The 54,256-nt window shown below is 71.0% G+C and carries 55 protein-coding genes; 38 read left to right on the top strand and 17 right to left on the bottom strand.

Going from position 1 to position 54,256, the window contains the following annotated elements; translation table 11 throughout:
• The first annotated feature begins 117 nt into the window (after nt 1-117).
• The 5 genes from ACWEVN_RS10785 to ACWEVN_RS10765 all read left to right on the top strand — a co-directional run bounded on the left by ACWEVN_RS10785 (nt 118) and on the right by ACWEVN_RS10765 (nt 4,061).
• A complete protein-coding gene (locus ACWEVN_RS10785) occupies nt 118-1,158 on the top strand; it encodes a trans-sulfuration enzyme family protein (RefSeq protein WP_452051073.1) in 1,041 nt (346 codons plus the stop codon).
• A gap of 61 nt (nt 1,159-1,219) precedes the next feature.
• Complete coding sequence (locus ACWEVN_RS10780) at nt 1,220-2,002, top strand: hypothetical protein (protein WP_452051072.1); 783 nt, start codon at nt 1,220-1,222, stop codon at nt 2,000-2,002.
• A complete protein-coding gene (locus tag ACWEVN_RS10775) occupies nt 1,999-2,580 on the top strand; it encodes a class F sortase (RefSeq protein WP_452051071.1) in 582 nt (193 codons plus the stop codon). The genes ACWEVN_RS10780 and ACWEVN_RS10775 overlap by 4 nt, the downstream gene beginning before the upstream one ends.
• Before the next feature lie 205 nt (nt 2,581-2,785).
• Nucleotides 2,786-3,454: a hypothetical protein gene (locus tag ACWEVN_RS10770; protein ID WP_452051070.1), complete on the top strand. Its 669-nt coding sequence runs from the start codon at nt 2,786-2,788 to the stop codon at nt 3,452-3,454.
• Between the two features lie 4 nt (nt 3,455-3,458).
• Nucleotides 3,459-4,061 (top strand): class F sortase, encoded by a 603-nt coding sequence (locus ACWEVN_RS10765; RefSeq protein ID WP_452051069.1) that lies wholly within the window; start codon nt 3,459-3,461, stop codon nt 4,059-4,061.
• On the opposite strand, the gene ACWEVN_RS10760 is transcribed toward ACWEVN_RS10765, so the two are convergent.
• Both ACWEVN_RS10760 and ACWEVN_RS10755 read right to left on the bottom strand, forming a co-directional pair.
• Nucleotides 4,047-5,087, bottom strand: coding sequence for a patatin-like phospholipase family protein (locus ACWEVN_RS10760; protein ID WP_449687629.1), 1,041 nt, complete (start codon nt 5,085-5,087; stop codon nt 4,047-4,049). The two genes, ACWEVN_RS10765 and ACWEVN_RS10760, sit on opposite strands and share 15 nt — an antisense overlap.
• Nucleotides 5,088-5,097: 10 nt before the next feature.
• Entirely contained in the window at nt 5,098-5,844 is a 747-nt protein-coding gene (locus tag ACWEVN_RS10755) for a FadR/GntR family transcriptional regulator (protein WP_449687628.1), read from the bottom strand.
• Between the two features lie 66 nt (nt 5,845-5,910).
• Between ACWEVN_RS10755 and ACWEVN_RS10750 the strand changes: the two genes are divergently transcribed.
• The 10 genes from ACWEVN_RS10750 (at nt 5,911) to ACWEVN_RS10705 (ending at nt 15,673) form a co-directional block, all read left to right on the top strand.
• On the top strand, nt 5,911-7,401 hold the full coding sequence (locus ACWEVN_RS10750) for an ABC transporter substrate-binding protein (RefSeq protein ID WP_452051068.1): 1,491 nt from the start codon (nt 5,911-5,913) through the stop codon (nt 7,399-7,401).
• Nucleotides 7,398-8,342 (top strand): ABC transporter permease, encoded by a 945-nt coding sequence (locus ACWEVN_RS10745; RefSeq protein WP_452051067.1) that lies wholly within the window; start codon nt 7,398-7,400, stop codon nt 8,340-8,342. The genes ACWEVN_RS10750 and ACWEVN_RS10745 overlap by 4 nt, the downstream gene beginning before the upstream one ends.
• Nucleotides 8,342-9,148, top strand: coding sequence for an ABC transporter permease (locus ACWEVN_RS10740; RefSeq protein ID WP_310968285.1), 807 nt, complete (start codon nt 8,342-8,344; stop codon nt 9,146-9,148). Before ACWEVN_RS10745 ends, ACWEVN_RS10740 begins: the two co-directional genes overlap by 1 nt.
• Nucleotides 9,145-9,876 (top strand): ATP-binding cassette domain-containing protein, encoded by a 732-nt coding sequence (locus ACWEVN_RS10735; RefSeq protein ID WP_452051066.1) that lies wholly within the window; start codon nt 9,145-9,147, stop codon nt 9,874-9,876. The genes ACWEVN_RS10740 and ACWEVN_RS10735 overlap by 4 nt, the downstream gene beginning before the upstream one ends.
• Nucleotides 9,873-10,646: an ABC transporter ATP-binding protein gene (locus tag ACWEVN_RS10730; RefSeq protein ID WP_449687624.1), complete on the top strand. Its 774-nt coding sequence runs from the start codon at nt 9,873-9,875 to the stop codon at nt 10,644-10,646. Before ACWEVN_RS10735 ends, ACWEVN_RS10730 begins: the two co-directional genes overlap by 4 nt.
• A complete protein-coding gene (locus tag ACWEVN_RS10725; RefSeq protein WP_452051065.1) occupies nt 10,639-12,051 on the top strand; it encodes an aldehyde dehydrogenase family protein in 1,413 nt (470 codons plus the stop codon). Before ACWEVN_RS10730 ends, ACWEVN_RS10725 begins: the two co-directional genes overlap by 8 nt.
• Nucleotides 12,048-12,803, top strand: coding sequence for an SDR family NAD(P)-dependent oxidoreductase (locus ACWEVN_RS10720; protein ID WP_310968281.1), 756 nt, complete (start codon nt 12,048-12,050; stop codon nt 12,801-12,803). The genes ACWEVN_RS10725 and ACWEVN_RS10720 overlap by 4 nt, the downstream gene beginning before the upstream one ends.
• A gap of 9 nt (nt 12,804-12,812) precedes the next feature.
• Nucleotides 12,813-14,198: an amidase gene (locus ACWEVN_RS10715; RefSeq protein WP_452051064.1), complete on the top strand. Its 1,386-nt coding sequence runs from the start codon at nt 12,813-12,815 to the stop codon at nt 14,196-14,198.
• A 79-nt stretch (nt 14,199-14,277) separates the two neighbouring features.
• The gene (locus ACWEVN_RS10710; protein ID WP_452051063.1) at nt 14,278-14,799 is read left to right on the top strand and encodes an RNA polymerase sigma factor; all 522 of its coding nucleotides are present in this window, start codon (nt 14,278-14,280) and stop codon (nt 14,797-14,799) included.
• The gene (locus ACWEVN_RS10705) at nt 14,792-15,673 is read left to right on the top strand and encodes a CU044_5270 family protein (RefSeq protein WP_452051062.1); all 882 of its coding nucleotides are present in this window, start codon (nt 14,792-14,794) and stop codon (nt 15,671-15,673) included. The genes ACWEVN_RS10710 and ACWEVN_RS10705 overlap by 8 nt, the downstream gene beginning before the upstream one ends.
• A 15-nt stretch (nt 15,674-15,688) precedes the next feature.
• Here ACWEVN_RS10705 and ACWEVN_RS10700 read toward each other — a convergent pair whose 3' ends face one another.
• Together ACWEVN_RS10700 and ACWEVN_RS10695 are read right to left on the bottom strand one after the other, a co-directional pair.
• Nucleotides 15,689-16,540, bottom strand: a complete 852-nt coding sequence (locus ACWEVN_RS10700; RefSeq protein WP_452051061.1) for an HpcH/HpaI aldolase/citrate lyase family protein — start codon at nt 16,538-16,540, stop codon at nt 15,689-15,691.
• Entirely contained in the window at nt 16,537-17,607 is a 1,071-nt protein-coding gene (locus ACWEVN_RS10695; RefSeq protein ID WP_310968276.1) for an HpcH/HpaI aldolase/citrate lyase family protein, read from the bottom strand. Before ACWEVN_RS10695 ends, ACWEVN_RS10700 begins: the two co-directional genes overlap by 4 nt.
• A 423-nt stretch (nt 17,608-18,030) precedes the next feature.
• Here ACWEVN_RS10695 and ACWEVN_RS10690 point away from each other — a divergent pair, with 423 nt between their 5' ends.
• Genes ACWEVN_RS10690 through ACWEVN_RS10680 form a run of 3 tightly spaced genes read left to right on the top strand, consistent with a single transcriptional unit; the run spans nt 18,031 to nt 20,289 of the window.
• Nucleotides 18,031-18,681 carry a hypothetical protein gene (locus ACWEVN_RS10690; protein WP_452051060.1) on the top strand — a complete coding sequence of 217 codons (651 nt, stop codon included), beginning with the start codon at nt 18,031-18,033 and terminating at the stop codon, nt 18,679-18,681.
• Between the two features lie 10 nt (nt 18,682-18,691).
• Complete coding sequence (locus tag ACWEVN_RS10685) at nt 18,692-19,342, top strand: SDR family oxidoreductase (RefSeq protein WP_449687617.1); 651 nt, start codon at nt 18,692-18,694, stop codon at nt 19,340-19,342.
• On the top strand, nt 19,339-20,289 hold the full coding sequence (locus tag ACWEVN_RS10680; RefSeq protein ID WP_449687616.1) for a ribose-phosphate diphosphokinase: 951 nt from the start codon (nt 19,339-19,341) through the stop codon (nt 20,287-20,289). Before ACWEVN_RS10685 ends, ACWEVN_RS10680 begins: the two co-directional genes overlap by 4 nt.
• A 6-nt stretch (nt 20,290-20,295) precedes the next feature.
• Here ACWEVN_RS10680 and ACWEVN_RS10675 read toward each other — a convergent pair whose 3' ends face one another.
• Entirely contained in the window at nt 20,296-21,480 is a 1,185-nt protein-coding gene (locus ACWEVN_RS10675; RefSeq protein ID WP_310968272.1) for an amino acid deaminase/aldolase, read from the bottom strand.
• Between the two features lie 86 nt (nt 21,481-21,566).
• On the opposite strand from ACWEVN_RS10675, the gene ACWEVN_RS10670 reads away from it, so the two are divergent.
• Nucleotides 21,567-22,865 (top strand): D-arabinono-1,4-lactone oxidase, encoded by a 1,299-nt coding sequence (locus tag ACWEVN_RS10670; protein WP_452051059.1) that lies wholly within the window; start codon nt 21,567-21,569, stop codon nt 22,863-22,865.
• A gap of 548 nt (nt 22,866-23,413) precedes the next feature.
• On the opposite strand, the gene ACWEVN_RS10665 is transcribed toward ACWEVN_RS10670, so the two are convergent.
• On the bottom strand, nt 23,414-24,061 hold the full coding sequence (locus tag ACWEVN_RS10665) for a TetR/AcrR family transcriptional regulator (RefSeq protein ID WP_176173773.1): 648 nt from the start codon (nt 24,059-24,061) through the stop codon (nt 23,414-23,416).
• A gap of 130 nt (nt 24,062-24,191) precedes the next feature.
• On the opposite strand from ACWEVN_RS10665, the gene ACWEVN_RS10660 reads away from it, so the two are divergent.
• Both ACWEVN_RS10660 and ACWEVN_RS10655 read left to right on the top strand, forming a co-directional pair.
• Nucleotides 24,192-25,508, top strand: a complete 1,317-nt coding sequence (locus tag ACWEVN_RS10660) for a GH1 family beta-glucosidase (RefSeq protein WP_452051058.1) — start codon at nt 24,192-24,194, stop codon at nt 25,506-25,508.
• Nucleotides 25,501-26,760, top strand: a complete 1,260-nt coding sequence (locus tag ACWEVN_RS10655; RefSeq protein WP_452051057.1) for an MFS transporter — start codon at nt 25,501-25,503, stop codon at nt 26,758-26,760. The genes ACWEVN_RS10660 and ACWEVN_RS10655 overlap by 8 nt, the downstream gene beginning before the upstream one ends.
• A gap of 318 nt (nt 26,761-27,078) precedes the next feature.
• Here the strand turns inward: ACWEVN_RS10655 and ACWEVN_RS10650 are convergent, their stop codons facing one another.
• Together ACWEVN_RS10650 and ACWEVN_RS10645 are read right to left on the bottom strand one after the other, a co-directional pair.
• Nucleotides 27,079-27,495, bottom strand: coding sequence for a hypothetical protein (locus tag ACWEVN_RS10650; protein ID WP_310968268.1), 417 nt, complete (start codon nt 27,493-27,495; stop codon nt 27,079-27,081).
• A 12-nt stretch (nt 27,496-27,507) separates the two neighbouring features.
• Nucleotides 27,508-27,846 carry a hypothetical protein gene (locus ACWEVN_RS10645; RefSeq protein ID WP_091305133.1) on the bottom strand — a complete coding sequence of 113 codons (339 nt, stop codon included), beginning with the start codon at nt 27,844-27,846 and terminating at the stop codon, nt 27,508-27,510.
• A gap of 318 nt (nt 27,847-28,164) precedes the next feature.
• On the opposite strand from ACWEVN_RS10645, the gene ACWEVN_RS10640 reads away from it, so the two are divergent.
• A complete protein-coding gene (locus ACWEVN_RS10640; RefSeq protein WP_310968267.1) occupies nt 28,165-29,550 on the top strand; it encodes a helix-turn-helix transcriptional regulator in 1,386 nt (461 codons plus the stop codon).
• Nucleotides 29,551-29,572: 22 nt separating this feature from the next.
• On the top strand, nt 29,573-30,460 hold the full coding sequence (locus ACWEVN_RS10635) for a phosphotransferase family protein (RefSeq protein ID WP_449687201.1): 888 nt from the start codon (nt 29,573-29,575) through the stop codon (nt 30,458-30,460).
• Nucleotides 30,461-30,669: 209 nt separating this feature from the next.
• Here the strand turns inward: ACWEVN_RS10635 and ACWEVN_RS10630 are convergent, their stop codons facing one another.
• The 4 genes from ACWEVN_RS10630 to ACWEVN_RS10615 form a co-directional block, all read right to left on the bottom strand.
• The gene (locus tag ACWEVN_RS10630; protein WP_449687194.1) at nt 30,670-31,698 is read right to left on the bottom strand and encodes a copper resistance D family protein; all 1,029 of its coding nucleotides are present in this window, start codon (nt 31,696-31,698) and stop codon (nt 30,670-30,672) included.
• Nucleotides 31,698-32,249: a copper resistance CopC family protein gene (locus ACWEVN_RS10625; protein WP_449687193.1), complete on the bottom strand. Its 552-nt coding sequence runs from the start codon at nt 32,247-32,249 to the stop codon at nt 31,698-31,700. Before ACWEVN_RS10625 ends, ACWEVN_RS10630 begins: the two co-directional genes overlap by 1 nt.
• Nucleotides 32,250-33,005, bottom strand: a complete 756-nt coding sequence (locus ACWEVN_RS10620; RefSeq protein WP_452051056.1) for a YcnI family copper-binding membrane protein — start codon at nt 33,003-33,005, stop codon at nt 32,250-32,252.
• A 77-nt stretch (nt 33,006-33,082) separates the two neighbouring features.
• Entirely contained in the window at nt 33,083-33,577 is a 495-nt protein-coding gene (locus ACWEVN_RS10615) for a hypothetical protein (protein ID WP_449687200.1), read from the bottom strand.
• A 291-nt stretch (nt 33,578-33,868) separates the two neighbouring features.
• On the opposite strand from ACWEVN_RS10615, the gene ACWEVN_RS10610 reads away from it, so the two are divergent.
• The 4 genes from ACWEVN_RS10610 to ACWEVN_RS10595 are packed head-to-tail and all read left to right on the top strand — an operon-like array spanning nt 33,869 to nt 37,410.
• Nucleotides 33,869-34,516 carry an ABC transporter permease gene (locus ACWEVN_RS10610; protein ID WP_003068987.1) on the top strand — a complete coding sequence of 216 codons (648 nt, stop codon included), beginning with the start codon at nt 33,869-33,871 and terminating at the stop codon, nt 34,514-34,516.
• Nucleotides 34,509-35,675, top strand: a complete 1,167-nt coding sequence (locus ACWEVN_RS10605) for an ABC transporter ATP-binding protein (protein WP_449687191.1) — start codon at nt 34,509-34,511, stop codon at nt 35,673-35,675. Before ACWEVN_RS10610 ends, ACWEVN_RS10605 begins: the two co-directional genes overlap by 8 nt.
• Nucleotides 35,672-36,454, top strand: a complete 783-nt coding sequence (locus ACWEVN_RS10600; RefSeq protein ID WP_452051055.1) for an ABC transporter permease — start codon at nt 35,672-35,674, stop codon at nt 36,452-36,454. The genes ACWEVN_RS10605 and ACWEVN_RS10600 overlap by 4 nt, the downstream gene beginning before the upstream one ends.
• Nucleotides 36,451-37,410: a glycine betaine ABC transporter substrate-binding protein gene (locus ACWEVN_RS10595; RefSeq protein ID WP_310968261.1), complete on the top strand. Its 960-nt coding sequence runs from the start codon at nt 36,451-36,453 to the stop codon at nt 37,408-37,410. Before ACWEVN_RS10600 ends, ACWEVN_RS10595 begins: the two co-directional genes overlap by 4 nt.
• 72 nt (nt 37,411-37,482) lie before the next feature.
• Here the strand turns inward: ACWEVN_RS10595 and ACWEVN_RS10590 are convergent, their stop codons facing one another.
• Nucleotides 37,483-37,944, bottom strand: coding sequence for a DUF6474 family protein (locus ACWEVN_RS10590; protein ID WP_452051054.1), 462 nt, complete (start codon nt 37,942-37,944; stop codon nt 37,483-37,485).
• A gap of 90 nt (nt 37,945-38,034) precedes the next feature.
• On the opposite strand from ACWEVN_RS10590, the gene ACWEVN_RS10585 reads away from it, so the two are divergent.
• The 3 genes from ACWEVN_RS10585 (at nt 38,035) to ACWEVN_RS10575 (ending at nt 41,047) form a co-directional block, all read left to right on the top strand.
• Nucleotides 38,035-39,675: a TM0106 family RecB-like putative nuclease gene (locus tag ACWEVN_RS10585; RefSeq protein WP_452051053.1), complete on the top strand. Its 1,641-nt coding sequence runs from the start codon at nt 38,035-38,037 to the stop codon at nt 39,673-39,675.
• 82 nt (nt 39,676-39,757) lie between these two features.
• Nucleotides 39,758-40,387: a helix-turn-helix transcriptional regulator gene (locus ACWEVN_RS10580; RefSeq protein WP_449687187.1), complete on the top strand. Its 630-nt coding sequence runs from the start codon at nt 39,758-39,760 to the stop codon at nt 40,385-40,387.
• 6 nt (nt 40,388-40,393) lie between these two features.
• On the top strand, nt 40,394-41,047 hold the full coding sequence (locus ACWEVN_RS10575; RefSeq protein ID WP_452051052.1) for a class I SAM-dependent methyltransferase: 654 nt from the start codon (nt 40,394-40,396) through the stop codon (nt 41,045-41,047).
• A gap of 42 nt (nt 41,048-41,089) precedes the next feature.
• Here the strand turns inward: ACWEVN_RS10575 and ACWEVN_RS10570 are convergent, their stop codons facing one another.
• Entirely contained in the window at nt 41,090-41,848 is a 759-nt protein-coding gene (locus ACWEVN_RS10570) for an SDR family NAD(P)-dependent oxidoreductase (protein WP_449687199.1), read from the bottom strand.
• 142 nt (nt 41,849-41,990) lie between these two features.
• Between ACWEVN_RS10570 and ACWEVN_RS10565 the strand changes: the two genes are divergently transcribed.
• The 4 genes from ACWEVN_RS10565 to ACWEVN_RS10550 all read left to right on the top strand — a co-directional run bounded on the left by ACWEVN_RS10565 (nt 41,991) and on the right by ACWEVN_RS10550 (nt 47,416).
• Nucleotides 41,991-43,295: a UDP-glucose dehydrogenase family protein gene (locus tag ACWEVN_RS10565; RefSeq protein WP_452051051.1), complete on the top strand. Its 1,305-nt coding sequence runs from the start codon at nt 41,991-41,993 to the stop codon at nt 43,293-43,295.
• A 124-nt stretch (nt 43,296-43,419) separates the two neighbouring features.
• Nucleotides 43,420-43,812 carry a VOC family protein gene (locus ACWEVN_RS10560; RefSeq protein ID WP_449687184.1) on the top strand — a complete coding sequence of 131 codons (393 nt, stop codon included), beginning with the start codon at nt 43,420-43,422 and terminating at the stop codon, nt 43,810-43,812.
• A 27-nt stretch (nt 43,813-43,839) separates the two neighbouring features.
• Entirely contained in the window at nt 43,840-45,606 is a 1,767-nt protein-coding gene (locus ACWEVN_RS10555; protein WP_452051050.1) for a gamma-glutamyltransferase family protein, read from the top strand.
• A 55-nt stretch (nt 45,607-45,661) separates the two neighbouring features.
• Complete coding sequence (locus ACWEVN_RS10550) at nt 45,662-47,416, top strand: hypothetical protein (protein ID WP_452051049.1); 1,755 nt, start codon at nt 45,662-45,664, stop codon at nt 47,414-47,416.
• Here the strand turns inward: ACWEVN_RS10550 and ACWEVN_RS10545 are convergent, their stop codons facing one another.
• The 3 genes from ACWEVN_RS10545 to ACWEVN_RS10535 are packed head-to-tail and all read right to left on the bottom strand — an operon-like array spanning nt 47,417 to nt 50,292.
• Nucleotides 47,417-48,298, bottom strand: coding sequence for a VOC family protein (locus ACWEVN_RS10545; RefSeq protein WP_452051048.1), 882 nt, complete (start codon nt 48,296-48,298; stop codon nt 47,417-47,419).
• The gene (locus tag ACWEVN_RS10540) at nt 48,291-48,815 is read right to left on the bottom strand and encodes an RNA polymerase sigma factor (RefSeq protein ID WP_449687180.1); all 525 of its coding nucleotides are present in this window, start codon (nt 48,813-48,815) and stop codon (nt 48,291-48,293) included. Before ACWEVN_RS10540 ends, ACWEVN_RS10545 begins: the two co-directional genes overlap by 8 nt.
• Nucleotides 48,816-48,867: 52 nt before the next feature.
• A complete protein-coding gene (locus tag ACWEVN_RS10535) occupies nt 48,868-50,292 on the bottom strand; it encodes an MFS transporter (protein WP_449687179.1) in 1,425 nt (474 codons plus the stop codon).
• Between the two features lie 102 nt (nt 50,293-50,394).
• Between ACWEVN_RS10535 and ACWEVN_RS10530 the strand changes: the two genes are divergently transcribed.
• The 4 genes from ACWEVN_RS10530 (at nt 50,395) to ACWEVN_RS10515 (ending at nt 54,193) form a co-directional block, all read left to right on the top strand.
• A complete protein-coding gene (locus ACWEVN_RS10530) occupies nt 50,395-51,228 on the top strand; it encodes a helix-turn-helix transcriptional regulator (protein ID WP_452051047.1) in 834 nt (277 codons plus the stop codon).
• A 66-nt stretch (nt 51,229-51,294) separates the two neighbouring features.
• Nucleotides 51,295-52,401, top strand: a complete 1,107-nt coding sequence (locus ACWEVN_RS10525) for a sensor histidine kinase (protein WP_449687177.1) — start codon at nt 51,295-51,297, stop codon at nt 52,399-52,401.
• Complete coding sequence (locus tag ACWEVN_RS10520; protein ID WP_452051046.1) at nt 52,398-53,066, top strand: response regulator; 669 nt, start codon at nt 52,398-52,400, stop codon at nt 53,064-53,066. Before ACWEVN_RS10525 ends, ACWEVN_RS10520 begins: the two co-directional genes overlap by 4 nt.
• 197 nt (nt 53,067-53,263) lie before the next feature.
• A complete protein-coding gene (locus ACWEVN_RS10515; RefSeq protein WP_452051045.1) occupies nt 53,264-54,193 on the top strand; it encodes an FkbM family methyltransferase in 930 nt (309 codons plus the stop codon).
• Nucleotides 54,194-54,256: the final 63 nt, after the last annotated feature.

The raw sequence follows: 54,256 nt of genomic DNA, 5'->3' as shown, positions 1-54,256 counted from the left end.
CTCGGTGTCTGTGTTCGTGGTGTCCGCCCACTCCCCGCTCCCCCCGGGGGGTGGGTTTGTGGTTTGGGGGGTTACCCCCCCAATAACCAAACACGACAGGTGCGTACCGTGAGGCGCATGGACGACTGGACGCCTCGCACCAAGGCCATCGCCGCCGGCCGGCCGCACGGTCCCGGTGAGCCGCTGAACACCCCGCTCGTCGCCACCAGCACGTACCAGGCCGGTGGCGACTTCGCGTACGCCCGCGGGGACGGGACGCCGACCTGGCACGCGCTCGAGGAAGCCGTCGGAGCGCTGGAAGGCGGCCACGCGACGGCCTTCGCGTCCGGCGTCGCCACCCTGTCCGCGGTGCTGGACCTGCTGCCGGTCGGGTCCAGGGTGGTGGTCCCGACGTTCAGCTACGCCGTCACGCGCGGCGTGCTGGCCCACGCGCAGAAGCTCGGCAAGCTCGCCGTCACCGAGCTGGAGCCGGCCGACACCGCGGCCTGGGTGGCCGAGGCCGCGACGTCGGACCTGGTCTGGCTGGAGTCGCCGACCAACCCGACCCTCGACGTGATGGCCATCGAGCCGATCGCCGCCGCCGCACGCGGCCGGGTCGTCGTCGACAACACCTTCGCCACGCCGTTGCAGCAGCGGCCCCTGGAGCTGGGCGCGGACGTCGTCGTGCACAGCGCGACCAAGCTCATCGGCGGGCACAGCGACCTGCTGCTCGGCATCACCGTCGCCAAGGACCCGGCCGTGGCCGAGGAGCTGAAGGGCGCGCGGACGCGGGTCGGGTCGACGCCGGGCGCCCTCGAAGCCTGGCTCGCGCTGCGGGGGCTGCGGACCATGCCCGTCCGGCTCGCGGAGCAGTCCCGCACCGCCGCCCTGCTGGCCGAGCGGCTCGGCGGGCACCCCGCGGTCCGGCGGGTGCGCTACCCGGGCTTCGGCATGATGGTCGCCTTCGAGCTCGCCGACGCCGAAACGGCGGACCGCTTCTGCGCGTCGGTCCGGCTGATCCGGTCGGCGACCAGCCTCGGCGGCGTCGAGAGCCTGGTCGAGCGGCGGGCCTGCCTGGCGGGCGAGGAGCGCGTCCCGCCCGGGCTGATCCGGTTCAGCGTCGGCCTGGAAGATCCCGACGACCTTTGGGACGACTTGGTGATCGCCCTACCGGAGTAACGCGCGCCGCCGAATCGTCGATAGTCGCGACATCGCAGGTCAACGCGTTGGGAGTGGCATCGTGGGCAGAACGCTGAGCAGGGTTGCCGGGGTTGTTTTCGCGGGCGCGCTCGCCACCTTCGCCGCCACGCCCGCCGCGCTGGCGGACACGGAAACCAGCACGTCACCCACGGAAACCACGACGTCCACTTCGGAGTCGCCGACGTCGAGCAGCCCGACGAGCACGACGGCGCCGTCGACCACTCCGGCCACCTCGACACCGGCAGACCCGTCGTCGGCGCCGAGCACGCACGGTGACGTGAAGACCACCGAAAAGCGGATTGCGCCCAAGGCGGAGCCCGAGGTCAAGGGCGACACCCAGGAGCTCCCGCCGAAGGACGACTACCAGGACAACGTCGGGCACGGCTTCGTCGGTCTCGGCGGCGAGGGCGTCCTGGTCATCGCCTGCGCGGCCGGGAAGCCGGGCGAAATCGCCACCCAGTACCTGAGCGTCACCGGCGGCCCCGACCAGGACGAGGCCGACGGCCGCCTGTGGAACTACTCGGTGCGCGTCGTCGACGCCCCGGCCGGCACGACCACCGCCAAGTTCAGCTGGACCTGCGGCGGGGTCGAGGGCAACGGCGTCGTGGAGTTCGAGCAGGAACAGCCGCCGACCTCGACCGTGACCGCGACGGCCACGAGCACCGTCACGAGCACGGTCACGTCCACCGCCCCGGCCTCGAGCACCGCGCCGGTCACCACCGCGACCAGCTCCGCGCCCGCCGGCAACGCCGCTCCGAAGGCCCAGGTCAAGGTCGCGCCCAAGGGCGGGGTCGAGACCGGCTTCGGCGGCACGGCCCGGTGACGGTCCGCCGGGCGGGCGTCGCGCTCGCCCTGGTGCTGGCCCTGGCCGGGTGCGGCACCGCCGAGCCGCCGAAAGCCGCGCCACCCGCTCCGGTTCCGTCGTCGGTGCCGGTGACCGTGCCGTTCAAGGGACTGCGCCCGACCTCGGTGAAGATCCCGAAGATCGGCGCGGAGTCCAGCCTGCTGGCGGTCGCCGTGAAGCCGGACGGTTCGATTTCCGTGCCGTCGGTGCACACGCCGATGCAGGCCGCCTGGTACAAACTCTCGCCGGTGCCCGGCGACGTCGGCCCGGCGATCGTGCTCGGGCACGTCGACGGCGACAAGAAACCGGGTATCTTCTTCAAGCTCAAGGAGCTCGCGCCCGGTGACGAGGTGGACGTCGACCGCAGCGACGGGAAGAAGCTGAAGTTCGTCGTCGACCGCGTCACCCAGGTCCCGAAGGAAACGTTCCCGCGCGAAGCCGTCTACGGGAACAGCAGCGCACCGGAACTGAGGCTCATCACCTGCGGTGGGGCGTTCGACCACGCCGAACACAGCTACAAGGACAACATCGTCGTCTACGCGAAGCTCGCGGACTGAAAGCGCTGCCGGCGTCACTGTCCGATGTGGATTTCGCTGGGCCCGAACGTTACCGGTTGCCGCAGTGGTCTTCTTCACGCGGAAATGGTTTCCGGTACATACCAGTAATGGGGCAGGATGTCCGAGTCGCCTGATCTTGTGCTTCGGAGCACCGGGCGGCTCGCGTAGTGGGGGTCATTGCGCGTTTCCTTCCCTGGGAGTCACCTTGAAGAAGACCCTGGGCCGTCTCGCGGGCGCTGTGCTCGCGGGGGCCCTGCTCACGCTCACCGTTTCACCGGCCGCGCTCGCGGAGGAAGCTCCGGTCGTTTCGACGACCGAAGCCGCGCCGACGGCCACCAGCGAGGTGCCGACGACGACGGACGCGCCGACCAGCACCGCGTCCTCGGAGCCCACCTCGCAGCAGCCGACGTCGGGCCAGCCGACGTCCGAGCCGACGTCCACCGGCACCGGCACGCCCACCTCGGGCAAGCCGACCCGGCCGACCACGCCGACCACCGAGCCGACCGACCCGTTCCCGCACGGTGACGACTACATCGACGACGTCGCGTACGCGTGGGAGTTCGACGGCGGTGCCGGCATCCTGGTCATCGCCTGCAAGGCGGGCGAGCCGCGGGACGTCCGGGCCAACGACTTCACCGTGGCCGCCGGCCCGTTCCAGGACGGCGCGGACGGCCGCTACTGGGGCTTCGACATCCAGCTGAACGAGGGCAAGCACCTGTCCGACGACACGCAGGTCTCCTGGGTGTGCGAGGGCAAGCCGGTCACCCGCCCGGTCGGGCACGGCGGCGGCTCGGCCACCGTCGGCGGCCAGGTCAAGGTGACCCCGAAGGCCGGCGGCGTCGAGACCGGCGGCGGCGCGACGGCCCGGTCCTGACCGCATGACCACGCAGTTCCGCCGCGGCGGCCGCGTTTTCGCGGCCGCCCTGGCGCTGTCCTTCGCCCTGACCGCCTGCGGGACCCCGGACCCGCAGGCGGCAGCCCCGTCCTCGTCCGCGCCGGCCCCGCCGCCGGTGACCAAGCCGTTCGCCGGCCTGCGCCCGACGCAGCTGAACATCCCGAAGATCGGCGCGCAGTCGTCACTGGTCTCGGTGCTGCCGAAGGCCGACGGCGGGATCTCCGTCCCGTCGGTGCACACGCCGATGCAGGCGGCCTGGTACAAGATGTCGCCGGTGCCCGGCGAGACCGGTCCGGCGGTCCTGCTCGGCCACGTGGACGGCGACAAGAAGCCCGGCATCTTCTTCAAGCTGAAGGAGCTCGCGCCGGGTGACGAGGTGGACGTCGACCGCAGCGACGGCAAGAAGGTGAAGTTCGTCGTCGAGCGCGTGGAGCAGGTGCCGAAGGAGACGTTCCCGCGGGACGCGGTCTACGGCAACAGCGACAAGCCGCAGCTGCGGCTGATCACCTGTGGTGGCGCCTTCGACCACGCCGAGCACAGTTACAAGGACAACGTCATCGTGTACGCGAAGCTAGCCGACGCCTGAGCCCGGGTACGGGAACTCCGGCTTCCATTCGGTGCCCGGGCAGACCCAGCGGCGCATACCCGCGTCGCAGACGGCGTATCCCCAGTTGATCAGGTTGTCCTGCAGCTTCTCGGGCAACCTGGTCAGCCGGGTCTTCGTCTCGGCGAGCCGCCGGGTCTGCTCGACCGGGGCCGGCAGCGCGTCCGGCAGTTCGAAGTTTTCGATGTCGCTGTAGGTCGCCCAGTACGTCCCGGCGTACGTCTTGTCCTCGTAGGACTTCAGCAGCGAGCCGGTGCGCAGCTCGCGGACCTGGTTGTCCATCACGGTCAGCACGCGCAGCAGCTGCATCGGCCAGTTGTGCGCGGGCTCGGCCTCGTGCTTCATCTTCTTCCCGGCGTCGCTGACCAGGACGGTCGCCCGCTGGTTCTCGATCGGGTCGAGACCGAGGTTGTCGTACACGCCCGCGTCGCTCAGCACGATCTTGCGGTCCGGCTTGGCCGGATCCGGGATCACCACCGGCGAGAGCAGCGGCGGGAACGCCGACGACGCGGCGACCGCGGTGGCGAGCGGGACCTGCCCGTGCGGGCCCGGCTGCCGGAAGAACCACCACAGCGAGCCGTCCTGCAGGCTGGTCGCGGTGAACACGAAGTTCGGGCCGGCCGGGTCGAGATCCGCGAGGCGGCAGTCGCCGAAGAGGTGCTTCGCGTAGCGGCGCGCGAGTTCTTCGCCCGCGCTGCGCCACGGCATGACCATCGCCTTGAGCGTGACCGGGACGTCGAGGTGGGTGCGGGCCAGCTTCCGGATCGGCGCCACGACCTCCTTGCCGAAGTTCTCCGCGACGCCGTCCGCGCCGAACCACAGCCGGTTCCACGCGTGCGCCAGCACCCCCGCCGCGATCGAACCGCCGGAGACGCTGGAGACGGTGGTCAGCTTCGGCAGCCAGCCGAGCTCGTTGAGCCGCCAGAGCGCGCCGGCGTGGAAGAGCATTGCGCGGTAGCCGCCGCCCGAGAGCGCGAGGCCGACGCCGTCCCGTTTCGCCGAGTCCACGCGGCCGAGTCTATGACCGCAGCAACGGGGTGAGCAGAGGCCGTTGCCCGGCGGGGACGTATTCGGCGTAGTTGTCGTACAACGCCTGCTTCGCGAGGTGGGCCGCGCCGCCGCCGTCGGCCGCGCGGATCGCGTCGAGCACCTCGGCGTGGTGGGCGAGCCACGCGCGCATCAGCGACGTCCGGTTGCTGGCGTGCTCGAGCTTGTCCTCGATCAGTTCCAGCACCACCCCGCGCACGACTTCTTCGCTGACCACCAGCAGGGGATTGCGGGAGATGCGCGCGATCACCTCGTGGAATGCGACGTCGGCGCGGCTGAACTCGGCATAGCCGCGGGAGACGCCTTCGCGCATCGATTCCAGGGCCGCGTCGAGGCCGGTCAGGTCGTCCTCGGTGCGGAGCTCGGCGGCGAGCAGGTGCGCCGAGCCGTCGAGGATCATCCGGAACTGGAGCAGCTCGGCGAGCCCGACGTGGTCGGCGCGCGCGAGCCGGTGCATCGAGCGGTGGAGCGCGGCGGGCGAGGCGGCCAGCACCTCCGGGCCGCGCGGGTCTCCGGGCCGCGACCGGATCATCTCGGCCGCCTGCAGCACGCGCAGGGCTTCGCGAATCGTCGAGCGGCCGACGCCGAACTGCGTCATCAGCTCGCGCTCGCTCGGCAGGCGTTCCCCCGGCTTGAGCGCGCCGCTGACCACGGCCTGCTCGATCTGCTCGACGACCCGCTCGTACGCGCGGACCGGAGCCACCGGTTCGAACCGCATCCCTTGACCTCGCCGTCCGCTCGGTGCAGGCTACTGGTCAGACCAGTGTACTTATCTGGAGGCCGAATGAAAGCCCGGATTCCCGTGGTGGCAGCGGCGCTGCTGCTCGTGGTGTCCGGCTGCTCAGCCGGCTCGTCAGCGAGCGTTTCCGCAGGTTCGGACACCCTTTCCGTCGGCTTCACGGCGGAGCCGGCGAACTTCGACTTCACCCGCACCGACGGTGCCGCCATCCCGCAGGCCTTGCTCTACAACGTCTACGAGGGCCTGGTGAAGCTCGACGCGCAGGGCAAGGTCGTCCCGCTGCTCGCGAAGTCGTGGACGATCAGCCAGGACCGCAAGACCTACGACTTCCAGCTGCAGCAAGGCGTCAAGTTCAGCAACGGCGCCCCCTTCACGGCCGAGGACGTCAAGTTCTCCCTGCTGCGCGTGAAAACCGACTGGACGATCTCGATCAAGGCGACCATGGACGTCGTCGACCACGTCGACGTCGTGGCGCCGGACCACGCGCGGGTGGTGCTGTCGAAGCCGTCCAACGGCTGGCTGTTCGGCCTCACCAGCCGGCTCGGCGCGATGTTCAGCCCGACCGGCGTCGCCGACCTGGCGAGCAAGCCGGTCGGCACCGGGCCGTACGTCGTGTCGGCTCGCAAGCGCGGCGACTCGGTGGTGCTGAAGGCGAACCCGGCCTACTGGGGCCGGAAACCGGCGTACTCGACGGTGGTCCTCAAGTACATCAAGGACCCGACCGCGCTGAACAACGCGTTGTTCAGCAACGGCATCGACGTCATCTCCGCGATCACCGCGCCGGACTCGATCCCGCAGTTCCAGGCCGACGACCGGTTCCAGGTCGTCCAGGGCACGACGAACTCCGAGGTCACCCTCGCCATGAACAACGCGCGGCCGCCGCTGAACGACGTCCGCGTGCGCCAGGCCCTGACCTACGCGATCGACCGGAAGGCGTTGCTGGACACGGCGTGGGCCGGCCGTGGCACGCTGATCGGCAGCATGGTCCCGCCGACCGACCCGTGGTACGAGGACCTGTCGAACGCCTACCGCTTCGATCCCGCGCGGGCCAAGGCGTTGCTGTCCGAAGCCGGCGTGACGAACTTGAGCCTGCGGCTGCGGATCCCGAACCTGCCGTACGCGGTGTCGGCCGCGCAGGTCGTCCAGTCGCAGCTCGCCGACGTCGGGGTCCGGACCACGATCGAGCCGCTCGACTTCCCGGCGGTGTGGCTCAAGCAGGTGTTCACCGACCACGACTACGACCTGTCGATCATCCAGCACGTCGAAGCCAGGGACATCACGACGTTCGGGAAGCCGAAGTACTACTGGGGCTACGACAGCAAGCGCGTCCAGCAGCTGCTCGCCGAAGCCGACAGCGGGACGCCGGAGCAGCAGGTCGCGGACATGAAGCAGGTGGCGCGGCACCTGAACACCGACGCGGCCGCGGACTGGCTGTTCCTGTTCCCCAACGTGATCGTCGCGAAGGCCAAGGTCGGCGGGTTCGTCCGGAACCAGGTCAGCGAGTCGTTCGACCTCACCGGGCTGGCGCCGCGATGACGGCCAGGGTGCTGCGCCGGGTGGCGATCTTCGTGGTCAGCGTGCTGGCCGCGTCCATCGTCGTGTTCCTCTTCATGGCCGTGCTGCCGGGTGACCCGGCCCAGGTCGCGCTCGGCGTCAACGCGACGCCGGAGCTGCTGGCCAAGACGCGCACGGAGTTCGGCATCGACCGCCCGCTGGTCACGCAGTACGTCGACTGGATCGGCGGCGTCCTCCACGGCGACTTCGGCCGCTCGTACGTCACGCGCGACGCGATCGGCCCGCAGCTGCTCGACCGCCTCGGCGTCACGCTCTGGCTGGTCGGCGCGGGCATGCTGGTGGCGCTGGTGATCGCCGTGCCGGCCGGGACGTTCGCCGCGGTGAAGCACCGGAAGGCGTCGGGGGCGAGCGTCTCGGGGCTGTCGCAGATCGGCGTCGCGATCCCCGCGTTCCTGGCCGGGATCATCCTCGTGCAGATCTTCGCCGTGCAGCTGCGCTGGCTGCCTTCCGGTGGGTGGACACCGCCGAACCAGGACTTCGGCGAGTTCTACCGCGGGCTGATCCTCCCGGCGTTGTCGCTCGGCCTGGTGCAGGGCGCGGTGTTGACGCGCTACGTGCGTTCCGCCGTCCTCGACACGCTCGGCCAGGACTACCTGCGCACCGCGCGGTCCAAAGGCCTCCGCCCGGGGCAGGCGTTGGTGCGCCACGGCTTGCGCAACGCGTCGGTGCCCGTGGTCACCGTGCTGGGCCTGCAGCTGGCGACGCTGCTGATCGGCGCGGTCGTCGTCGAGCGCGTGTTCGTGCTGCCCGGCCTCGGTTCGATGCTGCTGGACGCCGTCTCCGCGCGTGACCTGCTGACCGTGCAGGGGATCGTGCTGGTCCTGGTGGCCGGCGTGCTGCTGGTCAACTTCGTCGTCGACGTCCTCTACACCGTGCTCGACCCCCGATTGCGAGGTTCGTGATGCGCAATCTGGTGCTGGGCGGGGTGCTCGTCGGCCTGGTCGTGCTGGCCGCGCTGCTGTCGTTCGCGTGGACGCCGTTCGACCCGGTGAAGGTCGACGCGGCCCACCGGCTGCTCGGCTTCACCGGCTCGCACTGGTTCGGCACCGACAAGTTCGGCCGCGACCTGCTCAGCCAGCTCATGGTCGGCGCCCGCACGACGTTGTACGTCGGAGTCGTCGCGGTCGGCATCGCCGCGGTGATCGGCACGCCGCTGGGCATCCTGGCCGGGATGTCGCCGCGCTGGCTCGGCGAGTTCGTCATGCGCGTCAACGACCTCGTCCTCGCCTTCCCCGCGCTGCTGCTGGCCATCATGTTCGGCGCGGTGTTCGGGGCGGACACGCTGACCGCCATGGTCGCCATCGGCATCGCGACCATCCCGTCGTTCGCGCGGATCGCCCGGTCCGGGACGCTGCAGGTGATGAGCACCGAGTTCGTGCTGGCGGCCCGCGCGGGCGGCCGGTCGCGGCTGAACATCGCCGTGCGGCACGTGCTGCCGAACATCTCCGGCCTGCTGATCGTGCAGGCGTCGGTGTCGTTCGCGATCGCCGTCCTCGCCGAAGCGGCCCTGTCGTTCCTCGGCTTCGGCACCCGGCCGCCGACCCCGTCGTGGGGGCGGATGCTGCAGGAGTCCCAGGAACTGCTGACCGTGCAGCCGCGGCTGGCGCTGGTGCCGGGCATCGCGATCGCCGTCGCCGTGCTCGGCTTCAACCTCCTCGGCGACGGCCTGCGCGACCGCCTGGACCCCCGATTGGCGGCCCGAGTATGACGCTCTCGGTGCGTGGCCTCGGCGTTTCTTCTCTCATCCGGGACGTCTCCTTCGAGATCGGCGCCGGCGAGCGCGTCGGCCTGATCGGGGAGTCCGGCTCCGGGAAGTCGCTGACGGCGTTGTCGATCATGGGCCTGCTGCCCGAGGAGCTGCCCGCGTCCGGTTCGGTGACCCTGAACGGCCGCGAACTGCTCGGGATGTCCGAAAAGGACATGTCCCGGTTGCGCGGCGACGAGCTGGCCATGGTGTTCCAGGAGCCGATGACGGCGTTGAACCCGGCTATGCGCGTCGGCCGCCAGGTCACCGAGCCCGGCCGGATCCACGGCCGCCGGCACCGCGCCGAGGACCTCCTCGACGCGGTGGGCCTGCCGGACACCGCTCGCGCGTACCCGCACCAGCTCTCCGGCGGCCAGCGGCAGCGGGTCGTGCTCGCGATGGCCCTGGCCAACGAGCCGTCGCTGCTGATCTGCGACGAGCCGACGACCGCCCTCGACGTCACCGTGCAGGCCCAGATCCTTGCGCTCATCAAGACGTCACTGCCCGCCGAGAGCGCGTTGCTGTTCATCACCCACGACCTCGCTGTCGTGGCTTCGGTGTGCGAGCGCGTGCTGGTGATGCTGGACGGCGAGATCGTCGAAGCGGGCTCGACGCGCGAAGTGCTGACATCGCCTTCGCACGCCTACACGCGGAAGCTCCTGGAGGCCTCGGACCTGGAGGCGCGCCGATGAGCACCATCGAAGTCCGCGACCTCGAACGCCACTACGCCCGGCGGAACGTGCACGCCTTGCGTGGTGTCAGCTTCGACGTCGAGGCCGGGCAGCGGTTCGGCATCGTCGGCGAGTCCGGTTCCGGCAAGTCGACGCTGGTCCGGCTGCTGGCGGCGCTCGACAAGCCGACCGCCGGCACGGTGGCGTTCCACGGCCGGCGGATCGACCACCTGCCGGAACGCCGCCTCGGCTTCCTGCGCTCGGAACTGCAGATCGTCTTCCAGGACCCGATGGGCTCGCTCGACCCGCGGATGCGGGTCCTCGACATCGTTTCCGAGCCGCTCGGCCGCCGGGAGCCGGATCGCGTCGCCGAGCTGCTCGCCGCCGTCGGCCTGCCCGCGGACGCGGCCGGGCGCTACCCGCACCAGTTCTCCGGCGGCCAGCGGCAGCGGATCTCGATCGCCCGCGCGCTGGCGCCGAACCCGAGCGTGCTGATTGCCGACGAGCCGGTCAGCGCGCTCGACGTCTCCGTGCGCGGCCAGATCCTCGACCTGCTCGATGCGCTGGTCGAACAATTCGCGCTCACGCTGATCTTCGTGTCGCACGACCTCGGCGTCGTCCGGCACGTGTGCGACCGGGTCGCGGTCATGCGCCGCGGCGAGATCGTCGAGCTCGGCGACGTCGGCCAGGTCTACGACGCGCCCCAGCACGAATACACGCGGGAACTCCTCGAAGCCGCGCCGAACCTGCGCGCGGAACTCGCCCGGCTGCGCGGAGGTGACGATGCCTGAGTATCCCGATGGCCTGCCGATCGGCGATGGCTGGGTGTCCACTGTGGATACCGAAGAAATCGTTTTCCCCTATGACAGGAGCGTGGTCGGCACGGCGCCGGTCGGAACGCCTTCGCTGGCGCGCCGGGCCGTCGACGAGGCTGTCGCCGTCGCGCGCGAAGTGGCTTCGCTGCCTTCGCGGGTACGACGTTCGCTGCTCAACGACGTCGCCGCGGCGATCCGGTCCCGCCGCGAGGAGTTCGAGGACCTGCTCGTGCTGGAGTCCGGCAAGCCGCTGGTCGATTGCCGCGTCGAGGTCGAACGCACGATCGTCACCTGGGAGGCCGCCGCCGAGGAGGTCTCCCGGCTGCACGGTGAGACCGTGCCACTGGACCTCCTGCCGTCCGGGGATGGCCTGGTCGGGTTCTGGAAGCGCAAGCCGATCGGTGTCGTCGTCGGCATCGCGGGCTTCAACTACCCGCTGCTGCTGGCGTCCCACAAGATCGCGCCCTCGATCGCCGCGGGCTGCCCGGTGATCGTCAAGCCCGCGCCCCAGACACCGTTGGCCACGCTCCGGCTGGTCCACCTCGTGCGTTCGCTCGCGCCCGTGCCCGCCCTGGTCCAGCTGGTCACCGGCGATGCTTCGGTGGGGGCCGCGCTGACGACGGACCGCCGGATCGGCGCGGTCTCGTTCACCGGCTCGGCCGCGGTCGGTCACCGCATCGCCCGCGACGCGGCCCCGACGAAAACCCTGCTGGAGCTGGGTTCGAACGCGGCGCTCGTGGTGGTCGGAGACGCCGACCTCGACGCGGCTGTGGACGCCGTGCTGCGCGGCGGGTTCTACGCGTCCGGCCAGGCCTGCATCTCGGTGCAGCGCGTGCTGGTCGTCTCGTCGGTGGCCGCGGAGTTCACCGATCGCCTGCTGGCGCGGCTCGACGAGGTCGTCGTCGGCGATCCGCGGGACGAGAAGACGCGGGTGTCCGCACTGATCGACCCGGCCTCCACCGAGCGCGTCGCCGCGTGGATCGAAAAGGCCGGCGGCCGCCGGTTCGGCGGGGGTGTCGACGGCACGGTGCTGCGGCCGACCGTCCTCCTCGACGTCCCGGACGGCGTCGAAGCCTGGGACGAGGAGATCTTCGGCCCGGTCGTCTGCGTCCGCACGGTGTCCGATGTGGACGAAGCCTTCTCCGCGGTCAACGCGTCCCGCTACGGCCTCCACGCCAGCGTCTACAGCAAGTCCCTGCACACGGCGTTCCGCGCGCTCGACGAGCTGGAGGTCGGCGGGGTCGTCGTCAACGAAGTGCCCGGCTTCCGCTCGGACACCATGCCGTACGGCGGCGTGAAGGACTCCGGCATCGGCCGCGAGGGGCCGCGGTTCGCCGTCGAGGAACTGACCGTGACGAGGATGGCGGTGCTGCGCCCGTGAACTACTCGACGTTGTTCCGGCTCGACGGACGGCGGGCCGTCGTGCTCGGTGCGGGCGGCATCGGCCGCGAAGCCGCTCGCGCCTTGGCCGCGCACGGCGCCGACGTGGTCTGCGCGGACCGCGACCTCGAAGCCGCGCGCGAAGCGGGCGTCGGCGAGGCGTACGAACTCGACCTGCTCGAACCGGGCGCGCTGGACAAGGCCGCGTCCGACCTCGGGCCGCAGGACGTCGTCGTGCTGACCGCCGCGATGAACGTCCGCAAGCGGCTGCTCGACTACACGCGGGAGGAGTTCGACCGCGTCCTCGCGCTGAACCTCGGCGTGACGTTCGAGGTCGTGCGGGTCTTCGGCGCCGACATGGTCGCGCGCGGGCGGGGGAGCATCATCGGCTTCTCGTCGATCCGCGGCACGACCGTCGAGCCCGGCCAGGGCCCGTACGCGGCGACGAAAGCCGGGCTCGTCCAGCTGTTCCGCACGGCCGCCGCGGAGTTCGGCCCGGCCGGGGTCCGGGTGAACGCGATCGCCCCCGGCGTCGTCGAGACCCCGCTGACCGCCCAGATCAAGGCGAATCCCGAGTGGTACGACGCGTACGCGACGAAGGGGGCGCTGGGCCGCTGGGCGCGTCCGGAAGAGCTCGCCGGAGCCGTCGTGTACCTCGCTTCGGACGCTTCGTCGTTCGTGACCGGCTCAGTGCTGGCGGTGGACGGTGGCTGGACCGCCGTCGACGGCCGCTTCGACCCGCCTGCCTCGTGAGGAGCGCTCATGACCGAGCTGCCTGACCTGACCGCCGTCGAACTCGTCGCGCAGTACCGCGCGAAGACGCTCTCACCGGTCGAGGTGACCGAAGCCGTTGTCGCGCGCATCGAAGCGCGAGAGCCGGAGCTGCACGCGTTGTACGCGTACGACCCTTCAGCAGCTCGTGAAGACGCGAAGGCGTCCGAAGCTCGCTGGGCGGCCGGCGAACCGCTGGGCCCGATCGACGGCGTCCCGCTCACCATCAAGGAGAACATCGCCACCCGCGGCACGCCGGTGCCGCTGGGCACGGCGGTGACGGACCTGGTGCCGGCCACCGACGACGCCCCGGTGGCGGCCCGGATCCGCGAGTCCGGCGGCGTCCTGCTGGCCAAGACGACCATGCCGGACTTCGGAATGCTGACGTCCGGGCTGTCGAGCTTCCACACCACGGCCCGCAACCCGTGGCAGCTCTCCGCAACGCCCGGCGGGTCCAGCGCGGGCGCCGGTGCCGCGGCCGCCGCCGGGTACGGCCCGCTGCACGTCGGCACGGACATCGGCGGCTCGATCCGGCTGCCCGCGGGCTGGTGCGGCCTGGCCGGGCTGAAGCCGAGCTTCGGCCGGGTGCCGGTCGTCCCGCCGTTCCTCGGCCGGGTCGCCGGCCCGATGACCCGCACGGTCGCCGACACGGCGTTGCTGATGAGCGTGCTCTCGCGCCCGGACGCGCGCGACCACCTGTGCCTGCCGCCGTCGGAGCTCGACTGGGCTTCGCTCGATCTTCCGCTGGCCGGCCTGCGCGTCGGCCTGCAGCTCGACGCCGGGGTCGGCCTCCCGGTGGACCCGGCGATCCGCGACGCCGTCACCGCGGCGGCCCGGGCCTTCGAAGCGGCGGGCGCGGTCGTCGAGCCGGTCGAGCCGTTCCTCACCCGCGACATGCTCGAAGGCCTCGACGTCTTCTGGCGCACGCGGGCCTGGTCGGACCTGGTGAACCTGCCGCCGGAGCGCCGCGCGAAGGTCCTGCCGTACATCGCGGACTGGGCCGCGGGTGGCGCGGATGCCTCCGGGGTCGCCGTCTACCGCGGCTTCGCTCAGATCGACGTGATGAGCGTGGCGGCCCTGCGCGCGACCTCGGCGTTCGACGTCGTCCTGTCGCCGACCAGCCCGGTCGCGGCGCCGCCGGCGGAGTGGGCGTCCCCGACGAACGACCCGGCCCGGCCGTTCGAGCACATCGCGTTCACCGTGCCGTACAACATGTCCGGCCAGCCCGCGGCGTCGGTGAACTGCGGCTACACCGACGACGGCCGGCCGATCGGCCTCCAGCTCGCCGGCCGCCGCTTCGACGACCTCGGCGTCCTCCGCGCCGCGGCGGCGTACGAACGGCTCCGCCCGCCGCAGCGGCCCTGGCCGATCGGGTAGGGAAGGAGTTCCGGGCCTTCGGCGAAGTGGGGGTGAAGCTGTCGCCGACGGGAAGGAACCCTATGACAGAGGCAGCCCCATGACGGCGGCCTCGGTGCTCGGCACCGAGCAGTTCACCGAGGTGCACGACCGCTACTTCGCGGCCATCTACCGGTACGTCGCCGGGCGCCTCGGCCCCCAGGCCGCGGAGGACGTCGCGGCCGAGACGTTCCTCGTCGCCTTCGACCGCCGGAAGACGTTCGACGCGAGCCGCGGCGACCCGCGCGCCTGGCTGTTCGGCATCGCGACGAACCTGGTCTCCCGGCACCGCCGCAAGGAAGCACGCCACTACCGCGCCCTCTCGCGGCTCAACCCGCGTGAAGCCGGCGAAGGACACGAAAGCCGCGTTGTCGCTTCGGTGACGGTTGCGCGGCTGGGAAAGGCGTTGTCCCAGCTGTCGGCCGGGGAGCGCGATGTCCTGCTGCTCGTCGCGCTCGCCGACCTCGGCTATGCCGAAGTGGCCGAAGCACTCGGCATCTCCCCGGGCACGGTCGGCTCCCGGCTGACGCGCGCCCGCAAGAAGCTCACCCCCGCGCTCGCCCAGGAGGCGTCCGATGGATGACCTGCAGATTCTTCGGGACGCTCTGCGACCCGTCGAACCGGCCCAGGAGGCCGCCGACCGGAGCCGCCACCGGCTGCGGAACCACATGCTGGCAGCACCAGCACGTCGTCGGGTCCGCCCGCTGGTGATCGGGGCGGGGCTGGTGGCCGCCGCGGCCGCGGCCGCCGTCGTGGTGGCGACCCTGCCCGGCGCCCCGGATCCGGATCCGACGCCGCCTCCGCAGGCGGTCGCCCCGGTCGTCACCGGCACGGAAGTCCTACTGGCGGCGGCCACGGTGGCCGAGAAGGCCCCGGACGCCACCGGCAAGTACTGGCACATCAAGACCGACTCGGGCAAGCAGTCCTACGAGTACTGGTACACCACCGACGGCCACCTGTGGTTCCGCGGCGGGAAGTCGGGTGGCCGGGTGGTGCCGCTGAAGCCGGTCTCCCCGCTGCAGCTGGCGGGCGGCGACGTCACCTTCGAGCAGCTCCGGACCCTGCCCACCGACCCGGCGGCGCTGCGGGACTGGCTCGTGAACGCGATCGCGCACAGCGGCGCCCGGACGAGCGCGGGCCCGCTCACCGCGGCGGACCGGGAACGGGAACTGCTGCTGTCGACGGTTTCGCTGGTCTCGACGTTGCCCGCGCCACCGGCCGTGCGAGCGGCCGCCTTCCGCCTGATCGCGGCGTACCCCGGCGTCAAGGACCTCGGCCCCGTCCCGGGCGGCCGCGGATTCTTGTTGCCGGGGGACTACCGCCTCGTGGTCGACCCCGCGACCGGCCGCATCAACCGGACGTCGATGTTCGTCTCCGCGGACGGCGCCATCAACGTGGTCGCCGACCCACAGGGCGCGCAGGTCCGTTCGGAGTGGACGGACTCGCTGCCGGAGTGAGCTGCGCCGAGGCCGTCAGTTCTTGACGGCCTCGGCGAGCGCCAGCACCCGCCGCGCGTTGTCGACGTGCAGGTTCTCGATCATCCGGCCGTCCACCGTCACCACGCCGCGGCCGTCCTTCTGCGCTTCCTCGAACGCTTCGATGATCCGCCGCGAGCGGTCGATCTCCTCCTCGGACGGGGCGAAGATCCGGTTGCACGGCTCGACCTGCGCCGGGTGAATCAGCGTCTTGCCGTCGAACCCGTACTGCCGGCCCTGCTCGCACTCGGCTTCGAAACCGGGCAGGTCCTTCACGTCGTTGTAGACGCCGTCGAGGATGACCTTGCCGGTCGCGCGGGCGGCCAGCAGGCACAGCGAAAGCCCGCCCAGCAGCGGCCCGCGGCCGGGGACGAACTCCGCGTGCAGCTCCTTGGCCAGGTCGTTCGTGCCCATCACCAGCACGGTCAGCCGCTCGGAGGCCGCCGCGATCTCCTCGGCGTGCAGCATCGCGACCGGCGTCTCGACCATCGCCCAGATCTTCGTGCGGTCCGGCGCTCCGCCGAGTTCCAGGGCCCGCTCGATGTTGTGCACCTCGGCCGCCGAGTTCACCTTCGGCACGACCACCGCGGCCGGGCCCGCGGCCGCGGCCGCGCGCAGGTCGGCGTCGTGCCACTGGGTGTCCAGGCCGTTGACCCGGATCGTCACCTCGCGGTCGCCGTAGGAGCCCACCGCCGCGCAGACGCGGTCGCGCGCGGCTTCCTTGGCGTCGGGGGAGACGGCGTCCTCGAGGTCGAGGATCAGCGCGTCGGCCGGGATGGTCTTGGCCTTCTCCAGAGCCCGCTCGTTCGCGCCGGGCATGTAGAGGACAGAGCGCCGGGGCGTGGTCATCCGAGGGCCTCCTTGGTGGCCGCGTCGTAGGCCGCGGCGAGTTCGGGGTCGTCCGCCGCGAGGGCGTCCGCCAGTTCGGCGACCACGCGGCACTGCTTCACCGACGCGTCGTCCTGCATCTTCCCGTCGATCATCACCGCGCCCGTGCCGTCGCCCATCTCGGCGATCACCCGGCGCGCCCAGGCCACATCGGACGGCGACGGCGAGAACACCTTCTTCGCGATGTCGATCTGCACCGGGTGCAGGCTCCACGCGCCGACGCAGCCGAGCAGGAACGCGTTGCGGAACTGGTCCTCGCACGCGACGACGTCGCGGATGTCCCCGAACGGCCCGTAGTACGGCAGGATCCCGTGCATCGCGCAGGCGTCCACCATCCGCGCCACCGTGTAGTGCCAGAGGTCCTGCTGGTAGGTCGTGCGGCCCGCGGTCAGGTCATCGCCGGTCGGGTCGGTGCGCACGAGGTAACCCGGGTGCCCGCCGCCGACCCGGGTCGTCTTCATCCGCCGGCTCGCGGCCAGGTCGGCCGGGCCGAGCGAGATGCCCTGCATGCGCGGGCTCGCGCCGGCGATCTCCTCCACATTGGCCACGCCGCTCGCCGTCTCGAGGATGGCGTGCACCAGCAACGGCTTCGTCAGGCCCGCCCGCGCTTCGAGCTGGGCCAGCAGCCGGTCGACGTAGTGGATGTCCTGCGCGCCCTCGACCTTCGGCACCATGATGACGTCGAGCTTGTCGCCGATCTCGGTGACGAGGGTGATCAGGTCGTCGAGCACCCACGGCGAGTCCAGGCTGTTGACGCGCGTCCACAGCTGCGTCTTCCCGAAGTCGTGGGCCTTGGCGATCGCGACCAGCCCGGCGCGCGCGGCCTCCTTGCGGTCGGCGCGCACGGCGTCCTCGAGGTTCCCGAGCAGGACGTCGACCTTCTTCGCGATGTCCGGCACCTTCGCCGCCATCTTCTCGTTGCCGGGGTCGAAGAAGTGGATCATCCGGGACGGCGTCACCGGGATCTCCCGCACGGGGGCGGGCGCGCCCAGGGCGAGCGGGGCGAAGAAGTCCTTCGGGGAGCGCATCGGTCCTCCACGGCGGGCGGCTAAGTGACTGGTCGGTAACTTTAGTCCCGCGCGCGCGGGACCGCTGCGGTGCAAGTCACCGCCGTGTGGGGGACGGCGGACAACCGCAGCTCAGCGACCCGCGTCCACTGTGGAGTTCGCCGTTGTTGCGCCATCCGGGCTAGCCGGATTGGGTTTGGCCGGTTCTGCCCCGGGTAATCGCCCGTTGCCGGACCGTAATGCCACTCACCTCGCGATCACTCGGTTGGCCGCACCGTTCGACCGAAGTCCGATGACCGCCTACCGACCGGTCATCGACCGCTGGGCGCCGCCGATCGCAGCCACTCGCACTACCCGGCGACGCCGCGCCGCCGCGCTGTTAGACAAGTGAGGTGCCGGTTTCCCCCGGTCACGAAGCGGTGCAGGTTAGAAGGAGGCGGACTCGTGGCGGCTACACCTCAGAACACCGAGCGCTCGACGGTCGCCGGTGGCGCGAAGCGCAGCCGGTCGATGCCGAGCCGCGTGGTGCCGCCGATCGAGCTCCCCGCGAGCGTCGACGAGCTCGCCCGCGCCGCCGCCGCCCAGCTCGGCTGGAACGGCGTCGTCCTCCCCGAGATCACGATCCTCGGCCGCAAGGTCTGCGTGGTCGCCAAGCTCCGCACCGACGTGCACGCCGAACGCATCGCGATGGGTGCCGGCCCGGTGGCCGACCGCGCCACCGTCGACACCTGGACCTGGCCGGAGCTGGCCGGAACCGCCCCCGCCCCGGCCGCCGACATCGTCGGCGTCCTGGCCGTCGCGCGCCACTGGCGCACCGCGATGGCCTCCGCGGTTCCGTTCGCCCGCTACGGCGAGGCCGCGATGGTCCTCCCCTCCCCGGCGGTGCTGACCGAGGACTACGTCGGCAACTGCCTGCCGCGCGCCCGCGCGTACGGCCTCGCCGTCGTGACCGCCGACCCGAACGCGGTCGTCGACCTCGACCTCGAGGGTCGCACCGAGCGCGTCGTGCTCGCCGAGGACCCGGTCTCCCGCCTGGTCAACGAGCTGGTCTACGACCACCTGCTCCGCACCGCAGAGGCGCCCGCTTCGCACTAAGGTCGGCTCCATGCGAGTCGTCATTGCTGGTGGACACGGTCAGATCGCGCTGCGGCTCGAGCGGCTGCTCGCCGCGCGCGGTGACGAAGCGGTCGGCATCATCCGCAACCCCGCCCATGCGGCGGACCTCGAAGCCGCCGGCGCCCAGGCCGTCGTGCTCGACCTGGAGAACTCCGATGTGGACGCCGTCGCCGAGGTGCTGAAGGGCGCCGACGCCGCGGTCTTCTCCGCGGGCGCGGGCCCGGGCAGCGGCACCGCCCGCAAGGACACTGTGGACCGGGGCGCCGCGGCGCTGTTCGCCGAAGCGGCCGAGCGCGCGGGCGTCCGGCGGCACGTCCAGGTCGGGTCCATCGGGGCCGACAACCCGGAGAACCCCGACGTCACCGAGGAGTTCCGCCACTACCTGCGCGCCAAGCGCGCGGCGGAGGACGACCTCAAGGCGCGCGATCTGGACTGGACGATCCTCCGGCCCGGGTCGCTCACCGACGACCCCGGCACCGGCCTGGTCCTGCTGGCCGAGCGCACCGGCCGCGGCCCGATCCCGCGCGACGACGTCGCCGCGGTGCTCGTCGGCCTGCTCGAGACGCCGGCTTCGGTGCACCGCACCTTGACGCTGATCTCGGGTGAGGACGCCATCGGCGAGGCGATCGCGGCGCTGTGATCACCCAGGCATCGAGAGAAATCGCCGTCTTCAGCGGCAGCGCGCACCCCGAACTGGCCGAAGAGATCTGCGAGCACCTCGGCGTACCGCTGCGGCCGGTCGAGATCCAGCGGTTCGCCAACGACTGCCTCGAGGTGCAGCTCCAGTCCAACTGCCGCGAGCGGGACGTGTTCATCATCCAGCCGCTGGTCAAGCCGGTGCAGGAGCACCTGGTCGAACTGCTGCTGATGCTCGACGCGGCCCGCGGTGCCTCGGCGTCCCGGATCACCGCCGTGATCCCGCACTACTCGTACGCGCGCTCGGACAAGAAGGACGCACCCCGCATCTCCATCGGCGGCCGGCTGGTCGCCGACTTGCTGGTGACGGCCGGGGCGAGCCGCGTGCTCGCGATGACCCTGCACTCGCCGCAGGTCCACGGCTTCTTCAGCGTCCCGGTGGACCACCTGCACGCGCTGCAGGAGCTGGCCAAGCACTTCCGCCAGTACGACCTTTCGCGCGCCACCGTCGTCTCACCCGACTTGGGCAACGCGAAGGAGGCATCGCACTTCGCGCGCCTCCTCGGCGTCCAGGTCGCGGCCGGCGCGAAGGAGCGTTTCCCGGACGACCGCGTCCAGATCACCTCGGTGATCGGCGAGATCACCGGCCGCGACGTGATCGTGCTCGACGACGAGATCGCCAAGGGCAGCACGGTGCTCGAACTGCTGGACAGGCTGGCCGAGCTGAAGCCGCGCTCGATCCGCGTGGCGTGCACGCACGGCCTGTTCGCGGCGAAGGCCATCGAGCGCATCGGCAGCCGGCCGGAGGTGCTGGAGATCGTCTGCACCAACACGGTCCCGGTGCCCGAGGAAGAGCGCACCGAGAAGCTGAAGATCCTCTCGATCGCCCCGGCGATGGCCGAAGCCATCCGCCGCATCCACAACGGCGAATCGGTGTCGGCGTTGTTCTAGCGCGGGTCAGCCGAAGTTCTGGTGCTCGCCCCGGTACGTCGGAACCGTCCGCTCCACCCGGTCGCCCAGCACCAGGTGGTAGTGGGTGAACCGCTCCGCCAGCTCGCCCGCCTTGGCGTGCCGCAGCCACACCCGGTCGCCCAGCTTCAGGGTCCGGGCGGCCCGGCCCGTCACCGGCGTCTGGACTTCGCCCGCGCCCTCGAAGCCGAGGAACTTCAAGCCCTTGGGCAGGTACGGCTTCGGCTGGCGGGACGGACCGGTCGGGCCCGAGGCGATGTACCCACCCGAAAACAGCGTCGCGATGTTGCGGGTCGGGCGCCGGACCACCGGCAGGGCGAACAACGCCGCCGGGCGGGGCTTGAAGCGGGTGTAGCCGTCGAACAACGTCGGTCCGATCAGGCCCGAGCCCGCCGCGATCTCGGTGACCACCGCGTCCGCGCCCGTCGACTCGAGGCTGCCCGTTCCGCCTCCGTTGACGAACTCCAGGGGCGTCACCGCCTCGACCGCCCGGACCGCTTCGCCGCGGCGGCGGGCCAGCTCGGCCGCCGACCGGCGCTGCATCCAGCCCACCACCGCCTGGTTCAGGCGCGGGCCGGCCGCGTCGCCGAGGCCCGCGATCTGGCCTTCGTACGCCATCACGCCCACCAGGCGGAAGCCCGGCCGGGTGACGATCTGCCGGGCGAACGTCGAAGCCTGCTTCGGCGTGAACACCGGCGACCGCCGCGTGCCGACGTGGACTCCGGGGAAGGGGCGCCAGGAGGCGTCCAGCTCCAGGCAGACGCGGATCTCGGGGTGGTTGTGGCCCAGTGCGGCGTCGACCAGGTCGAGGTGGGCCGGCGAATCCACCATGATCGCGATCGCCGCGCGGGCCTCGTCCGAGGCGGCCAGGCGGCGGAGGGCTTCGTGGTCGGCCGTCGGGTAGGCGACGACGATGTCATCGGTCGTGCCTTGCTCGACGTGCCAAACCGCTTCCGCCAGCGAGTAGCACATCAAGCCTTCGAAACCCGGCATCGTCAGCACCCGCTGCAGGAGCGCCCGGCACCGGACCGACTTGCTGACCACGCGGATCGGCTTGCCCGCGGCGCGGCGGCGAAGGTCGGCGGCGTTCGCGTCGAAAGCCGCCAAGTCGACCACGGCCAAGGGTGGATCGAGGTCCTTGGTCGCCAAGTCGTACACCGTCGCACTGGTCACGAGGTCTAAAGTACGACACGAAGGCTTGAAACGCGAATACTATTCACTTACTGTTTCGGCCATTCACGGATGAAGGGTGCGCGCGCATGACCCGGTGGACCAACTGGGCGGGCACGGCCTCCGCCTCGCCGCAGCACGTTCACCAGCCGCGCACCACGGCGGAGATCGCGGCAACGGTCGAAAGCATCGCCGCGGCCGGCCGCACCGTGCGCCCGTGGGGCAGCGGGCACTCCTTCACCGCCATCGCCGCCGCCGACTCCGACGCGCTCGACCTGCGGCACTGGACCGGAGTGGAGAAGGTCGACGTCGAGACCGGGCACGTCACCGTCCGCTCGGGCACCACGCTCCGCGAGCTCAACGCGGCCCTCGACGCACTCGGGCTGGCCATGACCAACCTCGGCGACATCGACGCACAAACCGTCGCCGGCGCGATTTCCACCGGCACCCACGGCACCGGCGCCAAGCTCGGCGGCCTCGCCACCCAGGTCGTCGCGCTCGAACTCGTCCTCGCGGATGGCTCGGTCGTGACCTGTTCGGCGGCCGAAAAGCCCGACCTCTTCGCCGCAGCCCGCGTCGGACTCGGCGCGCTCGGCGTGATCACCACGGTGACGCTGAAGTGCGAGCCGTCGTTCGTCCTGCGCGCGCAGGAACGGCCGGAGCCGCTGGAGCAGGTCCTCGAAGGCTTCCACGACTTCGCCGACGAGAACGAGCACTTCGAGTTCTACTGGTTCCCCTACGGCAAGAACGCCCTGGTCAAGCGCAACAACCGGACCGAGACGGCGCGCCCGCTGAGCAAGGTCCGCGAGTTCGTCGACTACCGGATCATGGAGAACGTCGCGTTCGGCGGCCTCTGCCGGACCGGGCGGCTGATGCCGAGGCTCGTGCCGTCGCTCGGCAGCTTCGCCTCCAATGTCTTGAGTGCGCGCGAGTACAGCGACCTCTCGCACCGTGTGTTTGTCACCGCGCGCAACGTCCGCTTCACCGAAACGGAATACGCTGTTCCACGTGAATCAGTGCTCGACGTGCTCGCCGAACTACGGGCGGTAGTGCCGACCCTGAAGCACCCGGTGATGTTCCCGGTGGAGGTTCGCGTCGCCGCCGCCGACGACATCTGGCTGTCGACGGCCCAGGGCCGCGACTCCGCCTACATCGCCATCCACCAGTTCATCGGCATGCCGTACCGCGAGTACTTCAGCGCGTTCGAGAAGATCGCCGGCGCGGTCGGCGGCCGCCCCCACTGGGGCAAGATGCACGACCTCGACGCGGGGACCCTCCGCGCCCGCTACCCGCACTTCGACGACTTCCTGCGCGTGCGTAAGGAAACCGACCCGAGCGGCGTTTTCAGCAACACGTACTTGGACCGGGTTCTCGGCCCGGCGGTGTAGCGGACACCCCCGCGCGCAGCGGTTGGCCCGCCACCCCGAAGCCGCGATTGTCACTACGGCCGGTGGTACCGCGTCAAGGCGGGAAAGATGCCTTGACCCGGCACCACCGGCCGTGTTCGGGCTTCGGATCGGGGCGGCGGGGGAGGTCTGGGTGGGGTGCCGGTTCGGGCGTCAGCGTGCTGTTCGGGCCGGTGATGCAGGGTGCTCCGTCTATGTCGGGGGCCTGTACATCGGGCGGCGGGCGCGCCGTTCGGGCCGATGAGACTGGCAGGGTGCTCCGGCTTTGCCGGGTGGGGCCTGTGCTCGGCCGACGGGCGCCGGCGGGGCTTGCGGTGTCGCGAATGACTCATTCGGGACCTCCGACGTCCCGATGGCTCATTCGCGACCTTCGAGGAGCCCGAGGAGCACCGGATCACGCACGCACGCGCGCGCCCGCCCTCCCTGGGGGAGCCCCCACTTCCAGTCTATCGGCCCCCACTGACAACCCACCCGGAACCACAACGTTGTCCACAGCTACACCGAACTGTGGACAACTCCTGTGGACAGCCCTACGACCGCTCCCCGAACCGAGCCGCCAGATACCCCTTCACCACGTACTTCGCCTCGGCGACGATCTTCTCGTCCCCGCTCGGCTCCCGCCGGAAAGCCAGCTTCATCAGCGCATCGGCGACCTCGTTCGCGATCGTGATCGCGAACCGCAGGTCCTCCACCGGCCGATCCACCTGCGTGGCCACCAGATCCGTCAGCGAATCCACGATCACCGCGTTGTTGTCGCGCGTCTCGTCGAGCAGCTGGCGGTCGATGATGTCGCCGAAGTGGACCTTCGAAAATCCCGGTACCGTCCGGTGCATCTCCAGGTAGATGTCGAGGATCGAGTCCACGACGTCCCACCAGTGCTCCGGGCCCAGCTGCTTGAGCCGCTCGTTCACCGCGCCCACGAAGCGCTCGAGGTTCCGGGCCGTCAAAGCCTGGACCACGGCTCTCTTGTCCGGGAAGAACTGGTACAGCGAACCCACGGCGACCCCGGCCCGCTTGGCGATCAAGGTCGTCGTCAGCGCGTCGTAACCGAGCTCGTCGATCAACGCCGCGCTCGCGTCGAGCATCTGCTCGACCCTCTTCGCGCTTCGCTGCTGGACCGGCTGGCGGCGTAAGGGGGTGGCTTCCGCCGGCACCTTCGCGGCCTGGATGTCGGACACGGCGCTCCTCCTCGTCTGATCTGGGACTTTATCGTGCCGACGGGCTTCCCCACGGACGAGTGAAGACCTAGTATATGAGAACTTTTCATGTTCACCCGTACGGGTGCCCTGACGAAGGGGTCAGCAGCCGGTGCAGAACCCGAACTTCCCGCCCGACTTCCTCTGGGGTGTTTCGACATCGGCGTTCCAGATCGAAGGCGCCACCAGCGAAGGTGGGCGCGGACCGTCCATCTGGGACACCTTCACCGCGACCGAGGGCAAGATCGCCCGTGGTGAACAAGCCAACGTAGCCGCCGACCACTACCACCGCTACCCCGAAGACATCGCGCTGATGGCGGAACTCGGCGTCGGGGCCTACCGGATGTCCATCGCCTGGCCGCGGATCCAGCCCGACGGGACGGGTGCGCCCAACCCCGAAGGCCTCGGCTTCTACGACAAGCTCATCGACGCCGTCTGCGAGGCCGGGATCGCTCCCGCCGTCACGCTCTACCACTGGGACACCCCCCAAGCCATCGAAGACGAGGGCGGCTGGCTCTCCCGGGCGACCGCTGAGCGCTTCGCCGAGTACGCCCGGATCCTCGGAGAGCGCTTCGCCGATCGGGTGAAACTGTGGATTCCGCTCAACGAGCCCATGGTGATGTCCATCTTCGGCTACGGCATCGGCGAGTACGCGCCCGGCAAGGTCCTGCTGCTGGACGCCATTCCCACCGCGCACCACCAGAACCTCGCGCACGGCCTCGCGATCCAGGCCCTGCGCGCCGCGGGCGCCACGAACATCGGCACGGCCAACAACCACTCGCCCATCTGGCCCGCCGATGACGACGCCCAGGACGCCGCGACCTATCTCGACGCGCTGCTCAACCGGCTCTACGCCGACCCGATGCTGCTCGGCACCTACCCCGAAGAGCTGCACCCGCACCTGCCCGCCGGGTTCGCCGACGATCTGCCTGCCATCGCGCAGCCGCTCGACTTCTACGGCATCAACTACTACGAGCCGCAGGGTGTCGCGATGCCCGGCCCCGGCAATCCGCTGCCCTTCGAGCTGCGGGACATCGAGGGTTACCCGATGACGACGAACGGTTCGCCGATCGTCCCGCACGCCCTGCGCGAACTGCTGCTGGACTTCCACCACCGCTACCAGGACAAGCTGCCGCCCATCCAGATCACCGAGAACGGCTGCAGCTTCGCCGACGAAGTCGCCGAAGACGGCGGGGTCCACGATCCCGAACGCATCGACTTCCTGCACGGTCACCTCGTCGCGCTGCGCGAGGCGATGGACGCCGGCGTCGACGTCCGTGGTTACTTCTGCTGGTCCCTGCTGGACAATTTCGAGTGGTCCAAGGGTTACGCGCCGCGCTTCGGCCTGGTGCACGTCGACTACGAGACCCTGCGGCGGACGCCGAAGGACTCGTTCCACTGGTACCGGAAGCTGGTGCGGAATGAGTGAAACGACCCAGGCGGTCCCCGAGGCGCTCGCCGAACCCACCGTGCGGGTGCGGCCCGGCTGGATGAGCCTGCTGTTCTTCGCCAACATCGCGCTCTGGCTGGGTGTCTACGCGCCCATTCAGGTGCTGCTGCCGAAGCAGGCCGAGCTGCTCGACGCCGTGAACAAGGAAACCGTGCTCGGGGTGGTGATGGGCTTCGGCGCGGCGGTGGCACTGATCGCCAACCCCGCGATCGGGCTGCTGTCCGACCGGACCTGCTCCCGGTTCGGCCGGCGGCACCCGTGGACCGTCGCCGGCGCGATCGTCGCCGCCGTCGGGCTGGGAGTGCTGGCGCTGGCGCCGACGGTCGTCGTGATGATCGTCGGCTGGTGCCTCGTGCAGGGCGGTCTCAACGGCATGCTCGCCGCGCTCATGGCGGCGTTGCCCGATCGGGTTCCGGTGCAGCAGCTCGCCGTGGTCGGCGGCCTCGTCGGCATCGCGCAGATGCTCGGCACGGTCCTGGGTGCGGTCGTGGTCGTCGTCGTGCTCGGCATGGCCGGGCTGCCGCCGGCCTACGCGGTCTGCGCGGGGATCGTCGTGATCGGTGCCGCGTTCTTCGTGCTCCGGACGCCGGACGCGCGGCTGCCGATCGAAGCCCGTCCGCCGTGGGTGCTGCGCCAGGTGCTGCGGGACTTCTGGGTGTCGCCCCGGAAGTACCCGGACTTCGCGTGGGCGTGGAGCTGCCACTTCATGATCAACCTCGGCAACGCGTTCGGCACGCTCTACCTCTTGTTCTTCCTGCAGGACGCGGTGCACTACCCGGACCCGGAAAACGGCCTGCTGATCATGATGGCGCTGTACGGCGTCGCGCTCGTCGGCGGCGCGGTGCTCGCCGGGCACTTCTCCGACAAGTCCGGACGGCGCAAGCCGTACGTCCTGGTGGCCTCCGGAGTCATGGCACTGGCCGCTTTGCTCCTGGTCCTCTGGCAGAGCTGGCCGGTCGCGCTCGCCGCGTCCCCGCTGCTCGGCGTCGGCTTCGGGGCGTACATGGCGGTCGCGCTGGCGATGTTGACGCAGGTGCTCCCCGCGGCGCAGAACCGGGCCAAGGACTTCGGCATCATCAACATCGCGAACTCGCTGCCGCAGGTGGTCGCGCCGCTGGTGACGCCGCTGGTGCTCGCCTACCTCGGCGGCTATCCGGGGCTCTTCGCGGCTTCGGCGATCGCGACGCTGCTGGCCGCGGTGCTCGTGCTGCGCGTGAAGGCGGTTCGCTAGACGTGGAACCGCGGGCCGGTGCCGGTCGGGGGAGGGGAGTGCAACGGCACCGGCCCGCGGAATTCGTGGGCCGCTCGGGCGAACAGAGCGGGTGAACCAGTGGTCCATACCGCTTGTGTTGATCAATCTAGCGGGGGATTACCGCCTGGGCTAGGCCTAACGCGGATTTTTTTCGATTAATCGCGGTGGGGACCGGGTGTTGGCCGAGGACTGGTTCGCGCTGCTCGGGGGTGCGGGCGAAACAGTCCTCGGCCGGGGCGAGTGCGGACGCGGGTCCGATGGGGCGATCGGCCGGCCGCGGCTCGCCGGTTCAGGGGGTCAGGCCGTGACCGCTCGGCGCGGGTTCACGAGCGCGTGGCGACCGGTGGTCTCGGCCGCGGTGGGCGGCGCGGGGTGGGCCGGGACGGGGCTCTTGCGGCGACCCTGCAGGCGGCGGTCCGTCGCGGACTGTTGCTGCGGGGCCAGGCCGCCGGCCACCAGGTGTTCGTGCGCGACCTGCCAGACCGAGCACGGCGCCTTGCAGCGGTGCCACCGGGTCGAGCAGGTCGGGCAGTCGCCGCGCTCGTCGGGCTCGTGCATCTTCAGCATCGCGCGCCACGCCTCGGTCAACCGGGGCAGTTCGGAGCGCGCGACCGAGACGAGCGACTGGGCGTCGGCGCGGTTCGCCAGGTCGGTCAGCATGTCGAGGCGCTCCCAGACCGCATTGCGGAGGACCTGCCCGAGTACCTGATCCATGTCAGCTCACCGTTACCTTTCCGCCATCTTGGCGGCTTCGTTGAGCGCGGCGCGCAGCTGTCCGAGCTGGCCGGACGTCAGCCGCGCGGTCTCACCGGGAGGCGAGACCAGTACCACCTGGTTGTCTTCGACGAAAACCGTCACCGCGCGTTCGCGGCTGATGAGGTCGCCGCACTGCACGCGCCACACGAGCTGACCGCCCTCGTAGTGGCGGACGCTCGCGGTGCGGGGATCCACCGCGGCGGCCGGGGTGACGGGACGGACAGCGGGGGCGGGAGAGACCATCGCCGGCCGCACGGCGCGGGTCGCCGTGCCGGCATGTCCCCCTGCGAACGAGTCCACGAACTCCACGCCCTTCTCCGCTCTGTCAAAAGTGTCCGAAGATGCCTTCTGCAACATCGCCTTGTCACGACGCTGCGGTTTTCGTAGCTCTCCGTGATCGCTACCGGTGTGCGGCCGGTGACGGAGATCTGACAACTACAGTGAGGTGAAACCGAGTGCGATAGAAGGTGAAACCGGCGTCATAGCGGTGACTGGGCTCGGTTCCACGGTAAGCGGTCAGCGGACTTCGCCCCGACCGATCAGGGCACCAGTTCGGCTGTTCACACGGTTCCGCAGGTTTGCCTACGCTGTTTCACAGACGCCCGACCGGACAGTGGAGGGGGCGCGATGGACGCCAGTAACGGTGGCAGTGCCGAAGCCCGGCAGAGCCACGCAGTTCCCGCTGACGCGTGGGAGCAGCCGGAGATGAGAACGGCTCTCGCGTCGCGCGAGATCAGCGCCGTTTACCGGCTCCTGCGCAAGCACGGTGTCTCGCAGCGCCAGATCGCCGCGATGACCGGCCAGTCCCAGTCCGAGGTGTCGGAGATCCTCAAGGGTCGCCAGGTCATGGCCTACGACGTGCTCACGAGGATCGCCGACGGCCTGGGCGTCCCCCGTGGGTACATGGGCCTCGCCTACGACGAGGCCACGGCGATACGGGTCGTCGGCTCCGCCGACGGCCAGCAGGCTGAGGAGGACGAGTCCGTGAAGCGACGGAGGTTCCTCGCGCACGCTGCCCAGGTCACGATGGGTGCGGCGGTGTTCGGTCCGGAATCGGGCACCTGGGCGGCCGGGCCGGCCAGGACGCCGGCGCCCGGGCGCATCGGCATGACCGACGTCCGCCAGGTCGAAGCCGCGACGCGGGCGCTGCGGGCGCTCGACTACCAGTACGGCGGCGGGTTCTGCCGCGACGCCGTGGTGGCCCAGCTGTCCTGGGGCCAGCAGATGCTCGAGGCGCACGGCACGGAAATCGTCAAGAACCGGCTGTACGTCGCGCTCGCCGACCTCCACTCGCTGGCCGGCTGGACCTCCTTCGACACCGGTCTGATGGACTCCGCCCGCGGCCACTTCGCGAACGCGCTGGACCTGGCCAAGCAGGGCGAAAACCATCCGCTGGTGGCCAACGTGCTCTACCGCATGGGCCGCGTCTACCTGCACCAGGACGCCCCGAACGACGCGCTGAAGCTGTTCCAGCTGGGCCAGATCGCCGCTCAGGAAAGCGGTTCCGAGCTGGCCGTCTCCGTGCTCTGCGCGAACGAGGCCTGGGCCTACGCGATGATGGGCAACGAAGAGCAGGCGGTGAAGCTGCTCGGCCGGAGCAAGGACGAGTTCGAGCGCGCCAACCTGGCCGAAGCCGAGTCGTGGGTCAAGTTCTTCACCGAGACCGACGTCTACGCCATGGTCGGCACCGTCCACACCGTCCTCGCGCAGAAGAACGCCGAGCACACGAAGTACGCGATCCCGGCGCTGACCAGGGCCGTCGAGTCCTACGACGACGAGATGGCCCGCTCCAAGACGTTCATGCTGAGCGCGCTCGCCACCAACCACCTGCTGGACGGCGACCTCGACCACGGCGCCAAGGTCGGCGGCAAGGCCATCGACTGCGCCGAGGGCATCAAGTCGGAGCGGGTCAAGGACCGGATGCGGCCCCTGCAGGAAGAGGCCGAGCGCCGCCGCAACAACGCCGACGCCCGTGACCTCGCCGACCGCCTCCACGCTTTCTACGCCGCCTGACCCCGAGAGCGCCGGCGCGGTTTTGGACGGCCGGTTCACCTCGGGGAAGCTGCGTGGCGTGCTGGCCGAGACCTGCTCGCTGCTGGGCTTCGACCCGGCGGGCGCGCGGTTGCTGCGGTTCACCAACAACGCGGTGTACGCGCTGGTCAGCGCGCCTTTCGTGGTCCGGATCGTCGGCTCGACGCAGCTGCGGCACCGGGTCGGCACGGTCGTGCGGGTGGCCCGGCACTTCGAACGCCACGGCGTCCCCGCGATCCGGCTCCTCGGCGACGTCGAGCAGCCCCTGGAGGTCGGCGGGCACCTGGTGACCGTGTGGCACCAGGTGCCGAGCATCGGCCGGGCGGCGACGTCGGTCGACCTGGCCCGGCTGCTGCGCCAGGTGCACGCCCTGCCCCCGCCGCCGGGCCTCGCCGAGTGGGCGCCGTTCGCCGCGGTGCGGGCCCGGGTGTCCGACGCCGAAGAGATCAGCGACGCCGACCGCGAGTTCCTGCTCGACCGCTGCGCCGAACTCGAAGCCGAGCTGGCCGAGCTGGAGTTTCCGCTGCCCAGGGGTCTGGTCCACGGCGACGCGTACCCCGGCAACGTCATCCCCGGGCCGGACGGGCCGGTGCTCTGCGACTTCGACTCCTCGTGCGTCGGCCCGCCGGAGTGGGACCTGACGCCGCTGGCGGTCGGCCGTGAGCGGTTCGGCGACCCGCAGGTGGCGTACCGGACGTTCGCCGCGGCGTACGGCTTCGACGTGACGTCCTGGCCCGGGTTCGCCGTGCTCCGCGGCATCCGGGAGCTGAAGCTGACGACGAGCGTGCTGCCCATCCTGCGCAGCCGGCCGCAGGTGCGGCCCGAGCTCTTCCGCCGTCTGGACGACCTTCGGAACGGCCGGACGGACGTGCGCTGGACGCGTTACCGCTGACCGTCATCTGTCACTTGGTGTGATCGACACCACAGACTGCACGTGCATTCGCCGACTGCAAATGACCGTTCGTCGCATCCAAAAGGCGGTCAGCTCTGGGTAGAAAGTTCGGCTCGACCGGTCACCCCCAATGGATGCCGGATCATCCCAATGCGCAAGTTGCAGCTACTCGCCGTGACTTCGGACCGGGTCCTACCTGCGACGACGGTTCAGGAGGCGACGACCGGCGCGCGGGTCAGCACGACGGCGAACCCGAACGCCAGACCCATCACGGTCAGCTCGAGCGTCGCCCAGGCGGCGAGCGCCGTGCGGTCGTGCCGGACGATCCGCGGCATCAGGCGCCAGCGGACGTTCGCGCCGAGCAGCGCGATGGCGCCGGTGCAGACGAGCTTCAGGACGAGCAGCTGCCCGTACGGCGTCGTGAAGATGGCCGCCCAGAAGCCGATGGTCGGGTTGAGCGAGATCTCGATCAGGCCGTTGAACAGCCCGGTGGCGGCGGAGATGACCAGGCAGAGGGTCGCGAGCTTGGAGAACCGCGGCAGCGCGTGCGCCAGCAGCGTCCGGTTCGCCACCAGGAGCACGGTCATCGCGCCGAGGCCGCCGGTCCAGGCGACCGCGCTCATGACGTGCAGCTCCATCGAGATCATCGTGTAGTCGTGGTAGTTCCAGTTCGACGCGTGCCCGGTGACCGGCAGCGGCAGCAGTGCGAACAGACCGAGCCCGACGCGGACCTCGGCGGGCACCTTCTCGCCGAACCGCAGCGCCAGCGCGCCGATGCCGGCGTGGACGAGCGCGAGCGCGGCGACGATGACCAGCGCCTTCCCGGCGCCGACGTCGGCGATGTACTGCCCGATGTCCGACGGCGCGAGCGTCGGCGAACCCGGCTTGTACTCCGCGGTCTGCAGGATCAGCGCGACGACCGCGGTGGTGGCCCAGACGAGCGCGGCCGCGACGCCGGCCGGGCGGGCCAGCCGCATGACCGGTTCGGTCAGCTTCGGCCGGTCGTAGCCGACGAGCACGGACAGCAGCGCCAGCCCGATCGTGGTGACCGCGGCGAGGTCGAGCAGGACCCGGACGACCGGGATGCCGGCCGAGACCACCGCGTCGGGCTGCACCACACCGGGGACCGGGGTGGTGGCGGTCAGCGCGACACCGATGAGGGCGCCCAGCAGGCCCGCCGTCACGACGCAGAGCAGTGTCGAGTAGCGGACCTTCGTGGTGGCCTCGGCCTGGGTCATCAGTTCTTCTCTTCGATCTTGCCGCCGGAGCGCAGCGCCACGGTCAGCCCGATCGCCAGCAGCACGACGGCGCCGGCGATCCAGACCCAGATCGGCACGCCGGTGGACGACGACTGCTGCGGGGACGCCGACGCGGAGCCGCCGGGCGACCTCGCCGCGTCGACGGTGGCCGGTGTGCCGGTGCCCGCGGCCGTCAGCGTGAAGCTGAGCTCACCGGTCACCGGGTGGCCGTCCGCGGACAGCACCCGGTAGCCGACGGTGTACTTGCCGGCCGGGCCGAGCGGCCGCAGCGGCGCGCTGATGACGTTGTTCACCACCGTGATCGGCCCCTCGGCCCACTGGCCGCCGCCGGGTCCGGTCACCGCGATCTGGTTGACGTCCGCGCCCTGCACGTACTGGTCGAAGGTCAGGCTGATCTTCGCCGGCCCGGCGGCGACGGACGAGCCGTTCGCCGGGTCCGAAGAGATCAGCACGTTGTGCGCCAGCGCCGGAGTGGCCGTGCCGAGCACGGCCACTCCGGTCAACGCCAGCGCGAGGAGGGCCCTGCGCATTTAGCTGTTGCCTCCCGACTTGGCCGTGGCCTTGCGGGCCCGGATGGTCGCGCCGGCCCCGACGCCGAGGCCGATGGCGCCGACGAGCAGGCCGGCCCCGCCGAGCCAGCGCGCCGTGTTGTCGGATGCCGCCGCGGCTTCAGTGTGCTCCCCGGTGGTGGCCGCGGTGTTCGCGGCCATCCCGTGCTCGTCGCCTTCCGACTTGGCGGCCAGCTTCACGGCCGGCGTCGGGTGCTCCGGCTCCTCGCCGTTCGCCGGGGTCGGCTGGTTCCAGTCGACGACCTTGCCGTCGCTGTAGGTCTGGTGGGCCGGGAACTCGACCTGGTCCACGTTGCTCGGCAGCGGCCCGAAGCTCACCGCGAACTCCTGGTAGTCGGTGGCCTTGAGCTCGCTGCCCGGCTGCGCGGTCCAGGTGACCGCGGTGACGGCTTCGGTGATCTGCGTCCCGTTGTCCTTGGTGATCGGGGTGGGCAGCTTCGACTTCGTCACCTGAGCGGTCCAGCCGGGGACCGGCTTGGTCCGGACCGAGCCGATGCCGTAGTCCGCCTTGAAGTCGACGGCGACCTTCGTGGTGGTGATCGGGTCCTTCTCCTCGCTCGGCACGCGGAAGACGATCGCCGCGTAGCCGCCCTTCGTGGGCTGCGGGCCGTAGACGTTGGCCGTGACGTGCGCGGACGCGACGCCGGCGCCGAGGAGACCGGCGACACCGATGGTGGCGGCGAGGAAACCGGCGCGCTTGAAGACGTGCTGGGACATGGGTTCACTCCTGATGAACTCAAGAAAAGGGGACGGCTCGGTTCGGGGACCGGCCGTTTTCGGGGACGAGCTGGGGTTCAGGAGTGGGCGGGCGGGCCACGCCGCCCGCGGATCCGGCGCAGGTCGACGCCGACGAGGTGGTCCGGGCCGGTCACGCGGGCCGGGACGAGCGCGGGGGCCGCGGACGGCACCGGCAGCGGGGTGAGCAGCCGCGGCAGGATCGCGCGCAGCACGGCCAGCACCGTGAGGAGCATCGTGTCCGCGCGGGCGAGCAGCAGGGCGGTGAGCACGGTCGCGATCGCGTGCGCGGCGATCATGCCGAACCCGGTGGGTCCCGGCATGGCGTACATGTCGTGGTGGCCGGCGAGCGTGGTGAGCAGCAGGTGCATCACCAGCTGGGCGACGCCGAGCAGGGTGATCGTGGCGAGCGGCCCGCGCGCCTTGCGGGCGAGCGCGGCCGCGGTCCAGCCGAACAGGCCGGTGAGCAGGAGGGTCATCGCCGGATCCGGCAGCCCGCCGTCGGCGATCCGGTGTGCGGTCACGGAAAGTGCCGCGGTGCTCACGGCGAGCAGTGTGCCGCGGGTAGCTCCGAGCACGGCGGGACGCCGTACCGGATCGCTCATGAAGAGCAGCCTAGGGGACCCGCTCCGCTGTGAGCGGGTGATCCCGGGAACTGAGCACACACCGAGTTCACGTCCCGCATCGCGCGCTGGTTCAGGCGATTTGTTGCCGATCTCCGGCCGGTAGGCCACGGTGGGCCGAAGACCGGGGTTTGGACCGGTCGTGCCGTGGGTACTGAGCCGTCGGTCAGGAACTAGCCCGTTCGGGTGAAGCCGGCGCGAAGGGCGGGAGAGCGGACACGGATGAACCTCTTCGACTACATCTCCGACCGGGCGAGCAAGCTGTGGCTGGAGGCCTACCTGCACACCAGCATGGTGGTGCAGTGCACGATCATCGCCGCGGTCCTCGGCGTGCTGATCGGGGTCGCGGTGTACCGCAGCCCGATCGGCTCGGCGGTGGCCACGGCGCTGGCGAGCACGATCCTGACGGTCCCGTCGTTCGCCCTCCTGGGCCTGCTGATCCCCCTCTCGGGGCTCGGTCCGACGACCGCCGTGATCGCGCTGGTGCTCTACGGCCTGCTGCCGATCGTCCGGAACACCATCGTCGGGCTCGACGGCGTCGACCCGGCGGTCACCGACGCCGCCCGCGGCATCGGGATGAGCCGCTTCGGCGTGCTCACCCGGGTCGAGCTGCGGCTGGCCTGGCCGGCGATCCTCACCGGCATGCGGGTGGCCACGCAGATGCTGATGGGCATCGCCGTGATCGCCGCCTACGCGAAGGGCCCCGGCTTCGGTGCCGAGGTCTTCTCCGGGCTCACGAACGCGGGGAGCACGAACTCCCTCAACCAAGCCGTCACCGGCACGGTCGGGGTGGTCATCCTCGCCCTGCTCCTCGACGGCGTCTACGTCCTGATCAAGCGCTTCACCGTCTCAAGGGGTGTCCGTGGCTGAGAACGAGGAAGTCTCCGGCGTCGAGATCGAGCTGGAGCACGTGACCAAGCGGTACCCCGGCACCCGCTCGGCGGCGGTCGACGACTTCTCGATGGTCGTGCCCGCGGGCAAGATCGTCGTCTTCGTCGGCCCGTCCGGCTGCGGCAAGACCACGACCATGCGGATGATCAACCGGCTGGTCCAGCCGACGTCGGGCAAGATCACCATCGGCGGCGAGGACGCGCTGAAGCTCGACGTCGACACGCTGCGCCGGCGCATCGGCTACGCCATCCAGCAGGCGGGGCTGTTCCCGCACTTCACCGTCGCGCAGAACATCGCGGTGGTGCCGGGCCTGCTCGGCTGGGACAAGAAGAAGGTCAACGACCGGGTCGAGGAGATGATGGACCTGGTCGGGCTGGACCCGGCCGACTTCCGCGACCGCTTCCCGCGCCAGCTCTCCGGCGGCCAGCAGCAGCGCGTCGGAGTCGCGCGGGCGCTGGCCGCGGACCCGCCGGTGCTGCTGATGGACGAGCCGTTCGGCGCGGTCGACCCGATCACCCGCGGCAACCTGCAGGACGAACTGCTGCGCCTGCAGAGCGAGCTGAAGAAGACGATCGTGTTCGTCACGCACGACTTCGACGAGGCCGTCAAGCTGGGCGACAAGATCGCGGTGCTCGGCAACCAGTCGACGATCCTGCAGTACGACACGCCCGAAGCGATCCTGGCGAACCCGGCGGACGACACGGTCGCGGGCTTCGTGGGCGCGGGTGCGTCGCTGAAGCAGCTGACGTTGCTGCGCGTCCGCGACGTCGAGCTCCAGCAGGACGCGCTGACGGCGACGGTGTCCGACGACCCGGTCGAGATCCGCAAGAAGCTCGAAGACCAGCGCAAGCACTTCGCGCTGGTGCTGGACGCGCGCCGCCGTCCGACGCGCTGGGTGCACACCCGCGAGCTGACCCCGGGGGCTTCGCTGGCCACCGCGGGCAAGCCGCTGCGCGACGTCGTCAGCCTGCAGTCGACGCTGCAGGACGCGCTCGAGGCGATGCTCGCCGAGGGCGGCTCGGTGCCGGTCACCGGCGCGCGCGGCGAGTACGCGGGCACCATCCAGCTGGACACCGTGATCGCGACGATTCAGCAGTTGCGCGAGGAGCACACGAACGACGAAGAGGTGCCGGCATGACGACGGCCGCCGTCGACACCGGCTACAGCACCGATTCCGGCTCGAAACGCGCGGAGCGCGTCCGGCTGCTCGCCCAGCCGATCGTGGTGCTGGTGATCGTCGCGGTGACCCTGGTCGCGGTGTTCTCCAGCGGCCTGAACGCGACGGAGAGGGAGACGCTCAACGCGCCGACCCTGCTCACCGCGTTGTGGGACCACGTGCTGATGACGCTCGTCGTGACGGCGATCGTCGTGCTCGTGGCGGTACCGCTCGGGGTGGTCGTGACGCGGCCGTGGGCGCGCTTCCTGGCGCCGATCTTCCTGGCCCTCGCGAACATCGGCCAGGCCGCGCCCGCGCTGGGCGTGCTGGTGCTGTGGTTCATCGTCACCGGCGCGACCGGCGGGATCTGGGTGGCGGCGCTGCCGCTGGCGTTCTATTCGCTGCTGCCGGTGCTGCGGAACACGATGGTCGGCATCCAGCAGGTCGACCCGGCCCTGATCGACGCGGGCCGCGGCATCGGGATGTCGGCGGGCGCGGTCCTCTGGCGCGTCGAGCTCCCGCTGGCCGTCCCGCTCATCCTGGCCGGCCTGCGCACGTCCCTGGTGCTGGCGGTCGGCACGGCGACGTTCGGCATGTTCGTCAACGCCGGCGGCTTCGGGCTGCTGATCGACACCGGCTACAAGCTCAACCTGACCTCGGTCCTGGTGACCGGCTCGGTGCTGGCCGTGGCCCTGGCGCTGCTGGTCGACTGGCTGGGCGCGGTCGCCGAACAGTACTTCGGACCGAAGGGGCTGCGATGAAACTCCGGCGACTGGCCGTCGTGGCGCTGCTGGGCCTGACGTTGTCCTCCTGCGGGCTGACGGTCAACCAGGCGGTGCCGTACGACATCAAACCGGGCTCGATCCAGCCGATCCCGGCCCTGCAGGGCGTGAAGGTGACGGTGGGGTCCAAGGACTTCACCGAGAACATCATCCTGGCGTACATGGCCGAGATGGCCCTGACGGCCGCGGGCGCGGACGTCGTCGACCTGTCGGACATCAAGGGGTCGAACTCGTCGCGGCAGGCGCTGCTGTCCGGGCAGACGGACGTGACGTGGGAGTACACGGGCACGGGCTGGATCAACTACCAGGGCAACGAGCTCCCGGTGCCAGGCGGCGAGAAGGCCCAGTACGAGGCCACCGCCAAGGCGGACGCGGAGAAGTTCGGCGTCACCTGGCTCAACTATTCGCCGCTGAACGACCAGTACGCGTTCGCGGTGACGGAGAAGTACGGCGCGGACAACAACCTGAAGACGACGTCGGACCTGGCGGCGTTCATCAAGCAGAAGCCGGACCAGGCGGTGTTCTGCCTGGAGACGGAGTTCACCAGCCGCCAGGACGGCTTCCCGGCGGCGGTCAAGGCGTACGGCTTCCAGAACCCGACGGTGAAGAACTTCGGCATCGGCACGATCTACTCGGCGGTGGCGAGCGGCACCTGCCCGGTCGGCGAGGTCTTCACGACGGACGGCCGCATTTCGGGGCTGAACCTGCGGGTGCTGGAGGACGACAAGAAGGCGTTCCCGCAGTACAACGCGGTGGCGACGCTGCGCACGGAGTGGCTGAACCAGCACCCGGAGGTGCGCGGCCCGCTGGAGAAGGTCAGCGCGGCGATCGACAACGAGCAGATGGTCGAGCTTTGCAAGCAGGTGGATGTCGACGGCCAGGACGCGGGCAAGGTGGCCCACGACTGGATGGTCAAGAAGGGCTTCATCCAGTAGCCCGCGGGGGCGCCCCCCGTTTTCGACTCTACCGGCCGGCACCGACAGTTTCCGCGGTGCCGGCCGGTGCGGTCAGAGCCCCAGCCGGTTCAGCAACTGCCCCTCGAGCCGCTCCAGCTCGCCGGCCACCGCCCGGTGGACCGACTTCCGCCGCGCCGCCGGCATGCGCTCCGCCGCCCGCACCGAAGCCGACAGCTGCTCCAACGTCCCCATCGCGTCGCGCGCGAAATCCTGGTCCGCCGTCGACGCCTTCTCCGACTTCTGCAGGTCCTGGCAGCCCTCGGCCACCCCCGCGATCCGGGCGTGCAGAGCCGCGCCCCGGCCGGTGTACTCGCCCAGCCGGTCGACCGAGACCCCCAGCTTGCGCGCCTGGTAGCGGTCGTACGCCTCCCGGGCCGCGCCCGCCGCGCGCACCGCCAGCGGTGCCACCACCGGAATCACCGCCGGGCCGAGCACCTTCGCCACCGCGACCGCGTTCTTCGCCCTCTTAGGGGTGAACCTGGCTTCACCCTCGACCTTGGCCTTGCGCGCCATGGCACCTCCTGCGACGTGTCGAGGTCGAACTTACTGGTCGCCTGGGTGGCGGGCATGTCGGCTCGGCGGTGGGAATCTAGAGTGATCTCCATGAACACCGAGGTGGTACTCGACGCGGGCGCGGTCAGCCGCTGCCGTCGGCGCGTGCACCTCGAACACGACCCCGCGATGCGCGAGGTACCGCTTTCCCCGCCCGACCCCACCGCGCAGCAGCGGATCGACGACGCCACCGCCCACCGCGAGGACATCGTCGCCCGGTTGATGGCCGCCAACGACGACCACTGGGTGAAGATCGGGCGTGACCTGCCCGCCCACGAGCGCGTCGAGCAGACGCTGCAGGCCTTCGCCGACGGTGCCCGCTACATCTGGGGTGCGCTGCTGCCGGTCGACACCGCCGGGCACCGGCGGGGCGGCATCGACCTGCTCGTGCGCAGCGGCCGCGGGTACGTCCCGGTGCTCGTCGTGCGGCACCGCATCACCGACCGCGGGGCCGGCGCGATCGTCACCGCGCTGACCGATCTCGACCCGGGGCACCGGAAAGCCGACGAAGGCCGCAAGGTCCGGTCGCAGCCGCGCGACCAGCTCCGGCTCGTGCACATCCGCCGCATGCTGCAGACGCTCGGGCAGGCCGACGAGAGCCTCACGCTCGGCGGGGTCATCGGGCTCGACGCCGACGTCGTCGTCTGGCACGACCTGACCGCGGGCACCTGGCCCGGCGGCCGCAACGCGCTCACCGAGTACCAAGCCCGGTTCGCTGACCGGCTCGCCATCGCCTCCGCCGCCGCGAACGGCGAGGAGCCGCTCGCCGAGCCTTCGCGCGTCCTGGAGTGCCGTCGCTGCCCGTGGTGGCCGACGTGCGAGGTCGTGCTCACCGAAACCCGGGACGTCAGCCTGGTCGTCCGCGGCGAGGACGCCGTCGAGCTGCGCCGGGCCGGTGTGTCCACTGTGGACAAGCTGGCCGCGCTCGACCCGGCGGGCGAGCCGCCGGAGGTGAACTGGACCGGCGTCACCTTCCCGGACGCCGTCGTGCTCGCCCGGGCCTGGCTGGCCGACCTCACGCTGGTGCGCCGCGTCGACCGGGTCGTGGTGCCGCGCGCCGACGTCGAGGTCGACGTCGACATGGAGAGCTTCGGCGACGCCGGCGCGTACCTCTGGGGCTGCCTGCTCACGGGGGCCGACATCGGTGTCACGCCGGGGTACCGCGCCTTCGCGACGTGGGACCCGCTGCCCACCGACGACGAGGCCCGGTCCTTCGCCGAGTTCTGGGCCTGGCTCACCGACGTCCGCGAGCGCACCGAAGCGGCGGGCCTGACTTTCCGCGCCTATTGCTACAACGCGCTCGCCGAGAACCGCTGGCTTTTCGGCTCGGTCGAGCGCTTCGGCGACCACCCCGGCGTCCCGTCGAAGAAGGACATCCAGTCCTTTGTGGATTCCGAGCAGTGGGTGGACCTCTTCCGCAGCGTCACCGACCAGTTCCTGTGCTCCCACGGCAAGGGCCTGAAGGTGATCGCCCCGGTGGCCGGCTTCTCCTGGCGCGACCCGGAGGCGGGCGGCGAGGCGTCGATGCGCTGGTACCGCGACGCGGTGGGCATGGACGGCGAGAAACCGGACGACGACCAGCGCGAACGGCTCCTGCGCTACAACGAGGACGACGTCCTCGCGACGCGCGCGCTGCGCGAGTGGATCGACGCCCGGGCGCAGGCCGAAGTGCCGTACATGTTCGATCTCTGAGTAGTTCGCCGACTAAGACACTTGCCAACTGGCGCGCCTTCGGTCATACTCGTCTGCGAGTACTCGTAGCCGAGGAGTCGCGATGAAACGGCGGAAGGTCGCCAACGTCCTGGGGCTGGCCGTCCTCTCCGTCGTGCAGGAACGCCCCATGCACCCGTACGAAATGGCGGCCGTGCTCAAGCAGCGCGGCAAGGACGCCGACATGCCGATCAAGTGGGGCTCGCTCTACACCGTCGTCGCCAACCTCGAGAAACACGGCTTCGTCGAGGCGGTCGAGAGCGTGAAGGACGGCGGACGCCCCGAGCGGACCGTCTACCGGATCACCCCGGCCGGGCGCGCGGAGTTCGAGGACTGGGTCCGCGAGCTCGTCGGCACGCTCGACCGGGAACCGCCGCGGTTCAAGGCCGGGCTGTCGATGATCGGCGTCCTCGGCCCGGACCAGGCGATCAGCCGATTACGGGAGCGGCTGGAGCAGCTCGGCGAACGCGCGGAGGCGCACCGCGCGGCGCTCGAACAGCTGCGGCCGCTCCTGCCGCGGTTGTTCCTGGTGGAGGTCGAGTACGACCTCGCGATGACGGAAGCCGAGGCGCGCTGGGTGCGCGGCTTCCTCGAAGAACTGACCACCGGCGCCCTGCCCGGCCTCGATGCCTGGCGGCGCTACCACGAAACCGGCGAACTCCCGGACGACCTGGGGGAGTTCGTGGAGAGGTAGGAACCGATGGAAACGACCCGCAAGCACAAGGTGCCCGAGATGGAGGGCTTCCAGGCCCGCTGGTACGCCAAGAACCGCGGCACCGAAGCCCAGCTCGTGCAGTACCGGCGGCAGGCGGCCGAGGTCACCGCGGGCTGGCCCGAAGGCGCCGAAGTCCTGGAGGTGGCGCCCGGCCCCGGCTTCTTCGCCGTGGAGCTGGCCAAGCGCGGCTTCCGCGTCACCGGGCTCGACATCAGCCACACCATGGTCGAGATCGCCCGGGAGAACGGCGCCGGTCTCGACGTCGACTTCCGGCAGGGCGACATCACGCACGCGCCGTTCGAACCAGGGACGTTCGACTACCTGGTCTGCCAGGCCGCGTTCAAGAACTTCCGCCAGCCGGTGGCGGCGCTGAACGAAATGCACCGCGTGCTGCGCCCGGGCGGCTACGCGGTGATCCACGACCTCAACCACGAGGCCACCGGCGCCGACATCGATCGCGAGGTGGCCGGGATGAACCTGGGCGCGATCAGCGGCTTCACCACCCGGCAGGCGCTGGCGTGGCTGCGGCGCCGGGCGTTCACGCGCGAGCAGTTCGAGGCGCTGGCCGCGGAAAGCGCCTTCGGCGGCTGCTCGGTCACCGCCGACGGCATCGGCCTGGAGATCCGGCTGACCCGCTGAAACCGACCGCCGGGGCACGGGAGCGTGCCCCGGCGGTTCAGGTCAGCGCGGGGCCATCCGCAGCGAGCCGTCCATCCGGACCACCTCGCCGTTCAGGTAGTCGTGGTCGATGAGCGACAGCGCGAGCTGCGCGTACTCGTCCGGCCGCGCGAGCCGCTTCGGGAACGGGACGCCGGCCGCGAGCGACGCGCGGAACTCGTCGCTGACCGTGGCGAGCATCGGGGTGTCGACGATGCCCGGCGCGATGGTCAGCACGCGGATGCCGTGCGAGGCCAGGTCGCGGGCCGCGGGGAGCGTCATGCCGACGACGCCGCCCTTGGACGACGAGTAGGCGACCTGCCCGATCTGGCCGTCGAACGCGGCGATGGACGCGGTGTTGATGATGACGCCGCGGGCGTCGTCCTCGAGGGGCTCGGTCTTCGCGATCGCCTCGGACGCGATGGTCAGCACGTTGAACGTGCCGATCAGGTTGATCTGGATGACCTTCGCGTACAGCGCGAGGTCGTGGCGGCCCTTCTTGGACAGGATCCGCGCGGACGGCCCGATGCCGGCGCAGTTCACCACGGTCCGCAGCGGCACCCCGGAGCCGGCCGCGGTCGCGACGGCGGCCTCGACCTGCTCGACGTCGGTGACGTCCGCTTCGACGTAGGTGATGCCCTCGACCTGCTCGGCCTTCTCGATGGACGACGCCAGGTCCAGCGCGAACACCCGCGCGCCCCGGGCCGCCAGGGCCTTCGCCGTCGCCCCGCCGAGGCCGGACGCGCCCCCGGTGACGAGCGCCGCGGTGCCGTTGATCTGCATCTGTGCCGTTCCCTTCGTGTTCACGTTCGCGGACCCAGGTTAACGCTCGTTCGCATCCGGGGTTCGTGTCTTCGCTCACCGCTTCCGGGTACGACCGGTTCCGTTAGCGTCGTGGTCACGTCCGGCTGTCACCTTCAGCAGCATGACGCCAGCTCGCATCGTGGTGGTAGGAACCGGATACGTCGGCTTGACCACGGGGGCCTGCCTGGCCAGTCTCGGGCATTTCGTCACCTGCGTGGACGTCGACCGCGCGAAGGTCTCCCGGCTGGCCGCCGGCCGCGTCGACATCCTCGAACCCGGGCTCGCCGACCTCGTGCACCGCGGGGTCGCGGCCGGGCGCCTCCAGTTCGTCGTCGGCGCGCGGGACGCGGTCCGCCACGCGCAGGCGGTGTTCCTCTGCGTGCCGACGCCGATGGGTGCCGGCGGCTCCGCCGACCTGCGTGCGGTCGAGGCGGTGACGGCCGAGATCGGCGACGTCCTGCCCGCCGGCTGCGCGCTGGTCACCAAGTCGACCGTGCCGGTCGGCACGTCGAAGCGGATCCAGGCGCTGGTCGGCCGCACCGACGTGCCGGTCGTCTCCAACCCCGAATTCCTCCGCGAAGGCACCGCGGTCGCGGACTTCCTCGGCCCGGACCGGATCGTCGTCGGCTCGGACGACCTCGCCGCCGCACGCTGGGTCGGCGAGCTGTACGCCGAGCTCGACGCGCCGGTCGTCGTCGCCGACGCCGCCAGCGCGGAGCTGGTCAAGTACGCCGCGAACTGCTACCTCGCGCTGAAACTGTCCTACGTCAACTCGATCGCCGAGCTGTGCGAACGGCTCGGCGCGGACATCGACCTCGTCACCGAGGGCATGGGCTACGACCGGCGGATCGGCCGGACGTTCCTCAAGCCCGGCCCCGGCTGGGGCGGTTCCTGCCTGCCCAAGGACACCAGCGCGCTGGTCAAGGTGGCCGAGTCGGTCAACTACGACTTCACGATGCTGACCTCGGCCATCGACGAAAACCTCGCCCAGCGCGACCGGATCGTCGCGAAGATCGCCGGCGCGGTCGGCGGGACGCTGGCCGGCGCCCGGATCGGCGTGCTGGGCCTGGCGTTCAAGGCAGGCACCAACGACCTGCGCGACTCGCCCGCGCTCGCCGTCTCGTCGGTGCTGTGCGCGCTGGGCGCCGAGCTGATCGCCTACGACCCGGCGGTCGACGGCGAGATCGCCGGGATGACCGTCGTCGACGACGCCTACCAGGTCGCGAAGGACGCGGACGCCGTCGTCGTGCTCACCGAATGGGCCGAGTTCAAGCACCTCGACTGGGCCGCGATGGCCGACCTCATGGAGGGCATCGACGTCGTCGACACGCGGAACATGCTCGACCCGCGGGTGATCGTGGACGCCGGGCTGTCCTGGCAGGGCGTCGGGCGGCCGCGGGCGGCGGCGCGAATCAAGGTTTCCTGACTCCGCCCGGCCCGCTAGGGTGATCGGCACGGCATCGCGTGTCGGTCACCGGCTGGGTGAGACATGGAGGTGGCGGGAGTGCCCTGGAGGCATTTCAACCGTGTCGGTATCCGTTTCCGTTGAATTGAACCATCTGATCGTCCCGTCCCGGAACAACCGGGAATCCGCCGAATTCCTGGCAAACCTGCTCGGCCTCGAAGTCGGGGAAGAGTGGGGTCCGTTCATCCCCGTCGAGACGCGCAACGGCGTCCGGCTGGACTTCGCGAGCGTCCCCGAGGCGGACCTCCGCCTGCAGCACTACTGCTTCCTGGTCCCCGAAGACGACTTCGACGCCGTCTTCGCGCGGCTCGTCGAAACGGGCGTGACCTATTTCGCCGATCCGCAGATGAAGCAGGTCGGCGAAATCAACCACAACCACGGCGGCCGTGGCGTCTATTTCCTCGATCCCGGCGGCAACGGGATGGAAATCATCACGCAGCCGTACGAGCCCGAGCGGCGGCGTCCGGCGGCTTGGTAATTCGTTAGCGTTGCGTACTATCGGGGCATGTTCACGACGAGGCCGGAGCTGACCGGCACCTTCGGGATGGTGGCATCGACGCACTGGCTGGCTTCGGCCACCGGGATGGCGGTGCTGGAGGACGGCGGCAACGCGTTCGACGCGGCGGTCGCGGCCGGCTTCGTCCTGCAGGTCGCCGAGCCGCACCTGTGCGGCCCGGCCGGCCAGGTGCCCGGCCTCTTCGTGACGGCGAACGATCCGACCCCGCGGGCGCTGGCCGGCCAAGGCCCGTCGCCCGCGGGGGCCACGCCCGAGCACTTCGCCTCCCTGGGCCTGGACCTGATCCCGGGCAGCGGCCTGCTCCCGGCGACCGTCCCGGGCGCGTGGGACGGCTGGCTCCTGCTCCTGCGCGACTATGGAACGAAGCCGCTGCGCGAGGTGCTGAAGTACGCGATCGGCTACGCGCGGGGCGGCGTCCCGCTGGTGTCGCGGGTCGGCGACACGATCAGCGCGGTCTCCCGCCTGTTCACCGAGCACTGGCCGACGTCGGCGGCGCTGTGGCTGCCGGACGGCAAGCCTGCGTCCGGCCTGCACCGCAATCCCGCGCTGGCCGACACCTGGGAGCGGCTGCTGCGTGAGGCGGAGGCCGTCTCGGGCCGCGAAGCCCAGATCGACGCCGGACGCCGGGCTTGGTCGCAGGGCTTCGTCGCGGAGGCGATCGAGGAGTTCAGCCGCCAGGCGTTCCGCGACGACTCCGGCCGCGACCACGCGGGCCTCCTGACCGGCGACGACCTGGCGTCGTGGTCGGCGACGTACGAGGACTCGGCGTTCGTGGACGTCGGCGACCGGCGCCTGGTCAAGATGGGCGGCTGGACGCAGGGGCCGGCCCTGCTGCAACAGGTGCTGCTCCTGCACGGCTTCCGCGACGAACTGTCCTATGTGGATGGAATCCCGACGGAACGCACGGTGCACTTGGCGACCGAGGCGGCGAAGCTGGCCTTCGCGGACCGCGAGGCCTGGTACGGCGACACCGACGTGCCCTTGGACGTGCTGCTTTCGGCGTCCTACACGGACGCCCGGCGGGCCCTGATCACCGACACCGCGTCCCCCGAACTGCGCCCGGGCGACGCCCGCGGCCCGGCCCGGCTCCCGGCGATCCTGGACTCCCTGCAGGGCATCGAAGCGGGCGGCGGCGCCACGGGCGAGCCGACGGTCGGCCCCCAAGGCCAGACCCGCGGCGACACGGTCCACCTCGACGTCGTCGACGCGGCGGGCAACCTGGTTTCCCTGACCCCGTCGGGCGGCTGGCTGCAGTCGAGCCCGACCATCCCGGCGCTGGGCTTCTGCCTGGATTCCCGCGGCCAGATGTTCTGGCTGGAGCAGGGCCTGCCGAATTCCCTGGCCCCGCGCAAGCGCCCCCGCATCACGCTGTCGCCGTCCCTGGCCCTGCGCGAGGGCGTTCCCACGCTGGCCTTCGGCACCCCGGGCGGCGACCAGCAGGACCAGTGGCAGCTGTGCTTCTGGCTGGCCCACGTCTACGGCGGCCTGAACCTCCAGGAGTCGATCGACTCGCCGGCCTGGCACACGACGGCGTTCCCCAGCTCGTTCTACCCGCGCTCGTGGAACCCGCGCGAGCTCGTGGTGGAGTCGCGGCTGGGTGCGTCCACTTTGGACGCCCTCCGCGCCCGGGGCCACCGGATCGTCGACGCGGGCGACTGGGCACTGGGCCGCCTCTCGGCGGTCTCGCGCACGGACGGCGTCCTGCGGGCGGCGGCCAACGCCCGCGGCATGCAGGGCTACGCGGCGGGCCGTTAGGGCCCGGAGCAGCGCAGGTAGGCTGCCCCCAAACCAACAGCTAAGGGGGCTGGACGTGGAAGGAGCCACGGCCGAGGAAACCGTTTCGCCGCCTGCCGAGGAGGCGCCGCGGGCGTCCGGCCGCCGGTTCGAGCCACGGAAGGCCGCGCTCTGGCTCGGCCGGCTGCTGATCAGCGAAGGCCTCATCGCCTTCTACGTCGGCCTGGCGATTTCGATGGTCTTCAACCACCGGATCGTCACGCACCCGAAGTCGTTGCTCACCGGTGGGCTCGGCGATCCGCTGCTTTGGGTGTGGGAGCTCGGCTGGCAGCACCACTGGCTGACCCACGGCGGCGACTTCTGGACGTCGAACCAGTTCTACCCGGCAACCGACAACTACGCGTTCGGCGAAACCCTGCTCGGCTACGTCCCCTTCAGCGTCTTCGCGGGCAACGGCCAGTACGACAACGTCTTCCTCTACAACGTCCTGTTCGTCTTCTGCTTCGCGCTCGCCTTCGCCGGCGCGTACCTGCTGGCCAAGCAGCTCGGCAGCAACTGGCAGGGCGCGCTGCTCGCCGGGGTCGTGTGGGCGTGGGCGCCGTGGCGGCTCAGCCACATCGCGCACCTCAACGTCCTCTCCACCGGCGGGATCGCGCTGGCCCTGTGGGCGCTGGCCAAGGGCCACGGCTTCACCTTCCGCGGCGAGCGCGGCGAGACCAAGCCGCGCTGGGTCGTCGCCGGGTGGCTGATCGCCGCGTGGCAGGTCAGCATCGGGTGGGCGATCGGGTTGCCCTTCGTCTACCTGATGGCCCTGGTCGGGATCGCGATCGCGCTCTACGCCTGGCGCCAGGGCCGCCGGATGATCATCGCGAACGTCGTCGGCGTGGTCGCCTTCCTCGGCATCGTCTGGTGGCTGGTCGTCCCGTTCCTGCGCGTGCGCGCGGAGTACGGCTTCACGCGCACCTGGCACGAAGTCGAAGTCTTCTCGCCGCCCGTCAACGGCCTGTGGACCGCGCCGTACGAGACGTGGGTGTGGCTCGAGACGTTCTTCAACGACCAAAGCACGCTCCCGCCGGACGGCGCCGGCGAGATGCTGCTCTTCCCGGGGCTGGTCGTCGCCGTGCTCGGGGTCGCCGGCCTGTTCCTCAGCGCCTGGACGTGGAAGGTCCGGGTCTTCCTGGGCGTCTTCGTGGCCTTCAACGTCCTCCTCTCGCTCGGCACCACCGTCTTCGGCGGCGGCCTCTACTGGCTGTTCTGGAACTTCCTGCCCGGCTGGGACGCCATGCGCACGCCGGGCCGGATGATCATGTGGGTCACCCTCGGCCTGGCCGTTCTCGCGGCCGGCCTGGTCACCCGGCTCTACCGGCTGATCGACGAGAACACCCGGATGGCGCGGCAGGTCATCGCGTTCTACATGATGTTCCCGGCGTTCTTCGCGCTCGTCGAAGGCATCCCGCGCTGGCAGCAGGTCGAAAACCCCGGGATCCCGCCGGACGTGAAGCAGGTGTTCACGACCACGAAGGAACCGATCGCGCTGCTGCCGATGGACCTGTGGAGCAACTTCAAGTACCAACTCTGGTCCACCGAGGGCTTCCCGACCACGGCCAACGGCACGGCCAGCAACTACGGGCCGCAGTTCCACGACATGCAGGACTCGTCGGCCACCTTCCCCGACAAGCACAGCATCGACGTCTTCAAGCGCTACGGCATCCGCAAGATCGTCGTCGTGAAGTCGATGGAAGGCGCCGTCGGCATCCTCCAGCGGCCGACCGCCGGCCTGCCGCTGACCAAGGTCGAGTCGAACGACGTCGTCGTGTTCACCCTGGAGTGATCACGGCTGCTGCCAGAGCCAGAACTCGATGCCCTGGTTGTCGGTGCAGTCCGCGGTGTTGCCGTACGGGTGGTTCTCGACCTCACCCGCCCGGCCGCCCTGCTCGCGAACGCGCGCCAGCGCCGATTCCAGGTCGTCGACGGCGTACATCAGCTTCCAGCCGACCTGCCGGTCCCCGGCCCACAGCCCGCCTTCGAGGCCGGGCCCGGCGAACCCCCAGGCGTCGGACACCGAGCCGGGCGTGAACTGCCAGCCCAGCACCGCGCCGTAGAACGACTTCGCCGGCTCGGCCTCCGGGACCTGGAACGTGAAGTACATGGCTTCGCCGTGGCGAGCCGGCCGAGGGCCCGCGGCCGGGGTCGCCGCCTGCGAGACCAGCCAGCGCTGGCCGAACGGGTCGCGGAACGAGCCGCCGCGGCCGTACGGCGAGTCGCTCACCGCGCGGATCAGCGTCGCGCCCAGCTCCAGCGCGCGGGCCACCGAAGCGTCGACGTCCGGGACCTCCACCCGCACCGACGCACCGCCCTCGCGCGGGGCCACGTGCCCGATCTCCGGGTACTCCTCGGCGAGCATCAGCACCGCGTCGCCGATGGCCAGCTCCGCGTGCCCGACGCGGCCGTCGTCCATCAGGATCGGGTCGCCGCGCCGGACCGCGCCGAACACCTCGACGTAGAAGTCGAGCGCCGCGCGGGCGTCGGACACGGCCAGGTACGGGGTCAGCGAGCGCAGCTCGGCGTGGTGGGCCGGCGCTTCCGAAGTGGTGGTCATATCGGCTCCGTTCAAGAGGGCGCGACGCAGCTGGTCGCGCAGTTCGGCGGCGAAGTCCGGGTCGGGCGCGACCCGCTCGGAGGGACGGCGAAGCGCGTCGAAAGGCTCAGGCACCGCGACCCTCCTTCTCCTCGTAAGCGCGCCGGAACGCGGCCCGGGCCCGGACGAGCAACGCCTCGGTGGCGTGCACGCTGCGCCCCAGGTGGCCGGCGACCTCGGGGACGCCGAGGCCGTCGACGTACCGCAGGGTCAGCGCGGCCCGGTGGTGTGGCCCGAGGGCTTCGAGCACCTGTCTCGCGCGCAGGGCGTCGAGCTGCTCGTCCCACGGGTCCTCGACGTCCGGCTCGCTGTCGTGCACGAGCCGCAGGCCGCGTTCCTCGCGTTCTTTGCGCCGCCAGTGGTCGGCGAGCTTGTGCCGGGCGACGCCGATCAGCCACCCGGTGCTCACTGGAGGTGCGTACTCCTTGCGACAGGCGGCGACCGCCCCGAGGAACGTCTCGGACGTCAGCTCCTCGGCGAGCGTGCGGTCGCCGCACCGGGACAGCAGGTACCCGTAGACCTCCGGCAGGGCCGTCTCGTACAGCCCGAGCAGCGCGAAGGCCGGGTCCGGTCGTACCCGCGGTTCCGTCACACCTCCATAGTCGTCCGGCGCCCGGACTTTCCGACGGGTGAATCGGAGATTTCTACGCCCGCGGGTCCGGCAGCCGCCGCCCGGTGAGCGCGACGATCGCCGCCAGCACCGCCACCACGCCGATCACCAGCGCGAACGCGTCCCGGCTGCCCAGCGAGCCCGACAGTGCCGCGTACAGACTCCCCAGCGTCGCCACGCCCAGGGCCAGCGACGTTTGCTGGTTCGTCGTCATCACGCCACTGCCGACGCCGGCCAGGTCGGTCGGCACGTGGGACAGCACGATCCGGAACAACGTCGTCATCGCCAGGGCGTTCCCCACGCCGATCGCCACCATCGACGGCGCCAGGTCGAGGATCGTCACGTGCGGCCACGCCGACAGCGTCGTGCACAGCAGCGCCACCATGCCCAGCGCCGTGATCGCGCCGCCGACCGGGACGACCTTCTGGCCGTAGCGGGCCACCAGGCGGCTGCTCAGCATCGACACCGTGAAGTAGGCGACGGCCAGCGGGGTCAGCGCGCCACCCGCGCCCAGCGGGCCGAAGTGCAGGCCCTCCTGCAGCGTCATCGCGAACACGAACATGAACGAGCCGAAGGCGCCGAAGAACGGCACGGCCACCATCAGCCCGCGGCGCACGCTCGGGAGCCGCATCACCGAAGGCGGCAGCAGCGGCGTGCCGCCCAGACGCTCCAACCGCCGCTCGACGAGCACGAACGCCGCCGCCGCGAACGGGAACACCGCCAGCAGCGCGATCGTCCACACCGGCCAGCCCAGCGCGCGGCCCTCCATCAGCGGGACCAGTAGCGACAGCAGCGTCACGGCCAGCAGCGCGGTGCCGAGGCGGTCGACGCCCAGCGGGTTGTGCGCGCGGCTCTCCGGCAGCTTGCGGGCCATCACCAGCACGACCAGCCCGATCGGGACGTTCACCAGGAAGATCGGCCGCCAGCCGGTGCCCCACAGGTCGGCCGCCACCAGGCCGCCGCCGAGGAGCTGACCGACCACCGTCGAGATGCCGCCGGTCGCGCCGAACAGGCCGAGCGCGCGCGACCGCTTCTCGCCGGACGTCGTCGCCTGGATGATCGAGAGCACCTGCGGCAGCAGCAGGGCCGACGCCGCCCCCTGCGCGGCGCGGGCCACCACCAGCGTGCCGGCCGTCGGGGCGATGCCGCAGGCCAGGGACGTCAGCGTGAACAGCCAGAGGCCGGCGACGAACAGCCGCCGCCTGCCGAACGAGTCGCCGAGGCGGCCGCCGACCACCAGCAGCACCGCGTACGCGATGCCGTAGGCCGCGACCACCAGTTCCAGGGTGGCGGTGGACGCGTGGAGGTCGGCATCGATCGTCGGCAGCGCGACGTTGACGATGAAGAAGTCGATGATCGGCAGTGCCGCCCCCAGCAGCACCGTGACCAGGCCGGCGGGGGTCAGTCCCGGCCGGGCGGGGGCGCCGGTGGTAGTCGGCGCAAGTTCGGTCGTGGTCATGGGTACTACGATCAACCCGTTGGGAAACTGGTACCAGTTGCTGTTTATCCGGGTACTGACCACTACCTGGTACCAGGTTCCGGAGCGTGCCATCCTGGCACCATGACCACCGCCGTCGAATCCGGCCTGCGCCGCCAAGAGCTCGCGCGGTTCCTCCGCAGCCGGCGTGAGCGGATCACGCCCGAGCAGGTCGGCCTGCCGATCGTGGGCCGCCGCCGGACGCCGGGGCTGCGCCGCGAAGAGGTCGCGCAGCTCGCGGGCGTCGGGGTCACCTGGTACACGTGGCTCGAGCAGGGCCGCGACATCAACGCGTCCGAGCAGGTCCTGCAGGCGATCGCCCGCACCCTGCGGCTCGACCCGCACGAGCACGTCCACCTCTTCCGCCTGGCCGGGGTCCCCGAGCCGGCGGGGGAGAAGGATTGCCAGGTCATCACGCCGGCGATGGAGCTCATGCTGAAGAAGCTGGAGCCGTACCCGGTCGCGATCCGCAACGCCCGCTGCGACCTGCTGGGCTACAACTGCGGCTACACCTGGCTGATGGGCGACGTCGACGACATCCCGTTCGCGGACCGGAACACCCTGGTCCAGTGCCTGCTCAACCCCGAGTGGCGCCGGCGGATGCTCGACTGGGAGACGAACATCCCGCGCGTGATCGCGTCCTTCCGCGCGGCGATGGCCGACCACGTCGCCGAGCCGGCGTGGAAGCAGCTGGTCAAGCGGCTCAAGGCCGAGTCGCCGCTGTTCGCCGAGCTGTGGCCGCACCACGACGTCAACTCGGAGCCGATCCGCACCAAGCGGTACCTGCACCCGGACGTCGGGCTGCTGCAGTTCAACTTCACCTACCTCTACTACGGCCGCCGCTCCGAGATCACCATGTCGACCTACACCCCGGCCGACGAGGAGACCGCGGCGAAGCTCCCGCTCGTCTTCGACTGACGACGTACGCCTGCCGTGCGCTCCGGGACGGACGCGCGGACCGGCCGTGACCGGTAGTTTCGCGGCATGAGAAGGCCTCCGTGGGCAGGACGCCTGGCGCGCACCGTCGTCGTCGGGGTCTTCGTGATCGGGGCGACCAGTGCGTCGTCGCGGTGGCAGCCCGGGGCGTCGCCGCTGACGCCGATCGGTCTCGCGTGGCTCGCCGCGACCGTCCTCACGCTGCTGCTCGTCCACCGCTTCCCGCTGACGCTCTTCCTGGTCACGGCCGCGTCCGCGTTCGGCTACTACGCCTCCGGCCTGCCCGGCGGGCCGGTCATCCTGGTACCGACCGTCGCGTTGTTCGTGCTGACCCGGCAGCGGGGACCGCTCACCGCGGGCATCACCGGCGCCTCGGCGCTCGCCGCCGCCTACGTCGTGCACATCGTCCTGACCAGGTCTTTCGCGGTGGAAGCCGGAGTCGCGTTCGTCTTCGTCTGGCTGATCGCCGTCATCGGGGTCGGGACGGCTGTCCGGTACCAGCTCGACGCGCTCGCCGCCCGCCGCGAGCAGGCTGACGAGCACCGGCACCGGCTCGCCGAGCAGGAGCGGCTGCGGATCGCCCGCGAGGTCCACGACGTCGTCGCGCACAGCCTCGCGATGATCAACGTCCAGGCGGGCGTCGCCGCGCACGTCGCCGACCGGCGGCCCGAGCAGGCGAAGGAGGCGCTGCTCAACATCAAAGCGGCCAGCGCGTCCGCGCTGAACGACCTGCGCGCGACCCTGGCCGTCCTGCGCTCCGGCGAGGACAAGGCACCCGCGCCGAGCCTCGCCCAGGCCGCCGAGCTGCTGGACCACGCCCGCGACGCCGGGCTCGCGGTCGACGTCCACGGCGCACCCGGCGACCTCCCGGCACCCGTCGACGCGGCCGCCTACCGGATCCTGCAGGAGTCGCTGACCAACGTCGTCCGGCACGCCGACCGGCCGAACCGCGTCGACGTCCGGTTCGAGCGGCGACCGGGGACCTTCACGCTGCGGGTCCGCGACGACGGCCGCGGCACCGCCCACCCGGCCCCGGGCCACGGCCTCCGGGGCATGTGCGAACGCGCCGCGGCCCTCGGCGGCCGGTGCACCGCCGGGCCGGTCGACGGCGGGTTCGAAGTGTGCGTCGAGCTACCGATCGAGGGGGAAGCATGATCCGCGTCCTGCTGGCCGACGACCAGGTCCTGGTCCGCGCCGGGTTCCGCGTGCTGCTGGAGACCGAGGACGGCTTCGAGGTCGTCGGCGAGGCGGGTGACGGCGAGCAGGCCGTGGCCGGCGCGGTCGAGCACCGGCCGGACATCGTCGTGATGGACGTCCGGATGCCCGGCGTCGACGGCCTCGAAGCAACCCGCCGGATCACCGCTCACCCGGACCTCGCCGGGACGAAAGTGCTGGTCCTGACCACTTTCGACGTCGACGAGTACGTCTACGAAGCCCTGCGCGCGGGCGCCAGCGGGTTCCTGCTGAAGGACATCGAGCCGGTCGAGCTGCTGCGGGCGTTGCGGGTCGTCGCGAGCGGCGAAGCGCTGCTGGCGCCGACCGTCACCCGCCGGCTGATCCAGGAATTCGTCGGGCGCCCGGAGCACCGGCGCATCGACACCAGCGCCGTCCGCGAGATCACCGACCGCGAGCGCGAGGTGCTCGGCCTGGTCGCGGGCGGGATGTCGAACGACGAAATCGCTGCCCACCTGGTGATTTCGACGGCGACGGCGCGCACCCACGTCAGCCGCATCATGACGAAGATCGGCGCGCGCGACCGCGCCCAGCTGGTGGTGCTGGCCTACGAGTCCGGGCTCGTCACACCGCGTCGCCCCGCCTGACCCGGCGCACCACGCGGACCGCGCGCACCAGGAACACCACGGCGAGAACGCCGACCAGGCAGATCCAGATCACGGCGCCTCCTCTCCCGGCCGATGCTCTGCTCAGTGGGCGTCCGAGAGGGGGACGGCGTTCACCGACACGGCGGAAGTCACACCTTCGGGCTAAGCGCGGCGGGCTCCCCGGCTATCCTCGGCGGGTGATTTCGTACGCGCAGAACGCGGAGGACGTCGTGCTCGCCCGCGTCTTCGCGGGGCAGGCCACCGGGCGCTACGTCGACCTCGGCGCCGGGGATCCCGTGGTCGCGTCGGTCACCAAGCACTTCTACGACCTCGGCTGGCGGGGCATCAACGTCGAGCCGATCCCGGCGAAGGCCCGCGAACTGCGCAGCGCCCGCCCGGAGGACCGCACGCTGCAGGTCGCGGTCGGGGCCGCACCCGGCGTGGCGAAGCTGCACGTCGTCGAGGACGAATGGGGCTGGTCGACCCTCGACGACGACCTCGCCGTCCACTACCGCGACGACCGCCGCTGGGAGGTGGGTGCGGTCGAGGTGGAGCTGACCACGCTCGCCGCGCTCCTCGACGCCCACCCCGGCCCGGTCGACTTCCTGAAGATCGACGTCGAAGGCGCCGAGCGCGCGGTCATCGAGGGCGCGGACTGGACCCGGCACCGGCCGCGCGTGCTCGTCGTCGAGGCGACCGAACCCGGCTCGCCGAAGCCCACCCACGAGCAGTGGGAGCCGATGCTCCTCGACGCGGGGTACCGCTGCGCGCTGTTCGACGGCCTCAACCGCTTCTACGCCCAGTCCGGCGACGCCGACGCCCTGGCCGCGCTGGCCGCGCCGGCCAACGTGTTCGACGACTACGAGCCGCACGAGCACGTCCGCCTGCGCGAAGAGTTCGCCGCGGCCCAGGCGGGCCGCCCCGCCGAGGTCGGCTACATCCGGCGGCTCGAGGAGACGGTGGCCGAGGCCCAGCGCGCCCGCACCGACCTCGGGCTGGAGCTGGACGAGGCCCGCCGCGAGCTGGCCCAGGCCGCCCGCACCGCCGAGGAGACCCGCCGCCGGGCCGCGGCCCTCGAACACCGCGTGGCCGAGCTCGAAGCCCACCTCACCCGCCGCCTCCCCTGACCCAAGCGCCCCAATGTGGCGTTCGGTGCATGTGACGCACCCAATGTGGCGTTCGGTGCGTCA

The organism is Amycolatopsis sp. NPDC003861 (assembly GCF_053605405.1).
The sequence above is the reverse complement of the archived record's forward strand: the minus strand, read 5'-3'. Positions and strand labels throughout refer to the sequence as shown.

Bases quoted from the DNA above. Each gene is read 5' to 3' on its own strand.
- ACWEVN_RS10785 (WP_452051073.1), top strand. From the start codon at position 118: ATGGACGACTGGACGCCTCGCACCAAGGCCATCGCCGCCGGCCGGCCG.
- ACWEVN_RS10705 (WP_452051062.1), top strand. From the start codon at position 14,792: ATGGATGACCTGCAGATTCTTCGGGACGCTCTGCGACCCGTCGAACCG.
- ACWEVN_RS10755 (WP_449687628.1), bottom strand. From the start codon at position 5,844: ATGCGGTTCGAACCGGTGGCTCCGGTCCGCGCGTACGAGCGGGTCGTC.
- ACWEVN_RS10710 (WP_452051063.1), top strand. From the start codon at position 14,278: ATGACGGCGGCCTCGGTGCTCGGCACCGAGCAGTTCACCGAGGTGCAC.
- ACWEVN_RS10565 (WP_452051051.1), top strand. From the start codon at position 41,991: ATGACGCCAGCTCGCATCGTGGTGGTAGGAACCGGATACGTCGGCTTG.
- ACWEVN_RS10765 (WP_452051069.1), top strand. From the start codon at position 3,459: ATGACCACGCAGTTCCGCCGCGGCGGCCGCGTTTTCGCGGCCGCCCTG.
- ACWEVN_RS10520 (WP_452051046.1), top strand. From the start codon at position 52,398: ATGATCCGCGTCCTGCTGGCCGACGACCAGGTCCTGGTCCGCGCCGGG.
- ACWEVN_RS10750 (WP_452051068.1), top strand. From the start codon at position 5,911: ATGAAAGCCCGGATTCCCGTGGTGGCAGCGGCGCTGCTGCTCGTGGTG.
- ACWEVN_RS10580 (WP_449687187.1), top strand. From the start codon at position 39,758: ATGAAACGGCGGAAGGTCGCCAACGTCCTGGGGCTGGCCGTCCTCTCC.
- ACWEVN_RS10640 (WP_310968267.1), top strand. From the start codon at position 28,165: ATGGACGCCAGTAACGGTGGCAGTGCCGAAGCCCGGCAGAGCCACGCA.
- ACWEVN_RS10610 (WP_003068987.1), top strand. From the start codon at position 33,869: ATGAACCTCTTCGACTACATCTCCGACCGGGCGAGCAAGCTGTGGCTG.
- ACWEVN_RS10650 (WP_310968268.1), bottom strand. From the start codon at position 27,495: ATGGATCAGGTACTCGGGCAGGTCCTCCGCAATGCGGTCTGGGAGCGC.
- ACWEVN_RS10735 (WP_452051066.1), top strand. From the start codon at position 9,145: ATGACGCTCTCGGTGCGTGGCCTCGGCGTTTCTTCTCTCATCCGGGAC.
- ACWEVN_RS10725 (WP_452051065.1), top strand. From the start codon at position 10,639: ATGCCTGAGTATCCCGATGGCCTGCCGATCGGCGATGGCTGGGTGTCC.
- ACWEVN_RS10530 (WP_452051047.1), top strand. From the start codon at position 50,395: ATGACCACCGCCGTCGAATCCGGCCTGCGCCGCCAAGAGCTCGCGCGG.
- ACWEVN_RS10700 (WP_452051061.1), bottom strand. From the start codon at position 16,540: ATGACCACGCCCCGGCGCTCTGTCCTCTACATGCCCGGCGCGAACGAG.
- ACWEVN_RS10695 (WP_310968276.1), bottom strand. From the start codon at position 17,607: ATGCGCTCCCCGAAGGACTTCTTCGCCCCGCTCGCCCTGGGCGCGCCC.
- ACWEVN_RS10670 (WP_452051059.1), top strand. From the start codon at position 21,567: ATGACCCGGTGGACCAACTGGGCGGGCACGGCCTCCGCCTCGCCGCAG.
- ACWEVN_RS10715 (WP_452051064.1), top strand. From the start codon at position 12,813: ATGACCGAGCTGCCTGACCTGACCGCCGTCGAACTCGTCGCGCAGTAC.
- ACWEVN_RS10630 (WP_449687194.1), bottom strand. From the start codon at position 31,698: ATGACCCAGGCCGAGGCCACCACGAAGGTCCGCTACTCGACACTGCTC.
- ACWEVN_RS10590 (WP_452051054.1), bottom strand. From the start codon at position 37,944: ATGGCGCGCAAGGCCAAGGTCGAGGGTGAAGCCAGGTTCACCCCTAAG.
- ACWEVN_RS10740 (WP_310968285.1), top strand. From the start codon at position 8,342: ATGCGCAATCTGGTGCTGGGCGGGGTGCTCGTCGGCCTGGTCGTGCTG.
- ACWEVN_RS10595 (WP_310968261.1), top strand. From the start codon at position 36,451: ATGAAACTCCGGCGACTGGCCGTCGTGGCGCTGCTGGGCCTGACGTTG.
- ACWEVN_RS10575 (WP_452051052.1), top strand. From the start codon at position 40,394: ATGGAAACGACCCGCAAGCACAAGGTGCCCGAGATGGAGGGCTTCCAG.
- ACWEVN_RS10620 (WP_452051056.1), bottom strand. From the start codon at position 33,005: ATGTCCCAGCACGTCTTCAAGCGCGCCGGTTTCCTCGCCGCCACCATC.
- ACWEVN_RS10685 (WP_449687617.1), top strand. From the start codon at position 18,692: ATGCGAGTCGTCATTGCTGGTGGACACGGTCAGATCGCGCTGCGGCTC.
- ACWEVN_RS10625 (WP_449687193.1), bottom strand. From the start codon at position 32,249: ATGCGCAGGGCCCTCCTCGCGCTGGCGTTGACCGGAGTGGCCGTGCTC.
- ACWEVN_RS10730 (WP_449687624.1), top strand. From the start codon at position 9,873: ATGAGCACCATCGAAGTCCGCGACCTCGAACGCCACTACGCCCGGCGG.
- ACWEVN_RS10525 (WP_449687177.1), top strand. From the start codon at position 51,295: ATGAGAAGGCCTCCGTGGGCAGGACGCCTGGCGCGCACCGTCGTCGTC.
- ACWEVN_RS10655 (WP_452051057.1), top strand. From the start codon at position 25,501: ATGAGTGAAACGACCCAGGCGGTCCCCGAGGCGCTCGCCGAACCCACC.
- ACWEVN_RS10555 (WP_452051050.1), top strand. From the start codon at position 43,840: ATGTTCACGACGAGGCCGGAGCTGACCGGCACCTTCGGGATGGTGGCA.
- ACWEVN_RS10570 (WP_449687199.1), bottom strand. From the start codon at position 41,848: ATGCAGATCAACGGCACCGCGGCGCTCGTCACCGGGGGCGCGTCCGGC.
- ACWEVN_RS10600 (WP_452051055.1), top strand. From the start codon at position 35,672: ATGACGACGGCCGCCGTCGACACCGGCTACAGCACCGATTCCGGCTCG.
- ACWEVN_RS10585 (WP_452051053.1), top strand. From the start codon at position 38,035: ATGAACACCGAGGTGGTACTCGACGCGGGCGCGGTCAGCCGCTGCCGT.
- ACWEVN_RS10745 (WP_452051067.1), top strand. From the start codon at position 7,398: ATGACGGCCAGGGTGCTGCGCCGGGTGGCGATCTTCGTGGTCAGCGTG.
- ACWEVN_RS10535 (WP_449687179.1), bottom strand. From the start codon at position 50,292: ATGACCACGACCGAACTTGCGCCGACTACCACCGGCGCCCCCGCCCGG.